Raw genomic sequence first — 57,671 nt, forward strand, 5'->3', positions numbered from 1 at the left:
TATAGTTCCAAAAGAGTACAAAACAATAAAAGGTGTTGAATTTATAGATAAAATTGTTAAAGTTTCTCAAGATCCGATTGGTAGAACGCCACGTAGTAATCCAGCAACATATGTTTCTGTTTTTGATGATATTAGAGAATTATTTGCAAGAACAAATGAAGCAAAAGCAAGAGGTTATGAAAAAGGAAGATTTTCTTTCAATGTTAAAGGTGGAAGATGTGAAAATTGTTGTGGTGATGGATTGATAAAAATAGAAATGCATTTTTTACCAGATGTGTATGTTAAGTGTACTGAATGTGATGGTAAAAAATATAACGAAGAAACTTTGCAAGTTTTATATAAAGGAAGATCAATTTATGATGTATTAGAAATGACAATTGATGAAGCCATCAAATTCTTTTATGAAAATCCTGAAATTAAAAGAAAATTGGATTTAATGGCTGATGTTGGTTTAAATTATTTAAAACTTGGAACATCTTCAACTCATTTATCTGGTGGAGAAGCCCAAAGAATTAAGTTGGCAAAATATCTTCAAAAAAGACCAACAGGTAGAACAGTTTATGTATTGGATGAACCTTCAACTGGATTGCATATTCATGATATTTCAAAACTAATAGAAGTATTAAACCATATTGTTGATCATGGAGATACAGTTATAATAGTTGAACATAATTTAGATATGATTAAAGTTGCAGATTATGTAATTGACTTAGGACCAGATGGAGGAGATGGTGGAGGAAAATTGATAGCATCTGGAACACCAGAACAAATTTCGGACAAGAAAAATATTTCATACACAGGTCAATTTTTAGATAAAATTCTTTAAAATAACTAATTCAAATATAAAATTGTACTCATGTTTTTTTTACAAACTATTAGTAATAAATATGATATTATTATAAATGCTGTATATATCAAATCTATGCAGCTTCAACCGCTCTTAATAGGTTTTCAAATCTTTAGTTTATAAATCTAAAAATACCTTATCTAGGCGAGTCTAAGTATTACATGGAGGATATAGTATGTTTGCAATCTTTATAACTGGTGGAAAACAGTATGAGGTTAAAAAAGGTGATACTATATATGTTGAAAAATTGGAAGCTAAAGAGGGAACAGTAGTTTCTTTTGATAAAGTTCTAATGGTTAATGCTAATTATGGAACTCCTTTTGTTAAAAACGCAAAAGTTTCATGTAAAGTTGAAAAACATGGAAAACAAAAAAAGATTAGTATTATTAAACATAAAAGATATTCACGTTACCTTAAAAGACAAGGTCATAGACAACCTTATACAAAACTTGTTGTAACTAGTATCGAAGTTAAATAATAATGATTAAAATTGATTTTTATAGTAATGGTTTTATAGTTAAAGATCATGCTAATTATAATAAATGTGGAAATGATATTGTTTGTGCTGGTATAAGCGCAATCATTATGGGTTCTCTTACATGATTTGATGAAAGTGACATTATTGATTGTACTGTTGATGAAAAAGTACCAATCATAAAAATTGTTGTAAAATTAAATAACAAAAATGAAACTGCACTTAGTGTTATTTTTAATCAAATAAATGAAGTTAAAAAAAGTTATAAAAACTATATTAACTTAAATAAATATAATAAAGAATTGTAGAAAGGAAGATGACTATGATGTGAAATAATTTCAAATTAAATTTGCAATTTTTTGCTAGTAAAAAAGGGGTTGGTTCTACAAAAAATGGTAGAGATTCTAATCCTAAATATTTAGGAGCAAAAAAATCTGATGGTGAATGAGCAAAATCAGGTCAAATTATTTATAGACAAAGAGGAAATAGAATCCATCCTGGTAAAAATGTTGGTCAAGGGAAAGACCATACTCTTTATGCAAAAGTTGATGGGGTTGTAAAATATACTATGTTTGGTGAAAATAAAACTAAAGTAAGTATTATTGCTACTTCTTCAAAATAATTTTATAATTAGATATATTTATAGGTACGAAAATGGAAACACAACAAATTAAAAAAGAAAGAAAAAAATTTAAAAAATCTCTTGCGCTATTTGTATTAGGTTATTTATTTTTTGCCTTGGTACTAATTGCTGGATGTGTTTTAATAGGTGTTGGTTATAAAAGTTTTGTGGCTTATGATAATTTGCTTCAATATTGATTAAGTCATGGCGGAACATGAAGTAATTTTCATGAACAATTAGCAAATTATAATAATAATCTTGTTGGTGCTAATGAATGAGGAGCAAAAGCAAGTATTGATTTGTTTGCCCCTGGAATCACATTACTAATTGTTGGTGCAATTGGCATTATTGTTCTTATTATTTTCCATTTTAAAAAACCAAAGATTAATGAATAAAATCGACTTAATAAATAAGTTGATTTTTTTATACTAAATTTTCTAGAAATTCTATTAAATTTAATATTCCTGGAAAGATTAATGCAATTTCTTTTCCATGTTTTTTTAAAATATCATAAGAAATCTTTTTATTTTTGAATGTTTTAAACAAATACTTAAGTTGGTCACAACTGATTGCTATTGTTGAATCAATATTGAAAAAATGAATAATTAAAAAACTTATAGATCCCATTTCATGAATCTTAAATAAGTATTTTAATTGATGTTCTTTAAACAAAGAAAAGCTAAAATAATTTTTTGTAGTTTGCTTTGACTCAAACTCAACATGCTTAGTTTTAAACAAACCAAAATAATCTACTTTAGATTTTTCCTTTAAATATCCTGTTACAAAATTATTGTTTATTTCTTTTATTGATATAGGTAGATTTCTTTTTTCAAAAGATCCAATATTATTGCTATTGTAATAATTTATTGTTTTATTAATTAATTCTTCAATGTACATTCCTCTATTTTTCATAAATACTCCTATATTTATAAAAACGAAAAAAAATCTTGTTTTTATATTTTTTAATTAAAACAATTTAAAAATATAATTAAAAGAAATTATAATTCTAATGTGATTGAATTAAATTATTTACAAAATTTATAATTTAATTAGTATATAAGATTAATGACTTAAAAAATAAAATTATTATAGGTATTTGCATGACAATTAATTTAAAAGAAATTTTGGAATTACAAAGAGAATTAGATTTTAATATTGAAACTAAACATAATATCAATAAGGATGATGTTGTAAATAAAAAGAAATTAGCATTTATAGTTGAATTGTGTGAAATGATAAATGTTAATAGATGTTTTAAATTTTGAAGTGTTAAAAATAATTATGATAGAGAAAAATTGGGTGATGAATTTGTTGATTGCTTGCACTTTATTTTGTCTTTATCACTTTATTATAAAATGGAAAAAACTGAATTTAATATTTTGGAAAACAATTATGATAAAGATCAATTAACTGATAAAATATTGGATTTAATTAAAGCATCTACAAATATTAATGATGCACATGATTGTGAAGTAATTATTATTAAATTATTTGAATTGTGTAAAACATTTGGTTTCACTTGAAAAGACATTATTGATTTTTATAAAAAGAAAAATGATATTAATCATCAACGACAAAAGGATAATTATTAGTAGTATGAGAAAAAAATTACTTCATAGCTACAAAATAAATATTAATAATGATGAATATTTATGCTTCATTAAAGTATATGAAAATATGAAATCATTAAAGATTAAAGTCACAAATGATTTAGAAATACATGTTCATGTACCGCCTAAAATTTCTATTGATTTAGTTAAAGAATTTGTGAATAATAATCTTTTAGAAATTAAGAAAATAATAGATAAAAAAAGCGCTGGTAAATTTTATAATCCAAATAATAATTTAATTTCATTATTTGGTAAAGAACACAATTTAATAACAAAAAGTCATAATGGTAATGAAAAGTATGTTATTGGATATAAAACAGTTACATTGTATTTAAAAAATGAATCTAATAAAGTTAAATTAATAAAAAAATTATTTAAGAATGAGTCTCAAAAGTACACTACCAATAGAGCATTTGAATTAGCAAAAATATATGGTTTTAATGTCGAAAAAATAAATATAAAATGGATGGTTGGCTGTTGAGGTAATTGTAGAAAGTCTTTAAAATTAATAAACTTTTCTTCACGTTTAATTACATTTCCAAAGGAAATAATTGACTATGTAATTATCCATGAATTATGTCATTTGATTGAAGCAAATCATTCAGAAAGATTTTGATCACTAGTTTCAAGAATTTATCCAAATTATAAACAAGCTAGAAACTATCTTAAAAATTTTTAATAGTTTAATTAAAAGATATTATTTTTAGTAAAATTTTTATATTCTTTGAAAGATAGAATTAAGGAGAAAATTTATGTCTCAAGATAAAAATATTATTTTAATTGACGAATTTAAAAAACATATCTCTTCAATTAATAATTCAAATGTTTTAATAGAAGAGAAAAATATTTTTAGTAAAAAATTTTTAGTGCCATTGTATGATGAATTAAAAAAAGTAGATGTTGCACATAAAAAAGAACTTGGAATTAAGATAAATAATTATAAAAAAATGATTGATGATATTGTTGAAGAAAGATTAAATAATATTGAATTTGAAAAACTTAACTCTATAAAATCAGAATTTGACCCAATGATTCCAGTTGATTATTTACAATCTGGTTCACTTAATCCTGTTCAAATTGTTACAGATCAAGTTATAGATTTTTTTGAAAGATTATCTTTTGATATTATTTTTGACAATGAAATTACAACTACTGATTTAAATTTTACTAAGTTAAATATTAAAGAAGACCACCCAGCTAGAAGTTTATCTGATACATTTTATATTAATGATAAAGAATTGTTAAGAGTTCATTGTACATCAGTAACTGCAAAAGTATTAAAAGAAAAAAATAAACAATCTGAAATAAAATCAGTAGCTTTTGGAAATGTTTTTAGAAAAGATGATGATGATGCAACTCATTCTCATCAATTTAATCAAATTGATATTGTTTGAGTTAAAGAAAATATATCAATATCTAATTTAAAATGACTAATTGATGCTTTAATGAAACATCTATTTAAAAAAAATACAAAAACAAGATTTAGACTTTCTCAATTCCCATTTACTGAACCATCTATGGAAGTGGATATATCTTGCTTTGCTTGTGATGGTAAAGGATGTAATGTGTGTAAAAAGATTGGATGAATTGAAATTTTAGGTTCAGGATTACTACACCCTAGTGTTTTAGAGAGTGCAGGAATTGATAGTAATAAATACAGTGGTATTGCTGCTGGACTGGGAATAGATAGAATTGTTATGCTTAAGTATGGAATAAATGATATTAGATATATTTATGAAAATGATTTTAGAATTTTAAAACAATTTAGAGGAAAGTAGTTATGTTATTATCAAGAAAATTGTTAGAAAACTTTTTCCCTATTTTTAAACAAATTAAAAATAGTGATATTGAAAAAACTTTATTATTAATGGGATGTGAAATAGAAAATAAATATACTTTTGATAAGGTTAATAATCTTATTGTTGGGTTAATTACTGAAACAAAAAAACACCCTAAATCAAATAAATTAAATTTATGTACTGTAGAAGTTAATAATAAAAAAAGAACTATTGTTTGTGGTGCTGATAATGTTAAACCAGGTGCCAAAGTTATTGTTGCTCTTGAGGGAGCTAAAATGGTTGATGGTAGAGTAATACAATATAAAGAATTACTTGGAATAGTTTCTGAAGGAATGATTTGCGCATATAATGAACTTACTTTAAATACTGAATACATTTCTGATATTGATAAAGATAATATAATTATCTTAGATGATAATGCAAAATTAAATGATACTGATCCACTTAAATATATTCATTTTGATGACACAATTTATGATGTGTCAATACCATCAAATAGAAATGAATTAAATGGTGTAATTGGTTTAGCACATGATTTGTTACATATATTAAAACCTAATTATAATTTTGATTATAGTTTTAATTTTTCAGGAATAAAGAAAAACAAAATTAAATTAAATATAAATAAAGAAAATGCTCCTTTCTTTGGAACAATAGAAATGTCAAATATGATGCCAACTGAATCATCATGAACTGTAAAATCATATTTAATGAATTCAGGTGTTAGACCAGTAAATTCTATAGTTGATATAAGTAATTTAGTTATGATTTTAGGTGGTACCCCTGCTCATAGTTATGATAAAGATAAGATAGGAAATACTTTTTCAGTTGAAAAATTGAAATCTGATAAAAAATATATTGCTTTAGATTCAAAAGAATATCTTACTCCAAAATGTTCTTTGATTGTTAAAACTGATAATAAAGATGTTTGTGTTGCAGGAATAATAGGATTACAAAATTCATCAATTACTAACAGCACAAAAAATGTGATTTTTGAAATTGCAAATTTTAATAATTTAGATATTGCAAATTCAAGTAGAAAAATGAAAATTAAAACTGATGCTTCAGTTTTAAACTCAAAAAAAATTCCTATGTGAATAAGAATAAAATCATTTGAAACGATGATTAATTTACTTCAAAGTAGTAAGTCTAAATTTGAAGGAATAAGTTTTACACCATTTAAATTATCAAATACAAAAATAAAATTCAATTATAAACAAATTGTTTCCTTGCTTGGTATAAAAATGAGTGAAAGTGATGTAAAGAAACATTTAAAACACTTAGGATTTGAATTTTCAAATAATTATATATTGCCTCCAATTTACAGAGAAGATGTAACTACAATTTATGATGTTATAGAAGAGTTATTAAAAATTATTGATGTTAATAAAATGGAATTAAATCCTATTGATAGTACATTTGTAAACCCTTTATTGAACAATTATGAATATAAAAATATTGTTAAAACAAATAATTTTTTTATTCATAATGGTTACAGCTTAGTAAAAACTTATAATTTGACATCAGAAGAAAATAATAAAAAATATAATATTTTCAATGCAAAGAAATTTTATGAAATAATTAATCCAATTTCAAAAGACAAACAATTTTTAAGAAGTTCAATTATTGGTCAATTACTAAATGTTTATTCATATAATCAAGCACATAAAAATGATTTAATTCCAATATTTGAGCTGCAAAAATTGAATTATGATTTAAAAGAAACCTACCATCTTTCATTACTATTAAGAGATAAAATTTACTTTAATAGTATTAATAAGTCATTTGTAAAAGTTGATATATTTTATTTAAAATCATTGATAATTGATTTTTTTAAAAACTTTAATCAAAAAATTACTTTTAAAGATAATTTTGATATTTATTCAACTACTTTCTTAAAATTAAATTCACTAGCTATTTGTGATGATAAAAATGTAATAATAGGTTATTTAGGTCAAATAAATCCAAACTATGTAAACGATTGTAAAATTGATCAACCATTGTTTTTTATAGAAGTGAAAATTAATGAACTAATTAAGAAAGAAGTAGAAACAAATTTCATTATAGAAAAAATAACAAGCACAACACATAGTATTGTTAGAAGTTTATCTATAATTTTGACAAATCAAAATGTCACTTCTTTAATTAATTCATTAGAAAAAAATGATGATATTGAATCATATAAAATAATTGATGTATTTAAAATAAATGAAAATGAAATCTCTTATAATGTGCAATTTGTCATTAAAAAGAACAGTGAAAAAATGTCACAAGATGAAATAAACATTAGATTTAATAGAATAATTGATTTTTTTGAAAAAGAAAGTTTTAAAATTAAAAAGTAATAGTTTATTGTTAGGTAAAATATGAATAAGAATTGAATAGTATTTGGATTATCCAATGGTTTGCATTATGCAAAGGAAATTGCTAAAAGAGTAGGTATAGAATTAGGTGAAGTTAGTGTGTCTAAATTTGCTGATGGAGAACTTTTAGTAAAGCCAAAAGTGCCTGTTAGAGGGAAAGATGTATTGATAGTTCAATCAACATCAACACCTGTAAATGATAATTTAATGGAATTGCTAATAGCAATTGATGCTTTAAAAAGGGCGTCTGCTCAATCAATAATTGCAGTTATTCCATATTATGGTTATGGAAGACAAGACAGAAAAGCAAAAGGTAGAGAACCTATTACATGTAAATTGGTTGCAGATTTCATAATGAAAGCAGGAGCTACCAAAGTAATATTAATTGATATACATTCAGAACAAACTCAAGGGTTTTTTGATGTGCCAGTTGATACATTAACAGCTGCATCAATTTTAATAAATGAATATACAAAAAGAAACGGTTGTGAAAAAAATTTTTGTATAGTTGCACCAGATTATGGTGCTGTTAAAAAAGCTAGAAATATTTCAGAATATTTAGATGTTCAATTAGCTATTGTTGATAAAAGAAGACCAAAGCCAAATGTAGTAGAAGTATCTAACATTCTTGGTGATGTTAGAGGTAAAGATTGTCTGTTAATTGATGACATGATTGATACTGGTGGAACAGTATTGTCTTCAGCAAAATTATTAAAGGAAGCTGGATCAAAAAAAGTTATTATAATGGCAACTCATGGATTATTTTCTAATAATGCAATAGAAAAATTTTATAAAGCATTAGATGATAACATTGTTGATGAATTATATGTAACTGATACAATTATTGAAAATATGTCTATAAAGCATAAGAAAATTATAGTAATTGATTTATCAATATTTTTATCTGAAATTATTGAAGCTCAAATTAAGCACACATCTGTGTCAAAAATTTATGATAAATATTGAAATAATGTATGCAACATAAAAAAAATATCAAAGAAATAGTAGTTGTTGAAGGAAAAACTGATTCAGCAAAATTGAAAAAACTTTTTAATGTAAATACAATTGAAACAAATGGATTATCGTTAAATAAAAAGACAATTCATGATATTAAAAAATTATCACAAAAAAATGGTTTAATTTTGTTTTTAGATCCTGATGGTCCTGGAGAAAAGATAAGAAAAAAATTAATTGATATTTTTCCTAATTCTAAAAACTGTTTTATAAACAAAAATGATATTCTTTCAAATAGTAAAAAAATTGGAGTTGCAGAAGCAAGTGATGAATCTATATATAAAGCATTTGATAATATAGTTACTTTTAATGCAATTAATAATTCTATTTCTTGAGAAGAATATTTAAATTTAGAACTTGATAGTAAAAACAAAAGAATTTCTTTATGTAATAAATTGAATATTTCTTATTGTAATAATAAACAATTATTTAAAAGACTTAATATGTTAAACATGTCATATTATGATATTAAAAATATAATTAAATAATTTAATTTTTGTAAAACTATTTAGACCTTTAGTCATAAATAGTTTTTGTTTTTATAGTACAACTTGCATAAAGATTAATGTTATTTTTTATTATATAATAACTGTAAATAATCAAAGGTAGAAAATATGGGAAAAAAATTATTAATATTTAGTGTGACAGCAATTAGTATTGCATCATTAGTTTTAACAAGTGCTATAGCTATTCCTTTGTCATTACAATACAAAAATAATTTTATCAAAGATGATATAAATAATGATCAAACTATGCCAGATAATCCAAACAATGAGGGAAATGGAAATAATCCTGACAATCCAGGCGTAAATTTTCCAGATACAAAACCAGATGATAATAAATATTGAGGTGATCCAAATGCTCCAATTGGTGTAACTAGCAAAAGTGATGCATATGGTAAATCATCTGCTGCAAATCCTAATGATAAAAATAATGCAATTCTAATTGCTGAAGGTGGGCCAAGAACAAATATGGAAGGCCAAACAAGAGTATCATCATTGAAAGGTTATATTGTAAATGATAAGTATTTGAATATGGCTAAAAGAAGTGTTTCATTAAATTTCTATGATGGAATAGGTCCCCATATGGGCACTGGATGAATACTAGATTATAAATTAAGTGATAATGGTTCCTATCCATTAACATGGTATTTTGCTACAAATGCACATGTTGTTTATAATTTGGTAGTTCATAATGATTACAATGGATACAATAGTTATTATAAAGAACATGAAGATTTAAGAACAAAAGAATTAAGAATTAGAAAAATCGTTAATCCAGAAGTTGGTTCAAAATATTATGGAGATTCTCAAAGAGAAGCAGCAAATTATAGTCAAGTTATTGTGCCAATTGCAAGATACCAAGATTTAGAAGATGGTACAAGAGGATATGTTTATGATGAAAATCCATTAGTTAAAACTGTATTTATTGCAACAGATTTTTTAAAATCAGATCCTTCTGATTATAACAAAGATCCAAGATGAACTAGCAAGAAGGAAACAGCTGATTTTGCAGTAATTGAAGTAACATTTGAAAATGAAAATGATGCAAGATCAATTACAAATGATTATGCTAATTGAAATAAAGATGAACAATTTAAAATGGCTAAATCTTTAATTAGTTCTGAATCTACAATTAAAGAAAATGACTATTATACATTTGGTTTTCCTAATGTTCATGAAAGTGGTTACAATAATGATGTAATATCTTTCTATAGTAATACAAGAAATGACATTGATAAAAATAACCCTCCAAATCATGGAAGTAGTTTAAGCAATTCAAGTTTTTATAGTTCTTTTGATGATGTTATACCAAATTCAAAGGGTATTTATGATGGTGTTTTAAACTTTTCTTGATTTTCTCAATCAAATCCATTTACAAAAGAAGACTTTTTATATTGAGGACTATTCTATACATTAAGACATGATGATTTACCAGAAGGTGCTTCTGGATCAATGATGATGAATTCACAAAAAGAAACACTGGGGATTCAGTTTGCTTATGACAATTCTACAGATTATGGAATTATTCAGGCATTAAGAAGCGAAGGATATAATTATAGTGGCAAGTATAAGTGATATAATCCTGAACCTTATGATTTAGTATATGGGGGTTTTTCTAATCAAAAAAATTCATATAAAGATTCATTATATAAAGTTAAACACGCTAATTATAAGACTAATTTATTTCCTAATGGAAATATTTAATATTAAAAAACACAATTCATACTATTTTATTTTGAATTGTGTTTTTTTTAATTATTCTTTAGAGAAATCAATTTTGTTATTTAGTATATCTTTTATAAAATATTCTACTGCAATCATTGCTCTAACATCATTTTCACAATATGTTTTTAATTTGTCTTCAAGTTGTAATCATTCTTCATCATTTATTGATTTAAAAAATCTTTGTATTGTTTTTTCTTGACAAATTCTTCCATTAGAAATTTCAAGATCATTATAATTTAAACAATTTGTTAAGTTAAAAATATCAGGAGCATATTTAGAAATTAATGGAAGTACTTTTTTTATTGAATAAAACCCTTTTAACTCTTTTATAAAAATGTAATATCCTCTTTTTGCACTTATTGTAAAAAAATCTGCAATATCATATAAGTTATTGATTATGTGTTCAATTTTTATTGTGTATTCTTTGTTATTTAGTTTTAAATCAATTTCTTTTAATCTTGAGCGTTCAAATGTTTTATTGTATACAACATATGAAATTTCATTATTATTATCGCCATCAACAATATACTCATTATCTTTCTTAGAGTATTTAATTTCATTACCAGCATAAATGTTGTCAACAATATCCATTAATCATTTATCATTAATTTTTGTTGGGTCAATAATCATATTATTACATCCTGCATTAATAACATTTTGCCCAAGATCTTTTATTATTGAACATTGAGTAATGATTTGAGCAAATGGTAATGATTTATCAATTGATCTAATAGCTGTATTTATAGTTTCAAAATCAAAATAAACTTTTTTTGTCTTCAATTGATCCAATAATTTTTGAGTTTTTTCATAATCTACTTTTATTAAGTCACTAGATGTAAATATTTCTTTATAGCTACATTTTTGATCTTTACTTTCTTTTAAAAAATCTAATGGGTTTTCATTAATTTTAGCCTTATCTAAACTTGTGCTATCTTGATAAGCAATATTCCCAGAATAACTTAATCTGTTATAACCCATTAATGAATATATTTTTCTTTCCTCAGGAAAATAATCAAAATTTTTAAATCTACTTTTGTCATTTGAATTAGGATGAATTTCTTTGATATAGTCTGTTTCTTTCATCGATAATTTGTGTTTTCATAAAGTTTCTATAACTTGATCATATTCATTTAAAACTTTCAAAAAATCTTCTTGAGATGCTTCAATATCTTTTTTATTTGATCTAGCATTACAAATTCTTTCATCAAAATCTATTAAATTATGATTTAGAACTGCTTTCAATCTAATTGGTATTCCATCATCCCCATTTGGCTCTCTAGGTGTTGATGATTTAACAACATGATAACCAAGTTTACTAAATGCTTTTAATTCTAGTTTGAAAGGTGATTTTTGCACTATAGAATTATCACTATAAACTTTTGTATAATTTATGTAATCTGTTATAGAAAAGCTAATTTGATATTTATTTAGTATTTCATATTTTACTAAACAAAGTTTATAGTCAAATATGCAATCTAGTTCAATTAAGTATTTTTGATTTTCAATGACGTTTTTTTGATAAAACAAATCTAAAAAATGATGTTTTTTAGCAGTTGAAGTACCCTTAGTTTCAATTACAATAATATTGTTATTACTTTTTATTAATGCATCAGGTTTTGTAATTGTATTTTTGTCAATAAAAACTCCTTGAAAAATGATGACATTTTTATTATTTAAAATTATATCCTTTGTAATTTCAGCAAGTTCTTCCATTTTTTTATATTTATATATTTCATCATCAAAATCGACAATTTTGTAATCAAAAGAATTATTATAAGTTTCAATAATAAATTTTTTTGATTCTTTATCAATTATTATACCTTCAGCAATTTGAGGATTATTTAAATCAATGTTTTTTAGTTCTTCCTTTTTTTCTAAATAAAATTGGTAACTATCTTTTTCATCATCAGCTTCATTAATACTATCTTCATCTCAATCATCATATAAGATATCTTTATTATTTTTTGATAATTTTCTATATATTGTTTCTAATGATGATTCTATTTCTGTATTAGTGTAAAATCAAAAAGCCTTTGGCTTAGTATAATATGCTATGTAATCATATTTTGATATATATTTAGACTTTTTCATATTTATAAATTTAACATATTTTTTATTTATAGAATAAACATATGATTTAATATTTATAAAAACTATATTTAATATCTGTTCTTATTATATAAAGAAAAAAATAATTAAATGTTTTTTGTATTACAATAATTCAATGGATTTTATTCTACAAAAACTTATAAAAGATAATGTTTGTTATGACATATTTTTAGATAGAGGAATAGAACAGTTTTTAGATTCTATTCCTATTATTTCATGTATCACAAATAATGATAATTTAGAAATATCGTGCATTAGTAATAGAAATAAATCAAAAGTTATTTTTGATAAGGAATATAAATTATTAAAGCAACATTGTGATTGTGAAAGTTTTAAAAATTATAAAGGTTTTTGTAAGCATATTGTTTCAATGTTGTATCAATATTTTTATGAGCAATTAATAATTGATGTAAATAATTTGTATAATTCATCTTCCTATACATTCTCATTTTTAATAGATGCATTTAACGATAAAATCATTCTTACTCCTCAATTTAATATTTATGGAAAACAACATAATATAAGTGATATATCTTATTTGTTTGATGATAAATTTACAATAGAGTTTAACAAAGAAAATATAAAAGAGTTTTTACTTAATAAAATTGATAAAAAATATAGTAATATTTTTAATTTTTTACTAAAAGAAGAAAAAATTTTGAAAAAATTTAATCGTAAATCATTTATTTTGGATAAGGATAAATTTTACTATTTTTTGAATTATTGTTGGGAAAATAAAATAGATATTTACAATGAAAAGGATAAAACAAAGTTATTATCACTTGATTATTTAAATCAAAAATTTATTGATGAAAAAATTAAACCATCTTTTTTTAATAAAAGAATATCTATTAAAAAAAATTACAATGATTTATATTGTTGTAAAACAGATTTTATTATTACAGAGCATTTTTGTGAACTTGAAAAATCTTTATTTTTTTTAAATAATCCACTTGATAAATTCTCAATTGTATATTGCATCGATTCTCCTGATACATATGATAAATGTAAGAATTTTTATTGACAATTTAATCATGGAAGCACAAAAGCAGATTTCATTAATTTATATAATTATATTAATAATAATTTTAAGGACTTTAATTTGAAATTTGATGAGTCAATATTAATTAAACATAATTTATTAAATAAGGATCCAAAACTTTCTCTTGAATTAAGATATAGTAATGAATTTTTGAATCCTATTTTAATAGTTAAATTTTGTTATCTAGATAAATATTATTACCATAATGATGGTATTACAGATATTGATAAAAGAAATAAGGAAAAAGAACAAAAATTATTTAAGAGGATTGAAAAACTTATAAATATTTTTAGTGAAAAACATAATTGTTATGTCTTTAGCACTGAAGAAGAATTTTATAAAATGATAAGATGATTAAAATTGAACAAGAACAATGAAAATTTTGAAATGAAAATTGCAAAAAATTTAATTTTCAAAACAAAAACAAAAACAAAATTTGTAGTGAGTGGTTTAACAAAAAGAGAAGATTTGTTACAAATAAATTGGAGCTTAAATAATTATTCAAATGATGATATTAAATCAATTGTGAATGCATATATTCAAAAACAAGAATTTGTAAAATTATCTAATGGAGAAATGATTAATTTGTTAAATGATATTGATTTTAATGATTTAGGAAATCAACTAAAGTTATTTAATGCAAGCTTTAATGATTTTATAAATGATAAAATTTTTGCACAAAAATGAAATTATTCCTTATTATGTGAAAATTTTAAAGAGAATGATGAAATTAGTAATTTTATAAAAAATTTTAAAAATATAAATGATATTAAAGTAGAACTTCCTAACAATCTTTTATCAATTTTAAAACCTTATCAATTGCATGGAATAAGATGATTAAAATTACATCACAAATTAAAAACTGGAAGTATATTAGCAGATGAAATGGGTCTAGGAAAAACATTGCAATCAATTGGTTTTTTGTCAGATTATTTTACTTCAAAAAATTCCTTTACATCTTTAGTTGTAGCGCCAAGTTCTCTTATTTATAATTGAAAGAAAGAATTTGATACACATGCCAATCATTTAAAAGTTTGTGTCATTGATGGAAATATGGAAAAAAGAGATATTTTATTTGAAAAAATGTTTGATTATGATGTTGTAATAATTTCATATAATTTATTAAAAATAAATTTATCAAAATTTTCTAACAAAAATTTTAGCGTGTTAATAATTGATGAAGGTCATACTATAAAAAATAGATTCACAAAATTTGCCAGAGCTATAATGTCAATTAAAGCAAATCATAAAATTGCTTTAACTGGAACACCAATGGAAAATAATACATTAGAATTATGGTCATTATTTAATTTTATAATGCCTGGATTTTTAAATGATTTCAACTCATTTAAAAAATTTATTTCAAATAGTTCTGATGAAAATTATAAAAAATTTCAAAGAAAAATTTCTCCATTTATTTTAAGAAGATCAAAAAAAGATGTATTAAAAGAATTGCCTGACAAAAATGAACAATTAATGTATATTGATTTTAATTCAGAGCAAAAAATTTTATATAAACATTTGCTAGAAAATATTAGAAAAGATATTGATAAATCAATGCTAGAAAAAGATATAGAAAAAAATAAAATATTTATTTTATCTTTATTAACTAAATTAAGACAACTTTGTTGTTCTCCAAAACTTCTTTATGAAAATGCTAAAACTAATGGTAATAAATTTGAAATGTGTATGAACTTAATTTATGAAATAATTGAAAAGGGTGAAAAGATCTTATTGTTTTCACAATTTACTGAAATGATTAGTTTTTTTCAAAATGAATTATATTTAAAAAATATTGAATTTTTAACAATTACTGGAAGTACCCCAAAAAAAGAAAGACAAAATCTTGTAGATTTATTTAATAAAAATAATTCTATTAAGGTTTTCCTTATTTCTTTAAAAGCAGGTGGAGTAGGTTTGAATTTAACAAGTGCTAACAATGTTATACATTATGATTTGTGATGAAATGTAAGTGTTGAAAATCAAGCCAGTGATAGAGCTCATAGAATTGGACAAAAAAATAATGTAACAATTTATAAATTAATTATGAATGATTCTATTGAAGAAAAAATTATAGATATACAGAATTCTAAAAAAGAATTAATAAATAAAATATTAGATTTTAATAAAGTTGATAATGACAATTTTTCTATGAAGCAAATGCTTAAAATATTAGATATAAAAAAATTTGATTAGGATATTTATGGGAAGATTAAGAAAAAATACCACATATGAACAAAAATTATTTTCTGATAAAAAATACTATATAGAAAATCCTTTTGATAATTTAGGAAATTGAAATAAAGATGTATTTAAAAATAATAATTCTATTGAAATAGAAATAGGATGTGGAAAAGGAAAGTTTATTGTAGAAAAGGCAAATCTTAATCCAAATATCAATTATGTTGCAATAGATAAATTTCCAACAATTTTATATAAGGTTTTAACCAAAATAAATAAATCAGAAAATAAATTAGATAATATAAAGATAATATCTATTGATGCTAATGAGATTGAAAATATTTTTAATGAAAATGAAATATCAAAAATATATTTAAATTTTAGTGATCCATGACCAAAAAAACATCATGAAAAAAATCGACTTACTAATAATAAATTTTTGAAACAGTATTTTAAAATTCTAAATCCAAATGGAATAATTGAGTTTAAAACAGATAATGAATCATTGTACAAATATACATTAGAAGTATTGCGTGATAATAATTACAACATTTTGTATGAATGTGATGATATATATAATGATTGAGAAAATAATGCTAATAATATTCAAACAGAATATGAAATTAAATGAAAAAATAAAAAAGTAAAAATAAAAAAAATAGTGTTCTCATTAAGTAAATAATAAATAAATAATCTCTGATATTTTTGTATAAATAATAATTAATGTAATGATAACATTAATAAAGGGTAATAAAGAATTGGAGTGTATATCATGCAAGATACAAGACCTGATAAAAGAGGGAAATGAACCAAAAGAGAGTTAAGAAAAGTTTGAGAGCATTATATTAAAAGTGAAAGATTCATTAAACGTTTTAAACCTGCAGCATTAGAAGAAGTAGATTTAAATCAAGTTGCTCCTTGTCATGCATGTGGTAAACTTATGTTTAGAACACAATATATTGGTGAACAACCAAAAGGTAAAAACTCTTGAGATGTCTTTCATTTAAATGGTGATTTTCTAAATAATCAAAGTTATAATCTTGAACCAATGCATCCTGAATGTATTGCCAAAAAAACTCAAGAAAATTAATTTATTCCATTAGTGTGTTCAACACTAATGGTTTTTAATTCACAAGTTGATATAACTATGTATTATGTTGTGTTATTATTTTTACTATAAATAGGTGTTATGATGACTAATTTTTTTTATAATAATTCTTCTAATGTTTCTACTTCTAAAATGATTCTTTTTCTATTTCTATTTATTCTTGTTTTTATTCCATATTTAATAGTTTTTTTATTAGTTGGTGAAATTAATTTACTTAAATTAAATTGAATACAAATTGCAACTGAGAATAATTCTTATATTTTTAATATGAACATTTTGTACATAATTATTGGAATTATTGGTTTATCAATTCTAAGTTTTTTGATTTTTAAGCTTTTATTCAAATTAATAAATTATGACGCAATACCTTTTATTTTTATGACTCATGTAATTTGCATTACAACAATAGTTAGTGGATTAATACCTTATACAACATCAAATTTTGTTTATATAATAATTGCAAGATTTTTTATTGTAATAGTTTCTTCATTGATAATATTTTTTATTACAAACTATATTACAAATATTATAATGGCCAATAGTTCTAGTGCATATGACTATTATAAAAAATTTAAAGAAGAAAATTTGAAACAGCAAGAATTTAATGATGTAATTAAACATTTAAAAGATGATAATGAAAAAGATTATGTAGAAATAGAAAAGGATTAAAAATGAAATTTGTTGATAAATGTATACTTGAATTAAAGGCTGGTGACGGAGGGAATGGCGTAATTAGTTGAAGAAAAGAAGCGCATTATCCTGAAGGCGGTCCATGAGGTGGAGATGGCGGAAGAGGTGGAGATGTGATTATTATTGGAGATCACAATATAAATACTCTTTTTGATTTTAGATACATTAAAAAAATATCTGCTGAAAATGGAGAAAATGGCGGTTCTAAACTTTGTCATGGTGCTGATGGTAATGATGTATTTGTAAAAGTGCCAGTAGGTACTATTATTAAAAATACAAAAGACAATTCAATAATTGTAGATATTTTAAAAACTAATCAACAATACACAATTTGTAAAGGTGGTAGAGGTGGTCATGGAAATGCTTTTTTTAAATCTAGCTACAATAAAGCTCCAACACTTTTTGAAAATGGTGATAAGGGTCAACAATTAAAAGTTGAACTTGAATTAAAATATATTGCTGATGTTGGATTAGTTGGATTACCTAATGCTGGTAAATCTACATTTATTAATCAAATTTCAAATGCAAAGTCAAAAATTGGTAATTATCAATTTACTACATTGTTTCCAGTGCTTGGTGTTGTTCAATATGATAACAATAATTTAATATTTGCTGACATTCCTGGTTTGATTGAAGGAGCAAGTCATGGTGTTGGATTAGGGTTTGAATTTTTAAAACACATTGAGCGTTGCCATTTTTTAATTCACATTATTTCAATGGATGATATTGATAATAATGATGTTATTTCAGCTTATGAAACAATTAATAATGAATTAGTTAAATATAAACATGAATTATTAAACAAATGCATTTATATAGTTGCAAATAAAATGGATACTGAAAATGGAGAAAAGAATTTTGAAAAATTAAAAAGACATTTAAAAAATAAAAAACTATATAAAATAAGTGCATTGAATGGACAAAATATTGATGATTTATTAAAAGATATATTTGAAGAATATTCAAAATATAAAAATGAATGAGAAATTGAAAAAGAAAATAATGTAAATTCATATAAATTAATAAAAGTAGAAAAAGAACTTGATGGTAAAATAACTATTGTAAGAGTTGATGATAAATTGTGAAAAGTTACATCACCTAAGATTCATTATTGGTATAATAGAATTCCCCAAACAACTGATGATAATGTTGTGAGGTTTAATCAAAAAATTCAACTAGATGAAATAGAAAAAAAATTAAAGGAATTTGGAGCAATAAAAGGAGATATCTTTATAATAGAAGATATTGAATATATTGTAGACTAATATTTATGAATAAAAAAGTAATTGATTATAGTAAAAAAATAGACTCGATAGTTAGTTGATTGAATGAGTATCTTGATACCACAGGATCTCAAGGAATTATATTTGGTGTTTCAGGTGGTATTGATTCAGCGCTTTTATGTGCAATAGCAAATCGTTATTTTCCGCACAAATCTTTAGCATTAACTATGCACATTGAAAATTCTCAAGAAGATATTGATGATGCAAAATTGGTTTTAGATACTTTTAACAATGTGCAAAATATAAATGTAGATTTGGAAAAAGTGTACAATACTTTTCTTAAAGTGTTACCAATAGGGCTGACTGAACAATCTAAAGGAAATCTTAAAGCTAGACTTAGAATGGTTTCATTGTATTCTCATGCACAAGATAAAAAATTTTTAGTTTGTGGTACATCAAATGCAGCTGAATTTGTTACAGGATATTTTACAAAATATGGTGACAGTGGTTGTGATATATTACCATTAGTAAATTTTCCAAAATCATATATTAAAGAGTGTGCCAAAATATTAGGTGTTCCTGAAAAAATTATAAATAAAAAACCAACTGCTGGATTAAGACCTAATCAAACTGATGAAGAAGATCTTGGAGTTGAGTATAGTATTATTGATGATTTTTTACTTGGTAACTTTATTGATAATAAGGATTTAGTACAAATAATTAAATTACAAATTGATACAGATCATAAAAGAAAACTTCCTGCTTCTCCTTTGCAAAAAGGTAAAATTATATAATTACATTTTTTCTAAAGTATATTTTTAAAAAAGCATTTTAGGCAATATTGGTTAACAAAATGTCTATAATGCTCTTTTTTATCTATAAATTATGTCATTTTTCCCAATTTGTGACATTAATAATTGACATATATTGTATAATTTGATTAGTTTTGTTATGTATTTATAGGTGGAGTTGGAATGTTTACTAATAAAAATAAAATTAAAGAAATTGTTTCAGAAATAATTGATGAAAAAATATTAGGTGTATCAAAAGATATAATAGAACATATTGAAACAGGAATTTCTTCTAAAGAGTTAAAGCAAACATTAGAATCAATGAATATTAGACAAATAGAAGTTCCAGGAATAAAAAAACAGCACTTTTTATTTGAAAAGGTATTAAAACTTATTGCAAAAGATTTTAATGTTTATTTGTATTCTATGCCAGGTACTGGAAAAACATATATGGCTCAAGAAATTGCTAAGGCATTGAAATTAGATTTTTATTTTAGTGGTGCTATTCTTGAACCATATAAATTAATTGGGTTTAAAAGTGCTAAAGGTGACTATATAGAAACAGATTTTTATAAATGTTTTAAAAATGGTGGATTATTTTTATTTGATGAAATGGATGCATCTAATCCAGAAGCATTGATTATTATTAATGCTGCATTAGCAAATAAATTCTTAGATTTCCCAAATGGTAGAGTTTTTGCTCATGAAAAATTTAGATTAATTGGAGCGGGTAACACTAATGGTATTGATATTGGAACAGGATATACAGCTCGTCAACAATTAGATATTGCAACACTTGATAGATTCATTTTTTTAGAAATGCCTTATGATGAAAAATTGGAAGAAAGATTTTCTAGAGGTTATATTAATGGTAAATATTATTTTGATAGATTTTTAATGGCTAGAAGAATAGTATTTAATGAAAAATTACCATTAATTTGTTCAACAAGATCTTTAATCTTGTTTAAGATTAGTTCAAAGTGGTTATACATGAAGAGAAGCATTTGAAATGACTATTTTAAAGAATGCTTTACCTAAAATTAAAGATAGAATTCTTGGATTAATATCTGAAGCAGAACAAAAAGCAAAAAATAAAGCTGCTGCTAATGTTGCAAATGATTCAAAACAGACTACAAATTCAACTTCAGAATCATTAAAACAAAAAGAAATAGTAACAATTAAATCTAAAAATTCTTCAAAAAAGTAAATAAATTATGGCAACAAAAAAAAGTAAACAAAATAACTTAATAAAATCACAAGTAACAAAAATTGTTATTAATCCAAAAATGATTGTTTATATTGATGAGTGATATTTAGAAGAACTTGTTGATATTATTTTAGAATATCCAGGTGATAAATATAAAAAATTAATTCAAGAAATGGTTGCAAAATCAAATAAAGTTGAAACATTTCCACAACTAACACTAGCAAGTCATAGAATTGTTGAAAGAAATGGTGATAAGTTTAATGAGTTTAAAACAATTGAAGATTATATTAAAGAAACATGATTTAATGATGTTAAAGTTAGTTTATTAAAAGTTAATAACTTAAAAAAAATGCATGTAAAATTGGCTCCAGTTGGTGGCGTTCCAAGTGTTCCTAATTATCTAAATAATATTTCTCCAAATTATATGTTGGCTTTTGAAAAAGAAAAGTCTGAAAAATTTAAATCTGCTACTATATTAATTAATATTAGTGGCCACATGGATTGAAAAAGTTATAGTAAAATCATTAGAAGTTTTTTCAGACAATATGATTTTAATAATTTATCTATTGGAAATATTTCAAAAACTACTGAAAGAAATGTTGACTATTATAGAATATCGGTTGTAAAAATAAGAAATGGTGTAAATGTTAATGGACAAGGATTGATGTTTGAAAGTGCTGATTTTTTGAGAAGAATAATGTTCATGATTTATGAAGTTGATCCAACTCCACAAGTATGAAAAAATTATGGTCAAACTCTTTTGAACAAAGATATTGAAGCATTAAAAGCTAAAGAACCATATTTTGCATCAATATTAAATAGATACCTTAATCCATCTATTATTTTGGTAGAGTAATTTTTTACATTAATATAAAGTGTTATAATTTTACAAAAAACAATAGGTCAAATTATGCATAATATTTTTAGAAAAAACAATAATGTTTTAGATCAAGAGATGGATGAGTATTTTAAAATTGAAACTAATGTTATAAATGAAAATAAATTAATTCATAAAGCAATAAAAAGATATGGTTTTATAGATAACTTTAAGTTAGATATTAAGCAAATTGTATTACCATTATTCTTTTTGTTGTTTTTACTACCATTTTTTGTTTCTTTATTAATGAGTTTTTTAATTGCAAACAAATCCACATATAATTTTTATTACAATATTTCATCTATTTTGTTAGGGATGATTGCTTTTATTTGAATAGTTTATAATAAATTTAAAGTATTGAACAAAAAGAAAATATATATATTTTTTATTGCCTTTCCATTTATGAGAATATTTTTGCTCATTATTTCTACTTTAGTAGCAATTTTATTTAAATTAGATAGTAATTCTAATGAATATACAACAATGACTTTAGCTATTGAACTATTAAATTCTATTGCTTTATTGCTAATAGTTTGTTTTTTTATTAGAAAAAATATTGTAGTGAAAGTATGATGAAAAAAGTCATTTTCAAAGAGAAATTTATGAGTAACATTTATTATAATTGCAATTGGATTTGGAATATTTTACTTACTACAATATGTTTTAAATTTGATTCCTAATGCAATTTCTAATAATGGATCTGTTTCTGAAAATCAGTCTTCCCTTATTAAAATGACAAATACTAATTTTGGAGTAGTAACTTTATTTATTTCAGCAGTTATTGTTGCACCAATATTTGAAGAAGTAATTTATAGATATTTTGTTTCGTTATTTTTTAACCACTCTGTATGAGGATATTTTTGCTCGACAATTTATTTTGCATTTCTTCATGTTGCAGCAAATGGAGATTTTGTAAATATATTTCCTTATTTTTCTTTAGGAATAGTAAATGGATTTATTTACTATTATTTTAGAAATTTAACACCTTGTATAGCAATTCATTTTATTGGTAATTTATTATCTTTTATATTAATTTTAACAATGTAAAGATTTTCAACTAACACATTACAGTGTTAGTTTTTGTCTTCATAATACAAATCAATTGCTATAATCTTTATAATTCACAATTATTAAAAATGGATTTTAAAAATGTTTAAAACTATAAATACTTCAATTGATTTTCTACATTTTGATTCAAATTCTAACAATTCAAAAAATGAAAAAGAAGAAAATAAAAATTTAAATGTTGAATCTGAGTTAGATAAACAATTAAATAATCTTGAAAATGATGAAAATTATAATCGTTTTATAAATAAAGGACCATCATTATATGATGGCATTTTGGATACACCAAATTCCAATAGCGAAACAGAAGAAATAAATGATAATCCAAAAAATTTATTGAGATATAAAATATCAAATAGATATGGATATAGAGATAATTTTAAATTAAATTACAGAAATGGAATTTTACCATTTTTCTTATTGTTTGCCTTTCAATTTTTTGCTGCAATTTTTAACTTTACTTCTAATGATGTAACAATGAATATAACTAAAATTGTATTTACTGTTTTTACTATTCTTTTGTCATTAATACCGCTTTTGACTTATGCACATAGTAAGGAAAAAATATTAAAAAAGAAAAAAATATTTGTATTTTTTATTATTTTTTATATCTTGATGCTTGGGCATTTAATAAATTATGTAGTGCTTTTTATGTTAAATAAAGGTTCTAATAATATGGAATATAACACATACTTGAGTTATAGTTTTATCTATTCATTGGTAAGTATCTTTCAACATTTAATAATATTTGCTTTAGTTATTATTTTTGCATGAAATAATGTTGAGTTTAAAACATGATTTAAAAAGGCATTTTCAAGTAATAACTGATGAATAACATTATTGATAGTTGCAATTGGTTTTGCAGTATGTTTTGGATTAGAATATGCTAGTACCTTTTTGAAAAATACTATTCAATCAAAAAAAATTTATCAACCTTATAATTCTGTCTCTATGAATACCAATAGCATCAATATTGTTAGAATTGTAAATATGTTTATTTCAGGGCTTTTTGTTGGACCTTTATTTGTAGAAATATTTTATAGATATTTTGTTTTATTATTTTGTAACTATTCAGTATTTGGAATCATAGCATCAATAATATATTATTCAATTGTTTCATTATCCTATAAATATGAAAGTTATATGGATATTTCATACTACATACCATTGGGATTAGTAAGTGCAATAATTTACTATTTAACTAGAAATTTAGTACCATGTATGTTGATTAATTTTCTATTATCACTTGTTTGATTTATATTATCTTTTACAAGTTAAATTATATTTATTTTGTTTTTATTAGAAATTAGCACTTGTATGTGTTAATTTTTTATTGTTAAATAATTTACTTTTATAGAATATTTTAAAAAATAGTAATTTATAATGATATTTACAATGATGATAAAGGATGAAATATGAATAGTTTAAAGAAAACAAAAATCATTGCAACAATTGGTCCATCAATCACTGGTAAAATTTTTACTTATGAACAGTTTAATGACCCAAAATATGCTGATCAAATTTTGGAAGCAAAAGATAAACTTTCAAAATTATATGATGCTGGTGTTAATGCTGTAAGATTTAATTTTTCTCATGGAACTTATGAAGAACAAGGAATTAAAATTAAATTAGCTAGAGAAGTAGCAGAGGAAAAGAATCTTAATATTGGTTTTATTTTAGACACTAAAGGTCCAGAAATAAGAGTGAATGAAATTAAGAATGGTCAAGTTTTAGTTGAAAAAGAATCAGAAGTTACAATTTATACAGTTGATAAAATTGTAGGTGACTCAAATAAATTTAGTGTTTATGATGCTAGTGGACTATATAATATGGCAAGAGATGTTAATGTTGGCGATATTATATTTGTAGATGATGGGAAACTAAAATTAATTGCACAAGAAGTGAATGTAGAAGAAGGTTATATAATAACTGTTGCTAAAAATGAACATTTATTAAAAACTAATAAAAGAATTAATTTACCTAATGCAAATTATTCTATACCATTCATGTCTGAACAAGACTACAATGATATTATATTTGCAATTGAAAATGACTTTGATTTTATAGCTGCATCTTTTGTAAATAGTCCTCAAAATGTTCATGAAATTAGAAAAATACTAAATAATAATAATGCAAGTCACATTCAAATTATTTCAAAAATTGAAACAATGAATGCAATAAATGCAATTGATGAAATTATTGATGCTTCAGATTCAATTATGGTGGCAAGAGGTGACCTTGGTTTAGAAATACCTTATTATGAAGTACCTTATTATGAAAAGTATATGATTAAAGCTTGTAGACATAAGGCTAAAACAGTTATAATTGCAACCCAAATGCTTGATTCATTAGAAACAAGATTACAAGCAACAAGAGCTGAAGTTACTGATGTATTTTTTGCAGTTGAACGTGGTTCTGATTGCACAATGTTGTCTGGAGAAACAGCAAATGGATTATATCCTGTGAATGCAGTTGAAGTGATGAGTACAATAAATCGTTCATCAGAAAAATTATTTGATTATGATAGATCACTTAATGTTTATTTTGCTCATACAAGATTTCATAACACACCTTTTGGAAAAACTGTTCAAAAAGTTGCAAACTTGATTGCACCTAAAAGAGATATTTTTAATGAACCATTTTTATATGGAGCAATAATATATATTGGAAATACAAGAGATGAAATAATTGCATTATCAAATATTAGACCTGCTGCATCAATTTTTGTTATTACAGATAATCCTGAATTAAAAAGATGTTTTTCAATACATTATGCTGTAAACACAATTTATGTTGATAAAATAAGTACAGATTTAAATTTTGTAAAAGAAATGGTTAAAAAGGTCAAAGGAATCATTCCACAAGATGAAAATAAATGTATAGTGATTTCTGACAATAAAATTTTTGAAAGTTAATAATTTAAATGATAAGTTTACTTATCATTTTTTTATTTTCACAAAATATTTTTAATATTTAATTTACTTTTTTAATTTTTAATGTATAATGTTTTTTATTTTTTTGCCCTTTTTAATATATAATATATAGTTATTGGAACTTTATTTTAAAGTTTTGTATTTGTCATAAGAGGTGTTAAATGAGTAAAAAACTAAATCAAGATAAAATCTTTTCAAATGCAGTTTTAAGAAGAGATTATTCTAAAATTGAAAGTTTTTCTTTCAAAGAACCAAATTTGTTAAATTTACAAAAAAATTCTTTTAAAAAATTTATGGAAACAGAACTTGAAGAGACAATTAAAAGTCTTTTTCCTATAAAATCAATTGGTGGAAGATATAGCTTAAATTTTGTTGATTTAAAGCTTGAACAACCAAAAAGAACAGAAGCACAAGCAAGAAATGAAGGCAAAACATATGATAGACCATTATATGTTAATCTTTCAATTATTGATAATGTATCTGGAGAAGTTAAAAAATCAGGAAAAACAAAAAGTGGTGGAAATAATCACGATGGTATATTTTTTGCAAATATTCCAATAATGACAGAGAAAGGTACTTTTATTGTTAATGGTATTGAGAAATTTGTTATTTCTCAAATTGTAAGATCTCCTGGTCCTTATGTATTGAACAAATCACAAATAAAACTTAGTAATTCTAGAAAAAGAATACAAGAAGGATATGTTTGTGAAGTTTTACCATCTAAAGGTACATTATTTTTTATTTATATTGCAGAAGGTAAAGATTTTATTCAAATTATGTTTAGAGATGCAACAGGAGAATCAACTTGTTTGGTTCCAATCACAACATTCTTTAAAGCATTAGGTCTAACAGAAAAAGAAATTAAATCAATTTTTAATGACAATGAATATATTCTTAAATCTTTTGAAAATGAAAAATACAATAAAAAAGAAATTTTTTCATTACCAGAATTTGATCAATTAAAAAAATTGTATTCGAATGATGACCATTCTTTGAAAACTACATATGGTATTGATAGCAAAATTAAAGAATTATTTAAAGAATATAAAGATTTAGAGAACTCATTAGAACAAGAAACTTCTAAGTCAAAAAAAGAAGAAATTGAACAAAAAATGGATTCTATTATAAATTCTTTAATAACTGAAAAAGCAGCAAAAGATTTAGTTTCAAATTTATCAATTTCAACAAAAAGTATTGATTCAAAAGCAAGAGTTACTGATAGATCTCAACACTGTTATCAGGCTGTTATTTATAATCACTTTTTTAATCACAAAAATTATGATTTATCAAAAGCTGGTAGATACAAAATGATTAGAAAAATGAGAGTTTCTGAAAGACTATATCAAAGAATAATAGCTCAAGATTTATATAATACTAAAGGAAAATTAGTAATTAAAAAAGACACTTTAATTACTAAACAAGAATTAGATATTATTAAAGAATTATATAAAACAAATAGTTTATCAAGTATTTATGAAGCTAATATTAATACTCAAGTTAAAGGGCAAGAACATTTTGGCAAATATGAAAAAATTAACATTTATGTTAATAATGAAGAACAAACAACAATTGTGCCAATAATTGGAGCTTTTGACTATAAAGATGCAAAATCATATAGCAAAATGAAAAGCGATGAAAAAGAGAATTACAAGGATAAAGTGTTGCCAAATTCAATTTTAACTTTATCAGATATTTTATCTATTACTTCATATGTAATAAATTTAAAGTATGACATAGGCTTTTATGATGATATTGATCATTTAGGTAATAAACGTCTAAAATTAATTCATGAATTATTAAAAGCAAGATCTCAAGCTGGTTTAGCTAGAATTGAAAAGTTTATTAATGATAAATTAGCTATTGCAGATGGTGCTAATAAATCACAAGAAGAAAATGAAAATGAAGTTAAAAAAACAATAACTGTTAAATCTATCATTAATACAAAACCTTTCCAAATGAGTTTTAAAGAATTTTTTAATTCACATCAACTTACACAATTTTTAGATCAACAAAATCCTCTTGCAGAATTAACAAATAAAAGAAGAATATCTGCAATGGGTCCTGGTGGTATTTCTAGAGAAGATCCAAACTTGGATATTCGTGATGTTCATTATTCACATTATGGCAAAATATGTCCAATTGAAACTCCAGAAGGTATGAACATTGGGTTGATTATGTCACTTGCAAGTTATGCAGATGTTGATGAAAATGGATTTTTAATTACACCATATCATGTTGTTGAAAATGGTAAGGTTATAGATAAAATTGAATGACTTACTGCATTAAAGGAAGATGAATATATTATTGCTTGTTCAAGTCCTGATATTAAAGATAATAAATTTTTAAATGATAAAGTACTTTGTAGATATAGATCTAGTTGAGAATTCTTTGATGCAAAAAGAGTTGATTATCTTGATATATCTCCAAAACAAGTTGTTTCAATTGCAGCAAGTTCTATTCCATTTTTGGAAAATGATGATGCCAATCGTGCATTAATGGGTGCAAACATGCAACGTCAAGCAACTCCTTTAATCAGACCACATGCTCCAATTGTTGGGACAGGTAATGAGTACAGAATTGCTCATGACTCAGGTATGGCATATGTTTATGATCAAAAAGAAGATGCTACTGTAAAATATGTAGATGGTAATAAAATAAAGCTTGAAACAAAAAGTGGTTCAATAATTGATTATGATTTTTTAAAATTTAATAAATCTAATCAAAACACATGTAATAATCAAATTCCAATTGTATCAATTGATGAAAAAATTAAATATGGGCAAACATTAGCGGATGGTCCTGCAATGCAAAATGGTGAACTTGCATTAGGACAAAATGCATTGGTAGCATTCACAACTTGAAGTGGTTACAACTATGAAGATGCTATTATTTTGTCTAGTAGATTGTTCAAAGAAGATGTGTTTACTTCTATTCACATTGTTGAATATACTGTTGAATGTTTAAGAGCAAAAAATGGTGATGAAGAAATTACAAGAGATGTTCCTAATGTATCAGAAACTGCTAAAAGATATCTTGATGATGAAGGTATTATAATGGTTGGTGCTGAAGTAAAAGAGGGAGATGTTCTTGTTGGTAAAATTTCTCCAAAAGGCCAAGTTGATTTATCTTCTGAAGAAAAATTATTGCAAGCAATTTTTGGTGACAAGTCTAAAAATCATAAAGAGACATCACTTAAAGTTCCACATGGTGGAGAAGGTACAGTTGCTTTTGTGAAAAGATTTAAAGCTCAAGATGATTATGAGTTAGATGCAGATGTTATTGAACAAATTAAAGTTTATGTTGTTCAAAAAAGAAAAATTCAAATTGGTGATAAAATGGCTGGTCGTCATGGTAATAAGGGTATTATTTCAAAAATTGTACCAATTGAAGATATGCCACATTTAGAAGATGGAACTCCAATTGATATTATGTTGAACCCTGTTGGTGTGCCTAGTCGTATGAATATTGGACAAATTCTTGAATTGCATTTAGGTTATGCAATGAGAAAACTTACTTTAAGTAAAATATTAGAACTAGTTTTTGCAAAAGCAAAACTTGAAGAATATAAACAATGATTTGGTATAAGTGTTGAAGTTGCAGAAACTTTGAATAAACATTTTAATTTACTATTAAAAGAAAAGAAAATTACTTCATTAGAACAAGCAAAAAAAGAATTCACTGAATTAGATTACACAATTGTTCTTACTCGTGCAGGAATAAGTCATGATGATATTACTTATAAAGTAGCAACTCCAGTATTTGAAGGTGTTAATAAAAAAGATTTACAAGTAATTATGAAAGAAGCAGGTATTGATCCAGTTAGTTCCCCAGAAGGTATGGGCAGAAATGGTAAGTTTAAATTAATTGATGGAAGAACAGGTGAATACTTTGATGGTGACATTTCAATTGGTGTAATGTACATATTAAAACTTGATCATATGGTTGATGATAAAATTCACTCAAGAGCTGTTGGACCATATTCTAAAATTACTCAACAACCACTTGGTGGAAAAAGCCAAAATGGTGGTCAAAGATTTGGTGAAATGGAAGTCTGAGCACTTGAAGCATACGGTGCTGCTCATAATTTAAGAGAATTATTAACTATAAAATCAGATGATGTTAAAGGTAGAAATAATACATATAATGCAATTATTAAAGGAAAACCTATTCCAGAATCTGGTTTGCCTGAATCGTTTAAATTATTAACTAAACAACTACAAGGTTTAGGATTGCAAGTAAATATCACAAAAGATGGCAAAGAGTTAAAAGACATTAATGAATATATTACTAATATGACAGAAGAAGCTATTATGCAAGATGCAAAAGAAGCAATGGCAAAAAATAATGAAAATATTGAATCAGAAGGATAATTATGAAAAGCAAAAACTCTAGAATTACAAGTATTCAAATAGGTTTGGCATCACCAGAAAAGATTAGAGAATGATCTAGAGGTGAAGTAAAAAAATCTGAAACAATTAATTACAAGTCATTAAAACCTGAAAAAGATGGTCTTTTTGATGAAGCTATATTTGGCCCAATGAAAGATTATGAATGTTCTTGTGGTAAGTACAAGAAAATTAAATTTAGAGGAAAAGTTTGTGAAAAGTGTAAAGTAGAAATTACTGAATCAATTGTTAGACGTGAAAGAATTGGACATATAGAATTAGCTGTTCCAATTGCTCACATATGGATGACAAAAGAGTTACCATGTCCTTCAAAAATATCTTTAGTACTTGATATTTCATATAAAGAAGTTGAACAAGTAGTTTATTTTGTAAACTATATTGTTTTGGATGCAGGTAATTCAAAATTTCCACAAAATTTTAAAGAGAAGGAAGTTATTGATTTATCAAGTCAAAAATCTTCAAAAGAAACTCGTAGTAAATTAAGACGTACTTTAAGAGAGATTTATGAATCAATTGATGTAAATAAGTCTGCTGAAGAAAAAATGAAATATAACATTGCTAGAACTTTTTATAATACTTTAGAGCAATCTAACATGCCTTTTTCTATTGAAGAAGTATTTAATTTTATTAGTAAATATACTGGAATGAGATTTGGTATTGGTGCTGAAGCAATTTTGGAATTGTTACAGAAGATTGATTTGGATAAAGAATACAAAAAAATTGATGCTACTTTAAGAAGTCAAGAAATAACAAATGATTCTAGAACAAAAAAATTAGTAAGAAGACTAGAAGCAATTAAATGACTAAAAGATTCAAATAATAAACCAGAATGAATGATTTTAAAGAATATTGTTGTTACTCCTCCAGATACAAGACCAATTATTCAACTTGAAGGTGGTAAATTTACTACAAGTGATATTAATAGTTTTTATAGAAAAATAATTATTAGAAATGAACGTTTGAAAAGAGTTATTGAAAATAAAGCTCCATCAATTATTTTAAATAATGAGAAAAGATTATTGCAAGAATCAGTTGATGCTTTATTTGATAACTCATCACGTAAAAAACCCCTTCTTGGTAAAGATAAAAGACCACTTAAATCCTTATCAGAACACTTAAAAGGTAAGCAAGGATTATTTAGACAAAATCTATTGGGTAAAAGAGTTGATTATTCTGGACGTTCTGTTATTGTTATAGGACCTAATTTAAAAATGTATCAAGTTGGTATTCCAGCAATAATGATTTTAAAATTATTTAAACCATTTATTATTCATGAATTAATTAAAAAAGTTGATAAAGACGGAAATCCAAAGGATCCAATTGTTTCAAATATTAAATCTGCTGAAAAATTAATTTTAAGACAAGATGACACTATTTGACCAATTGTTCAAGAAGTGATTAAGCAACGTCCAGTATTATTAAATCGTGCTCCTACATTACATAGACTTGGTATTCAAGCATTTGAACCAATTATGATTGAAGGTAAAGCAATTAGATTACATCCATTAGTAACAACTGCATTTAATGCTGACTTCGATGGTGACCAAATGGCAGTTCATGTTCCATTAAGTCCTGAAGCAATAGCAGAAGCAAGATCTATAATACTTGCAAGTTGACATATTCTTGGTCCAAAAGATGGTAAACCTATTATTACTCCAACTCAAGATATGGTTTTAGGTAATTATTATTTAACAATGGAAAAAAGAGGTCAATTGGGTGAAGGTATTTTATTTAGTTCAGTTGATGAAGTAAAAAGTATTTATTACTTGAATAAAGTAGGTTTACATGCAATTGTTTGTATTCCTACAAGTGTTTTTCCTGAAAAACAATTTAAAAAAGAAGGAATTTTAATTACAACAGTTGGAAAAATTATTTTGAATGATTTATTACCAAAAGATATGCCTTATTTAAATGATCCATTAAATTTAGGAAATTTATCAGAAAGTGATATTGTTGAATTTGGGCAAGATTATAGAAAAGTTATTGCACAAAAGAAATTATATGGTGCATTTACTAAAAAAACTTTATCTGAAATAGTTAATATCTTATATGAAAAATATAATGATGAAGATCATATTTATGTAGTTCCACAAACAATGGATAAAATTAAAGATATTGGTTTTGAATATTCAACAAAATCATCTACTACAGTTAGTGCATTTGATGTTCCAGACTATAGTAAAAAACATAAATATTTTGAAGAAGCTGATAAAAAGGTTGAACAACTTAGAAAGTTTTATCAAAAAGGTTTATTGACAGATGATGAAAGATATAAACGTGTAGTAGATGAATGAACAAAAGTTACTAGTAAAGTATCTGAAGATATTGGTGAATTAATTAAGCAACCTGAATATCAAAATAATTCAATTGTCATTATGGCGAATTCAGGTGCTAGAGGTAACATGTCAAACTTTACTCAATTATCTGGTATGCGTGGTTTGATGAGCAAGTCTTATAACTATGATCAAAAACAAAAGTCTAAGGTAATTAAGGATACAATTGAAGTTCCTATTAAAAATTCATTTATTGAAGGATTAACAATTAGTGAATATTTCAATTCATCATATGGTGCACGTAAGGGTATGACAGATACTGCAATGAAAACATCAAAATCTGGATATATGACTCGTAAATTAGTTGATGCCACTCAAGATGTTATTGTTAATGAAGAAGATTGTGGAACAAAACGTGGAACAATTATTGAAAAAATTGAAGATACTAAAAATGGTTCTGTTATAGAAACATTGAAAGATAGATTAATTAATAGAACACCATTGCAAAATGTGATTGATCCAAAAACTAAAAAAGTTTTGGCTCATGCACATGAGTTAATTACAAAAGAACAGGCTATTGCAATTGAAAATGCTGGTGTTGAACAAGTAGAAGTTAGATCTGTTTTACACTGTAAAACACAATATGGAATTTGTCAAAAATGTTTTGGTACTGATTTAACAACAAATAAGTTAGTAGAAAAATATACTGCAATTGGTGTTATTGCAGCTCAATCTATTGGAGAACCTGGTACTCAATTAACAATGCGTACTTTCCATACAGGTGGAGTAAGTGGTGGTAGTAATATTGCTCAAGGGTTTGAGAGACTTAAACAATTATTTGATATAATTCCTCCAAAAGAATGAGAACGTGCAGTTATTTCAGAAATAAATGGAACAGTTAAACAAATTCAGCAAAAAGGTAATAAACAAGTTGTAACAATTAAAAACAAAAATGAAGAAGTTAAATATGAAGTTGATTTTGAATCAACATTAAGAGTTAAAATTGATGATAAAGTGTTTCCAGGCAGCAAAATAACTGAAGGTTCAATTGATATTAAAGAATTATTGAAAATAGCTGGTATTGAAGCTGTTAGAAACTACATAATAAAAGAAGTTCAAAAAGTTTATCGTATTCAAGGTATTGAAATTGCAGATAAATATATTGAAGTTATTATTAGACAATTAACTAATAAAGTTCAAGTTCAAGATGCTGGGGATTCAAATTTCTTTGTAGGTCAAATTGTTGATATAAATATTTTCAGAAATGAAAATGAAAATTTAATTCTTGCTAAAAATAAGGCGCCAGCAACTGCTATAAATTTAATTTTTGGTTTGGATGAAGCTCCAAGTAAAACTGGTTCATTCTTAGCAGCTGCATCATTCCAAGACACCAAAAAAATTCTTACTGATGCATCTGTAAAAGGTGAAGTTGATAAATTAAAAGGATTGAAAGAAAATGTAATCTTTGGTAATTTAATCCCTTGTGGTACAGGACAACAAGAAAAGGAAAAAATTATTGAAGAAGGAATTAGAATGTTCAATCAAGAATATTAGTTTTTAAAATCGCTATGATCAGTCATAGTGATTTTTTTTATAATATATTTAATAATTTTGATAAAATAAATCCAAGCTTAAATATTAATTTGTTAATTTAATATTTTTAATTTAGATTATTACTATTTAATGTAAGAATTGTATTAATTTCTATGTTTTAATTTCACAATTAATTTAATTAATATTTGTTTAAGTTTCTTGCTCATATGTTACAATCACAACATATAGAATACAATTAACAAATTAATTATTTAAGGGATTAATATGCTAAATTCTCCTATAAAAACTATAACTAATAATAGAAAATGAAGAACATATTCTAAAATAAATTTAGGTTATTCTGATGAAATAAAGTATCATGTAATCAATTATAAGAATGAAGAATACCTTATAAAAATTGGTTCTTATAATAATTTTCCAAGAAAACAATTGGTTTATAGATTGTTAAAAAAAATCTCTAATTTGCCTTTTAAAAAGCCTCAAAATTTTGATTATGGTTATTTTAATGAAAAAAACAATGTTTTTAGTATACAATCTTGGATTGATGGGGAAGTTCTAAAGGACAAGATCAATTTGTTGCCACAAACAACAAAATATATGTTAGGAAAAATTGCTGGAAGTAGTCTAAATATGATACATAAAATAAAATTAGATGAAAAAGATTGTGTTCCTATTAATTTAATTAGAAGAAGAAGAGCAAAAAAAATGCTTTTATATATGAATTCTAAAATGAAAACAGGTTATGATAACATTTTAATTAATTTTATAAATGATAATATTAATAAGATTAATGATTTTGTACCTTGTTACATTCATCATGATTTTCATTTAAATAATATGATTATTGATAAGGATTTGAAATTTGGAATAATTGATTTTGATAAAGCTACTGTGGAAGATCCTATTTTAGATTTAGTTAAAATACAAATGTATGATGTTGACATAAGTTATGAATTTTGTCTAGGTGTATTAAATGGTTATTTTGATAAAAATATTCCTAACACTTTTTGATTAAAATATGCTGTGTTAACTGCATACAATTGCTTATCATTATCTCTATGAGCTAATAGTAAAGGATTAAGTGAAATTCTAAAAGTGAATAGAATTGTTAAAGGTGTTCTAAAACAATATGATAATTTTAACAATTTTATTCCACATTGATACTATAGACTTGCAATTAAACCAAATGCAGAACAATTTAAATTTAATAAGGAATTTAAAATTGATATAACAGAAGATTAAATATATTTAGGAGAATTAATGGAATTTAGAAATATTACAATAAAAGGTGATAATAATACATTTAATAAATCGATTTTTTCAAAAGATTTTAATCAAGATGAAAATGGATATACATGATTAAACCCTAAGGCTATTAAATTAGTGGATAGCAAGTATACTTCTTTTGAAATGTCATGAGATCCAATACCAGGTGCTGAATCATATGTATTGTTGCTTGTTGATTATGATGCTAATAAAATTTTTGGTTTTCCATTTTTACACTGATCTGTTGCAAATATTAGTACTACTACATTAGAAGCAAGTGCAAACTTAAATAATAAGGAAATTGTGCAAGGATTAAATAGTAGTGTTCCTAAAATGAATGATAATCAAAAAGGAATTTATTATGAAGTTTTGCCAAGTGGTTATAGAAGTGCGAGCTTTGATGACTCAATTGGATTTTATCCTATGCTTTCCAGAGAAAAACCTCATATGTTTTTACTAACAATTATAGGTGTTAGTAGCAAAGAAATTGATATTGATCCAGGATTTTTTCTAGGTGACTTATCTTTAAAAATTCAAAAATATATTGTTGGTGTTCATTATAAATCTTTTTGGTTTAAAGGGAACTAGTTATGTATAAGAATATAAAATGAAGAGTGGGAAATAGAGATGAAATATATTCTCCTGCAATTGATTCAAGAGGATATTTATCAAATAAATATGGTATAAATTCATGTAATAAAAATATTACAAAATTTCCTAGTCACTCATTTCCTTTATGATGAAAAAAGATTAGTGGTGCAAAATCATATGCATTAGTTATGGAATCATATGATAGTAATAAATTGATTGGTTCACAATATATACATTGGATTGTTGTGAATATAAAAGAAAATGAATTGTATGATGACCAATCATTATTGGATTTTGTTAAATGAAAAAATAAAAAAAGTAAAAACTTTACAAAAGATATTTTGTGACAAGGACATAATTCTACAACTGAATATTACTTTGACCAAAATGATAAAAAAGAAAAACTTAAAAATAATTTACCAAAATCTTTGTTAGCAGACAATTGGGAAGATTCATGTATTTATGTTGGTCCTATTTCTCCATTTGTTGAAACACATTATTTAGTAACTGTGTTTGGGCTTGATGTTGATGCAGACAAATTAGAATACATTGAATCATTTGAACCATTGGTTAAATCAAAATTAAATAAACCATTTTATATTGGTGACATGCTTCAGTCTATTATGAATCATGTTGTTGGATCTTGAACACTTTGTTTTAAATACAAAAATGATTCTTCTAATTCATTGGAAAATAACAAATACTGTAAAGATTTGAATATTAAATTAAAAAAATAGACTAAATAATTTAGTCTATTTTTTTTTTTTTTTTGAATTCATTAGTTGTTATTATAGTGTTCTACAAATTCATCACCAATACTATATTTTTCTGTTATTTCTAATATTCCTGTTGATACTATGTCTTTATTAAAAAGTTCTTTTTCGCTGCATAGCATACCAAAAGAATCAAAACCTTGCAATTTACCTTTATTAATTACCATTCCATTTGGCATAATTGTTCCTATTTGAGCAACTACAACTTTCATATTATTTTTTACATTTTTTGCACCACAAACTATTTGTAAAGTTTGGTTGCCAATATTAACTTTGCAAACATGTAAATGTGTATTTGGTATGTCTTTAACTTCAACAATTTCACCTATAATAAATTTTTTATTATCATACTCATCTAGATTTATATTTGTTACTTTTAAAATGAAGTTTTTTATTTGATTATCATAGTTCAAATATCCTTCATTTATGTCTATGAAATTACTTACATTTTTGATTGCAATAGAATGCACCTTATCATTATCAAAATTAATCAAAAATGAATTATTTTTAATTGATCTAGATATATTTGTTGATGAATTAACCTTTACAGTTAAAATATCATTTAAACCTTTTTTATTATAAAAAATATTTATCATATTATTTTCCTTTTTTAAATTCTTTATATTTCAAATCAATAATCTTTTTTAATTCACTAACTAATTCATCTTCATTAACTGTCTTAATAACTTTACCTTTTTCAAAAATTATTCCACTGCCATTTCCACCAGCAATTCCAATATCTGCTTCTTTTGCTTCTCCTGGTCCATTGACAGCACATCCAAGTATTGCAATTTTCAATGGAAATTTCATTTCTTTAGTGTAATCTTCAATTTCTTGAACAACAGGTTCTAATTTAAAATTTAATCTTCCACAAGTTGGACAAGAGATTACATCAACTAAATTGTCATATAATCCAAATGTATTTAAAAGTTTTTTACATACTTTTATTTCACTTATCGGATTACCAGTTAATGAAATTCTAATTGTATTTCCAATACCATTATATAGTAAGACTCCTAAGCCAGCAGATGATTTAATTGTTCCATTAAATAAAGAACCAGCTTCTGTTATTCCAATATGTAGTGGATATTTAAAAATTTTAGATGCTAATTTATATGATTCTATTGCTAGTAATGGGTCTGTTGCTTTTAAGGAAATAACAATATTTTTAAATCCATGTAGTTCAAATACATCAATATATCTTTTAGCAGCAATTATCATTGATTTAGCACTAACACCAAATTTTTTAACTAAATCAATTGGCAATGAACCACTATTAACTCCAACTCTTATTGGAATATTTTTGCTATTTGCCTTTGTAATGATTTTTTGTAAATCTTCTTTGTTTTTTATATTTCCTGGGTTTAATCTAATTTTTGCAACACCATTATCTATGGCTTTTATAGCAAGCATTGGATTGAAATGTATATCTGCTATTATAGGACATGGAGAATTATCAACAATATATTTTAGTGCATTTGCATCGTTATCATCAAGAACAGCAACCCTTACAAGTTCACAACCTTCTTCTACTAATTGTTTGATTTGTTTTATTGTAGATTCTAGATCATTTGTTTTTGTAGTTGTCATAGATTGGATTACTACTTTATTATTCCCACCAATTTGTATATCCTTAACAAAAATAGGTACTGTTTGTTCTCTAATTGTTTTCATAATTTTCCTCAATAATATAAATTATATTAAAGTAGTTAAATAAATAATAAAATACTTGTAACTATTGATTACAAGTATTTAATTTATATTTTTATTTTATAAAACTTTTTGTATCTTGAGCTATCTTCAATTCTTCATTAGTTCTAACAGCATAAACTTTTATTGGAGAAAATAAGCCACTAATTTTTTTATAGTCATCATATTTTAATTTGTTTTTTGAAGCATTAACACTGATTTTTTTGACAAATATTTTTTTACAAATAATGTTTCTTACTATGTCATCATTTTCACCAATACCACCAGTAAATACAATTCCGTCAATCTTATTTTCTAAATGGTTTAAATATACACTAATAGTGTTTGCAACTTTTTGAGCAAATATATCTCTTGCGAATTCAAATTCATTACCTGGCAATACATTTGCATTAATATCTCTAAAATCAGAACTTCCACATATTGCTTTTAAACCTGATTCTTTGTTATAAGAATTAAAAACTGCAGTAGCAGAGTTTTTTTCTTGGTTTATTAAATAATCTGCAATTGAAGGATCAATATCACCACAACGTGTTCCCATTATCAATCCTGCCATAGGAGTGAATCCCATAGTTGTATCAAATGATTTTCCATTTTTAATACAACATATACTTGCACCATTTCCCAAATGACAAACTATTAAATTTAATGGTCTACCTTTTTTAATTATTGATTCCATTTTTTCGTATATATATCTGTATGATGTTCCATGGAAACCATATTTTTTTATTTTAAATGAATCAACTCATTTCTTTGGGATAGGATAGTAATTATTTAATTTTGGAATAGTTGTATGGAATGAAGTATCAAAGACAGCAACTGGTTTAGAATTAGGTATTTTTTTGTTAATAATTTTAATAACTTCTAATTCTGGTTTGTTATGTAAAGGGGCAAGTTTAATACATTTTTCTATTTCTGCTAAAACTTTTGTGTCTATTAAACTTGATTGACTTATCTCTCCTCCTTGAACAACTCTATGACCCACTCCAATAATTTCATTTAAATTATTTACAATTTTTAAATCAACTAATTTTTTTAAACAATAATCTATTGCCACTTCATGACTACTAAAATTTGTTTTTTCTTCAAATTTTTCAAGTTTATCATTTACTTGATAAGATATTTTAAATAATCCATCAATTTCTATTCTTTCACACAATGCAGAAGCAATTTCGACTAAATTGTTTTCAGAGTATAATCTAAATTTAATTGAACTTGAACCAGCATTAACTACTAATATATAATTCATAAATTCCTCACTTAATATAAAATAATTCAAATATATTTTAACAAATTTTTAAATATAACAATTTGCTTTTATAAAATAAACACCAAAAATATATATAAATAGATATAAATTTCTATTTTTTTAAATGAAAATTTCTAATTTTATATAAAACTTTACGTATATATAATTGGGAGGTAAAAATGATAGAAAAATATAAATTATCTAAAAAAGATAAAAAAATTATTTTTGGTGGAAGTAAAAATACTCAATCTAATAATTTTTGAAATAATTCTATTGGATTTGGAATAATTGGTTCTACTGTTCTTTCTATTCTGCAATTTATTTTCACAATAGTAACATCATTTGTATCAAATGATGAATCTAATCAGAAGACAAGTAATTATTCGCCAAATTATTCAAAGTCAAAAATTAGTTATAGACTGTCAAAATATCCATCTAAATCAAATATATTTATGTAAAAAAATGTTTTTTGTTTTTCACGATCCTTAAATAAAATATATGTTAAAAAAGATGCTTATTGAGCATCTTTTTTAAATTATCTTAATTAAAATGTTTTCATATTTAAAATACATATCATTTACAAGTTTTCTAATAACATTAAAATTGTTTATTTTTAATTTGAATGTTGTTAATTTGCTATGATTGTTTAATTTAATTGTTTGTAAATATACTATTTCAATTCCCATACTTGTTATAAGATGAATGATTGAATTAATTTTAATAAATGTTGAATCATATGTAACACTTAATGAACAATAATACATTCTTGAAAATTCTTTTAGTTTTTCATTGTCTCAATCAAGTACATATCTTTTTGTGTAATTTTCAACATTTGGACAATTAAACTTATGAACATATAAAACTGACTTTTCTAAACATCCAATTATTTGTAAGCCAGGTACTTTTGAACAACAATCTGGAAATTTAATTTTTTTATAGTGAATTATATTTTTGTCAATTATATTAAATGCAGATAAACTTGTTTTTTCTTTTGCATCTAACAATTTTGAATAATATTTTTTTCATTTTTGTTTTTTACTAAAAAATCCATACAGTGTTTCTTGATCAATGTTTATATTTTTTTGATAAAAATTTAGATATTCAGTTAAATAGTTAAAATTTAAAAATTTTATTCTTTTTTTAATTTCACTTGCACTTTCTATATCATTTTTTAAATACTCTCTAATTTTTGAAATAATTTCAGTTTCCTTTGTAAGAGAATCACTATTTGATATTTCATTTATATAATTTTTAGCTTCATTTGTTGTTACATAATTATATCAATCGTTATTTACTTCAAGTTTGTTAGAATACTCAATTGTAAAAATGTCATTTTTAATTGGGTTATATGTTAAAGGGACTCTAACATTATCTTTTAATATATTTTTTACATAACCAATTTTTTCTTTATTATATCTATATGCTAAATCTAATACAGTAGAATTTTCAGTAACAACATATCACTTATTATTGTTTAAAAGAAGAACATCAAAAATTTTAATTCTAGAGATATTTTTTATTCTTTGAGCTGTTATTTCATTTTCATCAATGACATCTTTTAACAAAGAGTCTGTTACAAGTTCGTCTGATCCCTCATTATCTTTATAAATTCAATGAGCTGCAACTCCATAATTTGCAACATTATCCATAACTAAATTACGTATTTGTATTTCAATTAACATTTTATTATATGCAATAGTTGTATGAAGTGATTGATATAAATTTAATTTTGGTGATGATATATAATCTTTGAATGTTTGTGGTAAAAAAGTGAAATTTATATGCGCAAGTCCCAATATTTGATAACATTTAATTACATCATAATTTCCTATAATTCTAATAGCATAAATATCATGGATATTTATAGGATCCATACCTTTTTGTATTTTTTTATAAGTTGAATAAATTCCTTTTATTCTTTCTAGTACATATGCATCTATATTATTTTTTTTAAGAATATTTTCAAATTCTATTTTAAATTTGTTTATATTATCTTTATTAGAATCAATAAAAGTGTCAATTTTCTTTTTTGTTTCATCATAGTTTTCAGGATCTAATACAGCAAAAGATAAATCCAATAGCATTGATTTTTGTTGATACATGCCTAATCTTCCTGCTACATTAGCATATATATGAAATGTTTCATTAGCTATTCTTTTTTGTTTTTCTTTTTTTAAATGGTGAATTGTAGACATATTATGCATTCTGTCTGCTAGTTTGACCATTACAGGTCTAAGGTCTTTAGAAACTGACATAATAACTCTAATTAGATATTCATTGTTAGTATTTTCATAATTTTCTCTAGATCTATTTTCTTCTGATAGTTTAGAAACTTTTGTAACTGCTTTTACCATTTCAGTAATATTATTGCCAAACTTTGATGTTAATTCTTCCTCTGTTGTTTCTGTGTCTTCAAGTACATCATGCAGCAGACCTGTTATTATTGTTGGGGTATCCATTTTTCATTCAACCAAATAAATTGCTGTTTCTAGTGGATGAATAATATAAGGTTCTCCACTTCTTCTTAGTTGGCTGCCGTGCTTTCTTAAGGCAAATTCATAAGCTTTTTTTATTCCTTTTTTCTCTTCATTATTAAATTTCATCTTTGTTAATGCATTTGATAAAACAGCATATCTTTTATTTAAATTAGTATTCATAGCACACCTTAGTACATTATTTTAGTAATTTTTTAGTCACTACAAGATTATATATATTATTATTAAACATTTTTAAAATTATGTTTATTGTATTTACAATTGTGTAATGTTGTATAATAATATGGTATTATGCAATTTAAAAAGAATCAAAATAAAATATATAAATTTCTGTTAATAACATTTTTATTCATAGCTTCTATTGTTGCTATGGTTTTTGGTTCTATTAATATTGGCAAAAACAACACACAAAAAGGTTCTTTTGGTGATAGCTTCTTTATGTCATTTCAATTAGACATAAGTAATGCTAATAGCAAAGAAGAACAAATTAGTATGTTAAAAAGTTCTTCTGAATCTTTTACTAATTGATTGTTATCACAAAATGTCAATGTGAAATCAGTTGAATATGAGTTAAAAGAAGGAACTGATATAAAATCAAATCTTGGTTATATTTACACTGAAAGATTAAATGTGAGTACTATTGAATATCAAGGAGAAAAAAAAGTTAATCAAAATCCAACTTTTATTGCCTTAGATTCATATAATAGTTCTAGATTAGAAATACAACAATATAATCCTGAAGGAACAGACACTAAAATTCCAAAAACATTGGGTTCTTATACAAATAATAATTTAATGTATTCAAGTGTTATTACACAAGATTATATAGATTTAAATACTGTTGCAAAAGACAGTCGTTCAAAATTAGCTACAAATAATGCTACAACAAATTATGGTGTTACTTTTAATATAAAGAATTCAGATCCTTTATCAATTGATAAGTTTAATGAACAAAAAGAAGCTTCTTCAACAACAAAACTAGAATGAATTGTTTTTCAAGATATTGATGGTCTTGTATCAAAATTGAGATATGCAAAATATTTGGGTTTAAGAGTGAAGAATAATCCAACAGAAAATGAATTATTTAATTTTAATACTCTTCCTACAGAATATCAAACTTGAGCATCTGCTGCTTCAACTGGCACTGGATCAAATGACCCTATTACAAGAGATAATCTTTTATACTATTACAAAATGGCTGCTTCAAGTTCTAGTAGTGAATCAAGTTCAACTACAAGAGCAAGTGCTGAAGCTAATGGTGATTCATCATTAAAAACTATTGTTGATAAAAATATATTGGGAACAATTACTTATGACAATTATAATGATTGGTTTCCAGATTCTGCTGTTATTGGTAGTAATAAAGATGATGGAAGTACAGATAATGGAGATTCAAACAACAATAATAATGAAAAATCATTAAATAATAATACTGTTTCACCAAGAGCTGGTGGAACACCACTTATTACAAAAATTAGTTTGCAATCTTCAACAACTGAACAACAACAAACAGATTTAATTAATAGATTAAAAACTATGGTTGTTAGTGCACCTTTATACATTAATAATGCTTTAACAGCAAGACAATATCCATTTTCTGGAAGTGCTTGAATTAATAAGTCATTCTTAAATTCTGGTACAGTTGGTTTAGATGCATATGAATCAACTATGTTATCACTGGGAATTGTTGTTATTATGATTGCAATAATTGTTTCAGTTTTATATAGAATACCTGGTATATTTGGAGCATTTGCAATTATTGCATCTTCAGTCTTTTCTGCTTCATTGTTGGTTGTTTTAAATATTAATTTTTCTATATCAACCATTGTTGGATTATTAGTTGGAATATTGTGCTGTACAATGTCAGTCTGTCTGTTTGTTGAGCGGATGAGAAAATCATTTAAAGATAGGCATTCAGTTTTTGATTCATTAATGAATACTTTCAAAAAATCATTATTTACTATCATTGATATTAATGTTTTACCATTACTTTTAGGTTTAGGACTTGTGTTTGTTGGTAAGGGTGAAATTATTGATTTTGGTTTAGTATTAATATTGGTTTCTTTAGTTACAATTGCATCAGTAGCAATTTATTATATATTGCCAAATTTTTTAATTAGAGATAACACATGATTATGAAATCCAAAATTATATTTATGATTTAATAGTAATAAAAATTATTCATATAATTTTGAAAAGATTAATAAATTTGGAATTAAATATAAAAAAATTATTTTTCCAACATTTATTACTATTGCATTTTTATTATTTTTAATTGGTTTAATACTTGTTCTTACAACAGGTGTGCATAATTCTTCATATTATAATATTGCAACAACAGTTTTAATTAATACTAATGTTGCTAATGGAGTTACTGGTGATATTGCTCATAACCCAGATTATGTACTAAGTTTATTGCCTGGTGGGAAATGAGAATATATTGGTGTAAGTAATGGAGTTTATAATTTCAGAGTTACAGGAAATATTTCTGCAAATGATATTTATGCAAGTTTGGCTAGTATTGTAAATCAACATGCAGTTTCAGTTTTAATCAATGATCCTTTATATGCAATTAATACTTCTTTATCAGGACTATATGCAATATTGCTAGGTTATGGATTTATTGCAGTTTATGCAGTATTTAGACTGAATTTATTATCAGTATTGCCTTGATTTATTGTTAGTTGTTTAGGTGCATTAGCTCCAATATCAATAATTTATTTAGTATGAATACCAATTGATTCATTATTTATCTACTCTTGTATTTTTATTTCTATTGTTTCAGCTCTAACAAGTTTTATGTATATATCTATTACAAAAACTCGTTTCAATAAGAGACAAATATCAAAAGTGGATGAATTAACAAGTTTCATTTCATTAAATATTATCAATATTAAAAACTTAGTTATAATTTTTGCTTTTGTTATATTAATATTCTCTTTAGTTTTTATTGGTTTTGGATCATATTCTATGATGTGACTATTTGTGTATATTTTAATAGGAAGTGTACTTTCAATAATATTCAATTACATATTAATTCCATTTATGTATTTTATAAGTTTATACGTTAGACAAAGATATGTGAAAAATATTGTTGCAAATGTTGATAAGAGAATTAATCTTAAACAAGATGATGATGTTGATGAAGAATTAATAGAAGGAATTAATAAGTTTCATTAGGATATATTTATGAAAATAAGTGATATAGAAAATGCAATTGTAAGTATTAATGATTTTCCAAAAAAAGGAATAGTTTTTAGAGATATTACACCTTTGTTTCTAGATCCTATAAAAATTAATTTTATTATTGATGAAATGGCTAAATTATTACAATCAATTGATTTTGATGTAATTGTTGCTCCTGAATCAAGAGGTTATTTGTTTGCTGTTCCATTAGCTTTAAAATTGAACAAGCCATTTGTCATGGTTAGAAAGCCAAATAAATTACCAAGAGCTAAATTATCAATTGATTATGAATTAGAATATGGTCATAATATTCTTGAAATTCATAAGAATGATATTAAACCAAATTCAAAGGTTTTAATTGTTGATGATTTACTTGCAACTGGGGGAACATCATGTGCTATTCAGGAAATGATAAAACAACTTGATAGTTTGGTTGTTGCACACATGTATTTAATTGAACTTGAAGGATTAATTAAAGATCAGAGATTAATTGGAAAAGTTTATTCATTAATAAAGTTTAAATAAAAGATGGGAAACCATCTTTTTTATATAAAGTTGTTTTATTTTAAAAAACTTATCTTTTTTATAATAAGTGATATAACATATAATATTATGTTAATGATTAATAAGGAGAAGATTTATGAGTAAGTTAGAAATTGGAAATGATAAAAATCTTGAGGAATTAACAAAACAAACACAAGTAGCGATTGTTAAATTTGGTGCTACATGATGTGGTCCTTGTAAAATGATTGCTCCTGAACTTGAAGATATTGCAAACAATTATGGCCATATTACAATTGTTGATGTTGATATTGATAATTCAGAAGCTGAACAAATAGTTGCTCAATATAATGTACAAATGGTTCCAACTGTTGTATTTTTTAGAAAAGGCAAAGAAGTAGAAAGATTTGTAGGTTATAAACCAAAAGATTTTATTCTAGACATTATAAAAAAGTATGAAAATTAATAAAATAAACTGGTGTTTTAATACATCAGTTTATTTTATTATTACAATTTATTTAAATTAACTATAATCATATTTATAAATTCTATTGCTTCAATTGATAATCTTTTTTGCCACTTATAACATATAATTTATAATGTCAAAAATCTTAAATAATTAATTGATGTTTTGGAGTTGTGAATGATATTTTTAAAAAAGTTTGAAGCAAAAGGTTTTAAATCATTTGCTGATATGACTAAACTAAATTTTGATAGTGCAATGATTGGTATTGTTGGTCCAAATGGTTCTGGTAAATCAAATGTAATAGATGCAATAAAATGAGTGTTGGGGGAAAAATCTATAAAATCATTACGTGGTAAAAAAAGTGATGATATTATTTTTCATGGATCTAATTCTAAACCAAAAAGTGAATTCGCAGAGGTTACTTTAACTTTTGACAATACATCAAGAGTATTGCATATAGATCTTGATGAAGTTGCTGTTACAAGAAGATTATATAGAGGTGATGGAAATAATGACTATTTTATTAATGGAGAACAAGTTAGATTAAAAGACTTGTTAGATGTTTTTGTAGACACTGGTTTATCAAAAGGATCATTGGGAATTATTTCACAAGGTACAATTAACTGATTTGCAGATAGTAAACCAGAAGATAGAAGAACAATATTTGAAGAAGCAGCTGGAATTGGTTTATATATTAGAAGAAAAGAAGAAACACTAAGACAACTTGAACGTACTCAAACTAATTTAGATAGACTGACAGATATAACAAAAGAGTTGCAAAGAGACATTAAAAAACTTGAAGTTCAAGCATCTAAAGTAAAAGAATATAAAGAAAAAAAAGAAGAATTAACAAAACTTGAAATATCAATTATTGTAAAAGATGTTGTTGCTGCAAATAAAGAATTAGATTATGTTTCTAAAATGTTAAATGAATCAAGAAATTCAAATATAACTTTAGAACCAAAATTAAATGCTCTTATTGAAGAATTGATAATATACAAAGATAAGTTAGAACAATCTGATATAAAAGTATCAAAATTTTCTTTTGAATTAAATGAAATTATTAACAAAATTAATAAGTTAGAAATTGAAAAGTCAATTATAGATAATGATTTAAAATTAGACATAAATTCTAGTGATTATTCTTCAAAAGTAGATGCACTATATGAAATTATAGTTAATTTAGATAAAGAAATTAATTCAAAAAAAATAATTTTAGATAGAAATAAAAATGAATTTGAAATATTCAACAATCAATTAGTAGAATTAGATATAAATAGAAATGATTTTACAAATAGTATTTATGATTTAACAACAAAAAATGTTACTAATAAAACTAATTTAACTCATTTAGAAGACACATTAAGAAATAAACCTAATCATGATGGTGGATCTAAAGCTATATTAAATAATAAAGATGCTTTAACTGGAATTTTAGGTTCTGTAATGGATTTTATAAAATGTGATCCTGAGCATGCTCAAGCAATAACAATAGCATTAGGAAAAAATGTTCAAAATATAGTAGTTAATACAATAAGAGATGCAAGAAGATGTATTGATTTTTTGGTAAATAATAAAGCTGGTGTTACTACATTTATGCCAGTGTATGAAATGAAGCCAAAATTAATTAAGCCAGAGCATTTAGAAATTATGCAACATATTGATGGGTTTGTGGGTGTTGCTTCAAATTTGATATTAAAACTTGAAAAAAAGATACAACCTGTTATAGATTCAATTTTAGGTAGAATAGTAATAGCAACTACATTAGAGGCAGCAAGTGAGATTTCAAAATATACTTTTTCTTTATATAAAATCATTACATTAGATGGTCAAATTATAAATCCACAAGGTTCTATTACTGGTGGTTATACTAAATTGGCAAATGATGGATTTATAGGTTTAGAAACAAGAATTAAAGAAGTAAAAAAAGTTATTGAATCAGAAGAAGCACAAATCAATAAACTAAGAATAAAGTTAAAAGAAAATGATTTAGCTTCAATGGAACTTAGAAATAAAATTGCTGAAAGAAAAGCTAATATTTTTAAGTTTGATGATCAAATAAAAAATTTAGAAACTGAGATGATAAAGTATAAATTAGAATATGAAAAACTTTCTAAAAAAGCATATGAGCCATTAGAAGGAAATAAAAGTGAATTTACTTTGATAAATGAAAAATTAAACCTATTATTAAATACAAAAGAAAAAGTTGAAAATGATTTGTATGCTAATCAGAATAATAAAAAGCTTTTAAAGAAAAAAATATATGAGATCGAAGAAACTATAGACTTAACAAGAAAAGCAATAGACAAAAACAAAGATATTATTCTTGAATTTGATAAGAAAGAACTAAAAAATATAAATATTATTGATAATGCAAAAAATAAATTAAATGATACATATAAAATGACAATAGAAACTGCTATTGAATCATATAGTGAACCTTTGACAATTTCTGATAATGTTGCAAGACAAAAGATAGAAAAATTAAATAAAGAAATTGGTTATATGGGCAATATGAATATGGATGCAATTAATGAATTAAAAGAAAAATCTGAGCGTTATGACAAAATGAAAGCTGAAGAATTAGAAATTGCAGAGGCAAAAGATGATTTATTAAATTCTATTTCAGAACTTGATAAAAAAGCTCATGAAGATTTTTCAAATACAATAAATAAAATTAATGAAGAATTGCCAAAAACATTTAAATACTTATTTGGTGGAGGAGATTGTAGAATTGAGTACACAGATCCCAATAATATTCTAACTTCAGGAATTGAAGTAAAAGCATGTCCACCAGGAAAACACATTAATTCATTATTTGCATTATCAGGTGGAGAAAAGACTTTAGTTGCTTTATCTGTTTTATTCTCCATATTAAAAATTAGTTCATTTCCATTAGTTATTTTAGATGAAGGTGAATCAGCATTAGATCCTTCTAATGTAGAGAGATTTGCTAATATTATTCATGCATTTAGTAATGAAACACAATTTTTAGTTATTACACATCGTCCATTAACAATGGAAAAATGTGATAAGTTATATGGTGCAACAATGTTAACTAAAGGTGTAACTACTATGATTCATGTCACATTATCAGATGCAATTAAAAATTATGCAAATGATAAACCGGATGCTGAATAAAAATAATATATTATTGTTTGGAGAAAAATATGGGTTTTTGGAAAAAGTTAGTTGACAAAATAAAGGGAAAAAAATCTCTTTCAGAAAAAATAGAGGAAAAAAACATTGAAAATAAAGCCAATGTCTATATAAATCAAGAAGTTCAATCACAAAAGAAATTTGATGATGGATTAAAAAAGTCTTCTTCGAATTTATCAAAAGCTATTGCTGAAATTTCTAAAAAATATAAAGAAATTGATGAATCTTTGTATGAGAGTATAGAAGAAATATTAATTTCTTATGATGTTGGTGTTATTGCAACTACCAAAATATTGGATGCAATAAAAGATGAAATTAATTTTCAAAATGTAAAAGACCCAAAATTAATTAGAGAAATTATTGTAGATAAATTATTTACATATTATATTCAAGATACTAATGTAAACACTTTTTTTAATGTTCAAAATAATAGAACAAATGTAATATTGGTTACAGGAGTAAATGGCGTTGGAAAAACAACATCAATTGCAAAAATAGCAAATAAGTTTAAAAAAGAAAAGAAAAAAATTCTTTTAGTTGCTGGTGATACATTTAGAGCTGGTGCAATTGAGCAGTTAAAGATATGAGCTGAAAAATTATCTGTTGATATTGTCATTCCAGACAAGCAAGGCCTTAGTCCTGACGCTGTTATTTATAAAGGTTTAGATAAGGGTTATAAAGAAAAATATGATGTAATATTGTGTGATACATCTGGAAGACTAAATAATAAAATCAATCTAATGAAAGAACTTGAAAAAATTAATAATAATATTAAAAAATTTGATCCAAATGCACCACATGAAGTATTATTGGTGTTAGATGCAACTACTGGACAATCAGGTATTAATCAAGCAAAAGCTTTTAAAGAAATCACTAATGTTAGTGGAATAATTTTAGCAAAAATGGATGGTACTTCAAAAGGTGGAATAGTTTTATCAATTAAAGATAATTTCAATATACCAGTTAAATATATTGGTCTTGGAGAAAAGTTAGATGATCTTTCACCTTTTGATTTAGAAAAATTTATTATTGGTATAACTAAGGAAATTAAATTATAATGAAAGATATAGGTAGACTCAGTTTACTGATGGACTTTTATGGATCATTATTAACTGACAAACAATATGATTATCTATATGATTATTATTTTTGTGATTTAACATTTTTAGAAATAGGTAATAAACATTCAATTTCAAAAAATGCAATATATGATAGTATTAAAAAAGCAATTTTAGAACTTGAGCATTATGATTCAAAATTGCACCTTATTAAGTCATATAAAGAAAGAATGAAAATTTATAAAAAAATGAATATAGATAATAAAATATTTAAACAATTATTAAACACTGAGGTTTTTAACCATGGACAAAAACATAAATAATATTATTTTTGGAATCCCAAGTATAATGTCAGAATTTGTTATGACTAATAATAAACATGATGATACTTTTGAGTCATTAGCAAAATTTATTTTATCAATTAATGAAAATGACAAGGATACAAATATTTACTTTATTGTTGATCAAGTTGAAAAATTAGATTCTAGCAATAATTCTTTCTGTGGTAATAATTGTCAAAGAAATAACATAAAGGATTTCTTAAAAAATTACAAAATTAAAATTCGAGAAAATAATATTAAGTTTGTTTTAAAAAAAACATCTTCAAATCAAGTATTAGATGTTGATGCTTCAATCGATGATGTTGTCTATATTGAAGATGAACAAGATATATCACCAGATAACACAGTTGTTATTTTTAGTGATTCAAAGTTTGGTGAAGTAGCTTTTTTAGATGACTTTTTTTGTGTAGCTATATGCTCTGATACATTAAAAATTAATTTTGATTTAAAAGAATTTCAAAAAATATCAAACAAAATAATAAATCTTAGTAAAGAAGAAATTACATTAGATTCATTAAATTATGATTTTTTAACATTTAATGAGTCTCATTAACTTTAGTTGATATTTTTTTCTTTCTAGTGCTATTTAATAATATAATTTATAAAAGATATAAAGGGTAAGTTATGTCAAAATTTAAATCAAAAATTCAAAAAATATCAAATATTGATTATGCAAAAACATTTTATATTGAACAATTATTTGCAGATCCTAAGATGCTTGAAATGCATGCATCAAGAATAAAACAAATATATCCAAAAGCATCTGATGATTTAATCAGAAGTCAAATTGATCAGATTATTATTAAAGAAAATACTTTTAATTTGATTATGCAATATATTGTTAGTAATTTTAAAATTCAGTTTGATCAAAGTGAAGTTAATGCTTTTAAAACAAGATTTGCACAACAATTTAATGAATCAGATCAGAATAAGATTACAGATATTTCAGAAAAATTAATAACTAAAGGATTGGTTTTTGAAGTTATTTCAGCTGAAAAAAATATTAAAGTTGACGATGCACAAGCTAAACAATATTTGGATAATTACTATAAAGCTACAAATAATTCTATAAATGAGTTTTTAAATAATAAAGATAAATTTAGTGAAATAAAAGAAATAATTTTAGAAGAAAAAATTACACAATGATTAATAGATAATTTTAAAGTTTATCTTAATGTTAAAACAATAATCCATAATAATCAAAATAAACAAAATAACTAAAATTTAAACTACCTATTTAATGTAAAGGTAGTTTTTTATTATCAGTATATACACACTTTATAAATAAATTTATGGGGGTATTGTTATTGTTAAATCAAAAAGTTATAATTATACATGTAGGTTAATGACTATATTACAATCATTTCTAGGAGTGATTTATGAACTTAAAAAAACGTATAACACTATTGAGCGCTGCAATAGGTATAACAACTATTATGGTGCCAACAGTTTTTATGTCTGTTAATTCTAATAACAATATTGCTATTAATAACAATGTAGTAGGAATAGGAAATAGAAATGCTGCAGCATATACAAATTATTATTCTCAAGGGAATATGGAAACTATCACAAATTTAAATGGACCAATTTTGTTGAAAGACAATGGTCAAAAAGTTGTTAGTATGGATTGATATGGAAATATTAATTGAGAATATAGTGTATCTGAATTAGACACAACTGATAAGTCAACTAAAATTGTTGATTGAAACTATATGGATTCTCATGATTGACTGTATTTAATTACAGACAAGTCTTTTATCATAAAAATTATTAGTACAACAGGGTCAATTGCTGGTAGATCAAGTAAAACAACAAGTCAAGTTCCAGAAGGCGCTAATAGACTTGCTACAATTTCTTTTAATAATTCTTTATATGTATGAAATTCTACAACTAATAATCCACAAGCTGTACAAATTGATAGAAACACATTAAAAAAAGTTTCACTTGCAACAAATCCAACAGCAACTGGTTATTTAGTTGACATTTTACCAATTGCAGTTGGTTATAATATTGGAGTTTTTTCAAGTGCAGCTGTACAAGATACTACTGCAATTAATGGACACACAATAACTCTTAAATTTATAGATGATAATTTAAATCAAATATCAAGTTCGCCAACTACTACAATAAACTCATCTGATTTAACAACAGGAACAACATATAAAGATTTTGCTACATATTCTTTTCAAAGAAGCACGAATACAACTTCTCCATTAATTCTTGTAGATAAATTTGCATATTCAGTAACTTTAAATAAAACAAGTATGGCAAGTTCTTCTATAACTAAGTTAACTGTTGCAACTGGTAGTACTGCAAATAATAAATGAATTAATTCAGCTTTTATGGATGAAAATGATACAGTGTATTTTAAAACCTTTGGTGAAGCAAATATTTATTCAGTAAGTTATAATAACTCAGTAACTGTACATACAAACTTAGATAGTAATAACAATACTGTGTTGCAAAATATTGTAAAAAATACAGATAATAATGTTCAAATATTTGGAGTAGCAGAATCTGGTAAGGAACAAAATAATCAATTTGGAATGAAAAAATTATATAGTCAAGACTTAATGTTAATTACTTCTAGTGAAAATACTTATATTACAGGAATGAAAAGTAAAAAAGTTGATTCAAGTGATTATTCAACTATTAAACCAAGTATTAGTTTAAAGTCATCATCAATTGATAAATTTATAGCAAATGTGCCATCAATTGTGACTGCTACAGATTTTGTTTCAAATAATGCTGATGCAATAGTTGGTAATAATGTTACATTTAAAGCAAATGATTTAACTGGTGAATTGACAGTTAAAGCTACTTTAACAAAATCTGCTTGATATGATAATAAACAAAAAACAACTTCAATAGTAACTGCAAAATATAATAGTAGTACATCAACAAAACCAAAAAAATTATCAGATTTGGTTAAATGAGCAGAAGATAGAGCTTTTTTTACTCAATTTGAGAAATATACACCTGCTCAATTAGTTGAATCAGATTTAAATAAATGAAAAGGATTAATTGTTACTACTGGTATACAAGAAGGTCCAAATTTTAAAAATTTATCAACTAATGTTGTAATTACAGATAGAAAAGATGCACAAGGGCAAATTACATTACAAGGTGTTGTTTCTTATACAGATAAATTAAATAATTTTGTAAGCTATACTTTACAACCAAGAACATATACTATTGCAAAATCAACTGGTCAATATGCTATTAAATTTTATGGTGCAACAGCAAATGCGACTGGTACAAGACAAACTGAACAACCTAAACCAAATCCAGAAATTAATATAGGTGATGTTAATAATGCAACTGTTAAAGATATGCAAAAATATTTACCTTCAATGATTTCTTGAGATCAGTTACCATTATTTTTAGAAAAAGAAGAGTCATATGTTCCAAGTCATAGAAATATGGTTAGTACATATGATGATAAAACAGGAACATTAACTATAGAATTAACTTATGGAATTATTGATGCTAATACTATTCCAAATAAGTTTATTCAAACTTATACTGGATTTACAACTGAGTCTCAAGCAAATATTAATTGACAAGGTGATCAAGTGAAAGATGATAATCCTATAAAACAAGTTTACAAAGATGAAGACATTAGAGATATTACTACAATTGGTGCTTACAATGATTTAAAAAATACTGTAGCAAATCAAGTTCAAGCTAATCAACTTGGACAAATTTATGACACTAAATTAGCTAGAATGGGATTTGTGCCTACAATTTCAATTGATAAAATGACAGCATCTGATAATGAATATGGTACTTTTGTTGTTACATTGGATTACTCTGGAGATAAAACAGATCCTACAAAACTAAAACAAGCATATAAAAATATGTTTGGTCTTAAGGATTTTAAAATATCTCAAAGATATTCTGGTATGCTGCCAATTGGTGAATTATATGGAATAACATTAGACCAAAATAGTGCTAAAGCAAAAAGAGTTATTGAAAAATATGATGTTGATTCAACAATATCTACTAGTGATATAATTTCTACTTTAGATATCAAAGGATATAAATTAGATCAAGAAAATTCTGCTGATAATGATAGTGTTACTATTCAAAGTTTTACTTGAGACGGTGAAAAATTTGTATTTACTGTTTTTGCTCAAAGTAAAGAATATACCACTGTTTCTACAACAGAGAAATTTACTTTAGATTGAGCTCCTAAATTTAAAGCAATTAGAGAGCGTAACATGATTATTGCAATTGTTGTATCAATTTTAGGTGTTTCAATTGTCTCAACAGCAATTACTTTATATATTCTTAGACGTAATAGAATTAGAAGATTATTGAAATAATAATCTAAAAATCTATCCATTTAGTTGGATAGATTTTTTTTAATATATTTCCTCAATAGTTGCAATTGATATTTTACAAGAATATAATGCATACATATTTAAAACAAATAGATTTTATAATTGGAGGAAAATATGAATTTAAAAAAACAAATTGCTTTATTAAGTGCAACTATTAGTTTAACAACAGTTGCTATACCATCAATTATATTTTTATCAAATACAAATAATATTAATAATTTGGCTAATGATATCAATGAAAAAAATCAAAATAATGTTACAATAGGAACTCAACATTATTATTCTCAAGGTAACTTGTCAACAATTACTAATGTTAATGGTCCAATTGTATTAAAAGATAATGGGTCAAAAATTGTTAATATGGATTGATATGGAAATATTAATTGAGAATATAGTGTATCTGAATTAGATCCTAATGGATCAACAAAAATTGTTAGTTGAAACTATATGGATTCTCATGATTGATTATACTTAATTACAGATACTTCATTCATTGTAAAAATTATTAGTACAACAGGTTCAATTGCTGGTAGAGCAAGTCAATCTGTTAGTGGTGTCCCTACAGGAGCTAATAGACTTGCTACAATTCTATTTAATAATTCTTTATATGTATGAAATTCTACAGAACAAAAACCAACTGCTGTTCAAATTGATAGAAACACATTAAAAAAAGTTGATAGTGTTAATCCAAAAGTGGAAGAGACAGCATATTTAGTTGATATATTACCTATAGCAGTAGGTTATAATATTGGAGTTTTTTCTAATCAAAGTGTTTCTGATACAAGTTCAATAAGTGGACACACAATAACATTAAAATTTATTGATGATAATTTAAAAAAAATAACAAATTCAAATGAAACAACAGTAGCAAGTCTTTCAAGTGGAACAACATATAAAGATTTTGCAACATATTCTTTTCAAAGAAGTAAAAATACAAACTCTCCTTTGATTATTGTTGACAAAAATGCTTATTCAATAAATTTAAATAAAACTGATATGTCAAATTCATCAATTAATTTAATTAACATAGCTAATGGTCAACAAACAAATCAAAATTTAGTTAATTCAGCATTTATGGATGAAAATGATACCATTTATTTTAAAACATATGGTGAATCAAAAATATATTCAATTGATTACAATAATAATTTTGTAATCCATACAGAATTAAATTCATCAAGTAATACAACATTACAAAATATTGTTAAACAAGCAACTAATAATGTTCAAATTTTTGGTGTTGCTGAAACTGGTAAACCAGAAAATATTGAATTTGGTGCAAAAAGATTATATTCACAAGATCTTATGTTAATTACTTCTAGTGAAAATACATATATAACAGGAATGAAAAGTAAAAGAATAGATAGCTCAGATTATTCATCTATAAAACCTGGTATTCAAATTAAGTCAACTTCTCAAGATAGATTTCAATCTAATGTTCCTTCAATTGCAACAGCAAATGATTTTGTGTCAACAAATGCAGACCCTTTAATTGGAAACCAAGTTACTTTCAAAGCAAATGATTTAAAAGGTGAACTAACTGTTAGAGCCATTTTAACAAAAAGTGCTTGATATAATAGTTCTCAAAAAACAACTTCAATTGTTACTGTAACATATAATAGTCAAACAAATCCCAAACCAAAAAAATTAGCTGATTTAGTTAAATGAGCAGATCAAAATAGATTTTATTCTCAATTTGGAAAATATACTCCTGCTCAATTAGTTGAATCAGATTTGAATAAATGATCTGGATTAATTACTACAACAGGTATACAAGAAGGTGCAAATTTTAAAAATCTTAGTACAAATGTAGTAATTATAAGTAGAGATGATACTCAAGGTAAAATTAAATTACAAGGAGTTGTATCTTACACTGATAGATTAAATAATTATGTAAGTTACACACTTAATCAACAAGAATATACTATTTCAAAATCAACTGGTAAATATGCAATTAAGTTTTATGGATCAACAAAAGATGCAATAGGTACTACACAAAATGTTGCATCAAAACCAAATGATTCTATATCAATGGATAATGTTTCAAATGCTGCTGTTAAAGATTTGCAAAAATATTTACCATCAATGATTTCTTGAGATCAATTGCCATTATTTT

General features: G+C 24.4%; 46 protein-coding genes and 1 other annotated feature (2 of these 47 running past the window's edge). Of the genes, 40 read left to right on the forward strand and 6 right to left on the reverse strand.

Annotated features, from left to right (window positions below; all coding sequences use genetic code 4):
- The 5 genes from uvrA to ACLFO7_RS00490 all read left to right on the forward strand — a co-directional run.
- On the forward strand, positions 1-826 hold the 3' portion of the coding sequence (uvrA, locus tag ACLFO7_RS00470) for an excinuclease ABC subunit UvrA (RefSeq protein ID WP_412032387.1). It extends 2,012 nt beyond the left edge of the window; only the last 826 of its 2,838 coding nucleotides appear in the window; its start codon lies off the left edge, out of view; its stop codon occupies positions 824-826.
- A 96-nt stretch (positions 827-922) separates the two neighbouring features.
- Positions 923-1,009, forward strand: a sequence feature (ribosomal protein L21 leader region).
- Positions 1,010-1,022: 13 nt separating this feature from the next.
- Positions 1,023-1,325 carry a 50S ribosomal protein L21 gene (rplU, locus tag ACLFO7_RS00475; protein ID WP_412032388.1) on the forward strand — a complete coding sequence of 101 codons (303 nt, stop codon included), beginning with the start codon at positions 1,023-1,025 and terminating at the stop codon, positions 1,323-1,325.
- 2 nt (positions 1,326-1,327) lie between these two features.
- The gene (locus tag ACLFO7_RS00480) at positions 1,328-1,630 is read left to right on the forward strand and encodes a ribosomal-processing cysteine protease Prp (protein ID WP_412032389.1); all 303 of its coding nucleotides are present in this window, start codon (positions 1,328-1,330) and stop codon (positions 1,628-1,630) included.
- A 14-nt stretch (positions 1,631-1,644) separates the two neighbouring features.
- On the forward strand, positions 1,645-1,944 hold the full coding sequence (gene rpmA, locus ACLFO7_RS00485; RefSeq protein WP_412032390.1) for a 50S ribosomal protein L27: 300 nt from the start codon (positions 1,645-1,647) through the stop codon (positions 1,942-1,944).
- Positions 1,945-1,976: 32 nt separating this feature from the next.
- The gene (locus ACLFO7_RS00490; RefSeq protein ID WP_412032391.1) at positions 1,977-2,339 is read left to right on the forward strand and encodes a hypothetical protein; all 363 of its coding nucleotides are present in this window, start codon (positions 1,977-1,979) and stop codon (positions 2,337-2,339) included.
- A gap of 28 nt (positions 2,340-2,367) precedes the next feature.
- Here ACLFO7_RS00490 and ACLFO7_RS00495 read toward each other — a convergent pair whose 3' ends face one another.
- On the reverse strand, positions 2,368-2,856 hold the full coding sequence (locus ACLFO7_RS00495) for a Holliday junction resolvase RecU (RefSeq protein ID WP_412032392.1): 489 nt from the start codon (positions 2,854-2,856) through the stop codon (positions 2,368-2,370).
- A 188-nt stretch (positions 2,857-3,044) separates the two neighbouring features.
- Here ACLFO7_RS00495 and ACLFO7_RS00500 point away from each other — a divergent pair, with 188 nt between their 5' ends.
- From ACLFO7_RS00500 to ACLFO7_RS00530, 7 genes are all read left to right on the forward strand, one after another.
- Complete coding sequence (locus ACLFO7_RS00500) at positions 3,045-3,536, forward strand: dUTP diphosphatase (protein WP_412032393.1); 492 nt, start codon at positions 3,045-3,047, stop codon at positions 3,534-3,536.
- Between the two features lie 4 nt (positions 3,537-3,540).
- Positions 3,541-4,233 (forward strand): M48 family metallopeptidase, encoded by a 693-nt coding sequence (locus tag ACLFO7_RS00505; protein ID WP_412032394.1) that lies wholly within the window; start codon positions 3,541-3,543, stop codon positions 4,231-4,233.
- 73 nt (positions 4,234-4,306) lie between these two features.
- Positions 4,307-5,332 carry a phenylalanine--tRNA ligase subunit alpha gene (pheS, locus tag ACLFO7_RS00510; RefSeq protein WP_412032395.1) on the forward strand — a complete coding sequence of 342 codons (1,026 nt, stop codon included), beginning with the start codon at positions 4,307-4,309 and terminating at the stop codon, positions 5,330-5,332.
- A gap of 2 nt (positions 5,333-5,334) precedes the next feature.
- Positions 5,335-7,698 carry a phenylalanine--tRNA ligase subunit beta gene (gene pheT, locus ACLFO7_RS00515; RefSeq protein WP_412032396.1) on the forward strand — a complete coding sequence of 788 codons (2,364 nt, stop codon included), beginning with the start codon at positions 5,335-5,337 and terminating at the stop codon, positions 7,696-7,698.
- Positions 7,699-7,719: 21 nt separating this feature from the next.
- Entirely contained in the window at positions 7,720-8,721 is a 1,002-nt protein-coding gene (locus tag ACLFO7_RS00520; protein ID WP_412032397.1) for a ribose-phosphate diphosphokinase, read from the forward strand.
- Positions 8,691-9,218 (forward strand): ribonuclease M5, encoded by a 528-nt coding sequence (rnmV, locus tag ACLFO7_RS00525; RefSeq protein WP_412032398.1) that lies wholly within the window; start codon positions 8,691-8,693, stop codon positions 9,216-9,218. The genes ACLFO7_RS00520 and rnmV overlap by 31 nt, the downstream gene beginning before the upstream one ends.
- Before the next feature lie 126 nt (positions 9,219-9,344).
- On the forward strand, positions 9,345-10,937 hold the full coding sequence (locus ACLFO7_RS00530; protein ID WP_412032399.1) for an MIP family Ig-specific serine endopeptidase: 1,593 nt from the start codon (positions 9,345-9,347) through the stop codon (positions 10,935-10,937).
- A gap of 51 nt (positions 10,938-10,988) precedes the next feature.
- On the opposite strand, the gene ACLFO7_RS00535 is transcribed toward ACLFO7_RS00530, so the two are convergent.
- On the reverse strand, positions 10,989-13,049 hold the full coding sequence (locus tag ACLFO7_RS00535; protein ID WP_412032400.1) for a DUF2779 domain-containing protein: 2,061 nt from the start codon (positions 13,047-13,049) through the stop codon (positions 10,989-10,991).
- A gap of 115 nt (positions 13,050-13,164) precedes the next feature.
- On the opposite strand from ACLFO7_RS00535, the gene ACLFO7_RS00540 reads away from it, so the two are divergent.
- The 17 genes from ACLFO7_RS00540 (at position 13,165) to ACLFO7_RS00620 (ending at position 37,011) form a co-directional block, all read left to right on the forward strand.
- On the forward strand, positions 13,165-16,305 hold the full coding sequence (locus tag ACLFO7_RS00540; RefSeq protein ID WP_412032401.1) for an SNF2-related protein: 3,141 nt from the start codon (positions 13,165-13,167) through the stop codon (positions 16,303-16,305).
- 7 nt (positions 16,306-16,312) lie between these two features.
- Complete coding sequence (trmB, locus tag ACLFO7_RS00545) at positions 16,313-16,972, forward strand: tRNA (guanosine(46)-N7)-methyltransferase TrmB (protein ID WP_412032402.1); 660 nt, start codon at positions 16,313-16,315, stop codon at positions 16,970-16,972.
- Positions 16,973-17,062: 90 nt separating this feature from the next.
- Positions 17,063-17,380, forward strand: a complete 318-nt coding sequence (locus ACLFO7_RS00550; RefSeq protein WP_412032403.1) for a hypothetical protein — start codon at positions 17,063-17,065, stop codon at positions 17,378-17,380.
- Between the two features lie 102 nt (positions 17,381-17,482).
- Positions 17,483-18,067 (forward strand): MPN565 family protein, encoded by a 585-nt coding sequence (locus ACLFO7_RS00555; RefSeq protein ID WP_412032404.1) that lies wholly within the window; start codon positions 17,483-17,485, stop codon positions 18,065-18,067.
- A 2-nt stretch (positions 18,068-18,069) separates the two neighbouring features.
- Positions 18,070-19,353 (forward strand): GTPase ObgE, encoded by a 1,284-nt coding sequence (gene obgE / locus ACLFO7_RS00560; protein ID WP_412032405.1) that lies wholly within the window; start codon positions 18,070-18,072, stop codon positions 19,351-19,353.
- A 5-nt stretch (positions 19,354-19,358) separates the two neighbouring features.
- The gene (gene nadE / locus ACLFO7_RS00565) at positions 19,359-20,105 is read left to right on the forward strand and encodes an NAD(+) synthase (RefSeq protein WP_412032406.1); all 747 of its coding nucleotides are present in this window, start codon (positions 19,359-19,361) and stop codon (positions 20,103-20,105) included.
- 180 nt (positions 20,106-20,285) lie between these two features.
- Complete coding sequence (locus ACLFO7_RS00570) at positions 20,286-21,140, forward strand: AAA family ATPase (protein WP_412032407.1); 855 nt, start codon at positions 20,286-20,288, stop codon at positions 21,138-21,140.
- Entirely contained in the window at positions 21,112-21,309 is a 198-nt protein-coding gene (locus tag ACLFO7_RS00575; protein ID WP_412032408.1) for a hypothetical protein, read from the forward strand. Before ACLFO7_RS00570 ends, ACLFO7_RS00575 begins: the two co-directional genes overlap by 29 nt.
- Before the next feature lie 7 nt (positions 21,310-21,316).
- The gene (locus ACLFO7_RS00580; protein WP_412032409.1) at positions 21,317-22,165 is read left to right on the forward strand and encodes a hypothetical protein; all 849 of its coding nucleotides are present in this window, start codon (positions 21,317-21,319) and stop codon (positions 22,163-22,165) included.
- Positions 22,166-22,219: 54 nt separating this feature from the next.
- Positions 22,220-23,233 carry a CPBP family intramembrane glutamic endopeptidase gene (locus tag ACLFO7_RS00585; RefSeq protein WP_412032410.1) on the forward strand — a complete coding sequence of 338 codons (1,014 nt, stop codon included), beginning with the start codon at positions 22,220-22,222 and terminating at the stop codon, positions 23,231-23,233.
- Positions 23,234-23,335: 102 nt separating this feature from the next.
- Positions 23,336-24,529, forward strand: coding sequence for a type II CAAX prenyl endopeptidase Rce1 family protein (locus tag ACLFO7_RS00590; protein WP_412032411.1), 1,194 nt, complete (start codon positions 23,336-23,338; stop codon positions 24,527-24,529).
- 137 nt (positions 24,530-24,666) lie between these two features.
- The gene (gene pyk, locus ACLFO7_RS00595) at positions 24,667-26,166 is read left to right on the forward strand and encodes a pyruvate kinase (RefSeq protein WP_412032412.1); all 1,500 of its coding nucleotides are present in this window, start codon (positions 24,667-24,669) and stop codon (positions 26,164-26,166) included.
- Positions 26,167-26,345: 179 nt separating this feature from the next.
- On the forward strand, positions 26,346-30,554 hold the full coding sequence (locus ACLFO7_RS00600) for a DNA-directed RNA polymerase subunit beta (protein ID WP_412032413.1): 4,209 nt from the start codon (positions 26,346-26,348) through the stop codon (positions 30,552-30,554).
- Between the two features lie 2 nt (positions 30,555-30,556).
- Positions 30,557-34,417 (forward strand): DNA-directed RNA polymerase subunit beta', encoded by a 3,861-nt coding sequence (gene rpoC / locus ACLFO7_RS00605; protein ID WP_412032414.1) that lies wholly within the window; start codon positions 30,557-30,559, stop codon positions 34,415-34,417.
- Between the two features lie 264 nt (positions 34,418-34,681).
- A complete protein-coding gene (locus ACLFO7_RS00610) occupies positions 34,682-35,659 on the forward strand; it encodes a phosphotransferase (RefSeq protein WP_412032415.1) in 978 nt (325 codons plus the stop codon).
- An 18-nt stretch (positions 35,660-35,677) separates the two neighbouring features.
- Complete coding sequence (locus tag ACLFO7_RS00615) at positions 35,678-36,271, forward strand: hypothetical protein (RefSeq protein WP_412032416.1); 594 nt, start codon at positions 35,678-35,680, stop codon at positions 36,269-36,271.
- Between the two features lie 2 nt (positions 36,272-36,273).
- Positions 36,274-37,011, forward strand: a complete 738-nt coding sequence (locus ACLFO7_RS00620) for a YbhB/YbcL family Raf kinase inhibitor-like protein (RefSeq protein WP_412032417.1) — start codon at positions 36,274-36,276, stop codon at positions 37,009-37,011.
- 41 nt (positions 37,012-37,052) lie between these two features.
- Here ACLFO7_RS00620 and ytpR read toward each other — a convergent pair whose 3' ends face one another.
- From ytpR to ACLFO7_RS00635, 3 genes are all read right to left on the reverse strand, one after another.
- Positions 37,053-37,643, reverse strand: coding sequence for a YtpR family tRNA-binding protein (ytpR, locus tag ACLFO7_RS00625; protein ID WP_412032418.1), 591 nt, complete (start codon positions 37,641-37,643; stop codon positions 37,053-37,055).
- A gap of 1 nt (position 37,644) precedes the next feature.
- Complete coding sequence (gene ispG, locus ACLFO7_RS00630; RefSeq protein WP_412032419.1) at positions 37,645-38,721, reverse strand: flavodoxin-dependent (E)-4-hydroxy-3-methylbut-2-enyl-diphosphate synthase; 1,077 nt, start codon at positions 38,719-38,721, stop codon at positions 37,645-37,647.
- 91 nt (positions 38,722-38,812) lie between these two features.
- Positions 38,813-40,003, reverse strand: coding sequence for an acetate/propionate family kinase (locus ACLFO7_RS00635; protein ID WP_412032420.1), 1,191 nt, complete (start codon positions 40,001-40,003; stop codon positions 38,813-38,815).
- A 179-nt stretch (positions 40,004-40,182) separates the two neighbouring features.
- On the opposite strand from ACLFO7_RS00635, the gene ACLFO7_RS00640 reads away from it, so the two are divergent.
- On the forward strand, positions 40,183-40,461 hold the full coding sequence (locus ACLFO7_RS00640) for a hypothetical protein (protein WP_412032421.1): 279 nt from the start codon (positions 40,183-40,185) through the stop codon (positions 40,459-40,461).
- Positions 40,462-40,533: 72 nt separating this feature from the next.
- On the opposite strand, the gene ACLFO7_RS00645 is transcribed toward ACLFO7_RS00640, so the two are convergent.
- On the reverse strand, positions 40,534-42,660 hold the full coding sequence (locus ACLFO7_RS00645; RefSeq protein WP_412032422.1) for a RelA/SpoT family protein: 2,127 nt from the start codon (positions 42,658-42,660) through the stop codon (positions 40,534-40,536).
- Between the two features lie 129 nt (positions 42,661-42,789).
- On the opposite strand from ACLFO7_RS00645, the gene ACLFO7_RS00650 reads away from it, so the two are divergent.
- The 10 genes from ACLFO7_RS00650 to ACLFO7_RS00695 form a co-directional block, all read left to right on the forward strand.
- Entirely contained in the window at positions 42,790-45,678 is a 2,889-nt protein-coding gene (locus ACLFO7_RS00650; RefSeq protein WP_412032423.1) for a hypothetical protein, read from the forward strand.
- A gap of 9 nt (positions 45,679-45,687) precedes the next feature.
- Positions 45,688-46,209 carry an adenine phosphoribosyltransferase gene (locus ACLFO7_RS00655; protein ID WP_412032424.1) on the forward strand — a complete coding sequence of 174 codons (522 nt, stop codon included), beginning with the start codon at positions 45,688-45,690 and terminating at the stop codon, positions 46,207-46,209.
- Between the two features lie 115 nt (positions 46,210-46,324).
- Positions 46,325-46,651 carry a thioredoxin family protein gene (locus tag ACLFO7_RS00660; protein ID WP_412032425.1) on the forward strand — a complete coding sequence of 109 codons (327 nt, stop codon included), beginning with the start codon at positions 46,325-46,327 and terminating at the stop codon, positions 46,649-46,651.
- Between the two features lie 177 nt (positions 46,652-46,828).
- On the forward strand, positions 46,829-49,792 hold the full coding sequence (locus ACLFO7_RS00665; RefSeq protein ID WP_412032426.1) for an AAA family ATPase: 2,964 nt from the start codon (positions 46,829-46,831) through the stop codon (positions 49,790-49,792).
- A gap of 29 nt (positions 49,793-49,821) precedes the next feature.
- The gene (ftsY, locus tag ACLFO7_RS00670) at positions 49,822-50,868 is read left to right on the forward strand and encodes a signal recognition particle-docking protein FtsY (protein ID WP_412032427.1); all 1,047 of its coding nucleotides are present in this window, start codon (positions 49,822-49,824) and stop codon (positions 50,866-50,868) included.
- Positions 50,868-51,191 carry a YlxM family DNA-binding protein gene (gene ylxM / locus ACLFO7_RS00675; RefSeq protein WP_412032428.1) on the forward strand — a complete coding sequence of 108 codons (324 nt, stop codon included), beginning with the start codon at positions 50,868-50,870 and terminating at the stop codon, positions 51,189-51,191. The genes ftsY and ylxM overlap by 1 nt, the downstream gene beginning before the upstream one ends.
- Entirely contained in the window at positions 51,172-51,762 is a 591-nt protein-coding gene (locus ACLFO7_RS00680; RefSeq protein ID WP_412032429.1) for a hypothetical protein, read from the forward strand. The genes ylxM and ACLFO7_RS00680 overlap by 20 nt, the downstream gene beginning before the upstream one ends.
- A 71-nt stretch (positions 51,763-51,833) precedes the next feature.
- A complete protein-coding gene (locus ACLFO7_RS00685) occupies positions 51,834-52,430 on the forward strand; it encodes a hypothetical protein (RefSeq protein WP_412032430.1) in 597 nt (198 codons plus the stop codon).
- Between the two features lie 158 nt (positions 52,431-52,588).
- Positions 52,589-55,537, forward strand: coding sequence for a hypothetical protein (locus tag ACLFO7_RS00690; RefSeq protein ID WP_412032431.1), 2,949 nt, complete (start codon positions 52,589-52,591; stop codon positions 55,535-55,537).
- Between the two features lie 132 nt (positions 55,538-55,669).
- Positions 55,670-57,671 carry the 5' portion of an EGFR-like transmembrane domain-containing protein gene (locus tag ACLFO7_RS00695; RefSeq protein ID WP_412032432.1) on the forward strand. The gene runs 941 nt beyond the window's last position, so only the first 2,002 of its 2,943 coding nucleotides appear in the window; the start codon lies at positions 55,670-55,672; the stop codon falls past the right edge of the window.

It is taken from the genome of Malacoplasma muris (assembly GCF_046774425.1).
In the GTDB taxonomy this organism is placed as follows: Bacteria; Bacillota_I; Bacilli_A; order Mycoplasmatales; family Mycoplasmoidaceae; genus Malacoplasma; species Malacoplasma muris.